This window comes from Micromonospora sp. NBC_01796, from assembly GCF_035917455.1.
Lineage (GTDB): Bacteria > Actinomycetota > Actinomycetes > Mycobacteriales > Micromonosporaceae > Micromonospora_G.
On sequence record NZ_CP109078.1, the window covers coordinates 2,239,142 to 2,296,812 of the forward strand.

Sequence of the window (57,671 nt, forward strand, 5' to 3'; positions counted from 1 at the left end):
TGCCGGCCAGCGGCACGAGGCCGCCGGCGGTGAGCAGCGCGGCCGAGGAGATGACGGTGCCGAGGCGGCGCAGGGTGCCATTGGTACGCGGGCGCGCGGTCGCTCGTACGCCCTGGTCTTGGATGGGTTTCATCGACCTGCCTGTCGGGGACGGCGGCGAGTCGTCACCGGCCGGCGAAGAGAGCGCTCTCTTTACCGGCCCGGCCCGGTCCAAGCCGCGAAGGAAGGGATCGGTGTGTTTCTACCCCGTCGATCGTGTCCCGCGCTATAGCTGGCACGACCATTTGCCGACCCGATTCACGGGCCACCCCTGTCCACAGGGGACAGAGCTGCCATTAATCGCGCTATATCCGGCGGTGCTCCGCGGTGGCCTGGGTCGGCACCAGTCCGTCGGTCCGCTCCCCCGCCTCGTCAGACGGCGCGTCGGGCAGGACGTCCAGGAAGTCGAGGGACGGTACGAAGAAGAGGTTCCCGGTCACCGCGGTCGAGAAGTCCAGGATCCGGTCGTAGTTGCCCGGCGGGTCCCCGACGAACATGTTCGTCAGCATCCGCTCGGTGACGTCGGGTGTGGCCGAGTAGGCGATGTAGTACGTCCCGAACTCACCGCGCCCCGGCGACCCGAACGCCATGTTGTCCCGCAGGACCTGCTGCTGCCGGCCGTCCGGCCCCGTGATGACGTTCAGCGCCACGTGCGAGTTGGCCGGCTTGACCTCGTCGTCCAACTCGATGTTGTCGAGCTTGGTCCGCCCGATCACCTTCTCCTGCGCCTCGACCGGGAGCGCGTTCCACGCGGTCAGGTCGTGCAGGTACTTCTGCACCATGACGTAACTGCCACCGGCGAAGTCCGCGTCCTCGGCGCCGATCACCACCGCCCGGTGTGCGGCCGTACCGGTGGGGTTCTCCGTACCGTCGACGAAGCCGAGCAGGTCCCGCCCGTCGAAGTACTTGAACCCGTACACCTCGTCGACCATCCGGGCCGCACCGTCCAACCGCTTCATGATCTGCGCGGCCAGTTCGAAGCACAGGTCGAGCTGCCCGGCCCGCAGGTGGAACAGCAGGTCGCCGGGGGTGGAAACGGCACGGTGCCGGGAGCCGGCGATCTCCCGGAACGGGTGCAGCCCGGCCGGTCGCGGGCCGGTGAACAGCCGGTCCCAGGCGAGCGAGCCGATCCCGGTCACGCAGGAGAGCGCGGCCGACTCGGCCCGGGAGCCGACCGACCGTTGCAGCCCGGCGATGTCGGCGAGCAGGTCCCGTACGGCCTGCTCGCCGCCGTCGTCGATGGTGACGACGAGGAACATGGCCGAGCTGGTCAGCGGGCTGAGGACCGACTGCGGCGTGACCGGCGCGACCGGGTGTTCCGGCATCGTCATCGGCGTTTCCTTCCTAGGCCCCGGCGGGGATGTGGCTGGACCGGACCGGTGATCCGATCAGGGCCGCCGCCCGGGGGTGCCGGCGCGGCGCCGGCGGCATGCCGACCACGAACTCGGGGAACATGCCGTAGAACGTACGGGCGCTCTCGATCTCGAAGGTGTGCGCCTTCGACCAGCGGAACGAGTTGGTGGCACGGGCCCAGTGGTGGGTCCACCGGACGTCGCCGATGAGCGCCACCGGTTCCCCGTGCCGCCAGGCGCGCAGCCCGAGTTCGTGGTCCTCGTAGTAGAGGAAGAACCGCTCGTTCCAGCCACCGATGCGCATGAAGTCCGCCGTACGGGCGGCGACCGCCGCACCCATCACCCAGGCGACCCAGATCGCCTCGCCGGGGTCGGCGATCAGCCGGTACGAGGAGTGCATCCGCGACAGTGGCCAGATCTTCCGGTTGCCCAGCTTCGCCGTCGCGTACGGGAAACCGCGCCCGTTGGGTTGCAGGGTCCCCGCCGAGGAGAGGAGCTGCGGGGCGGCCAGGCCACCGTGCACCTCGAGATGGGCCCGCAGTACGTCGAGCCCGTCCGGGCCGACCTCCAGGTCGGGGTTGGCGAACAGGACGTACTCGGTGGTCACCTGACGTACGGCGACGTTGTTCGCCTTGGAGAAGCCGACGTTCTCCGGCAGCCGGATCACCCGGGCGCCCAGCTTCTCCGCGACCTCGACCGAGTCGTCGGACGAGTTGTTGTCCACCACGATCCACTCGTACGGCTTCGCGCCATCCCAGCACTGCCTCAGCGCGTCCGCCGAGTTGTAGGTGACGGTCACGACACTCCACAGGTGACTGGTCATCCTGCTCTCCGAACCCTCAGGTAACCCAACAGGGAGACGATCCCGAACCGTGCTCCGGTCCACTCTCGACGCGCTTTCGGCCCCTCCCGGAGGCCGCGCAGCACACCGCGCAGGAACGGCCGCAGCAGACCCTGCCGGATCCGTCGCAGGGCCAGGCCGCAGTGCGCCACCACGATCAGCGGGATCGCGAAGATCATCAGTGGCCGGGTGAAGGTCCTGGACGCCACCAGGACCCGATTGCGGGCGAGCAGGAAGGCCCGGAATCCGAGCAGCTTGTTGTCGCCCTCGACGCTGTGGCCGCCGGCGTGCGGCAGAATCAGGTCCATCTTCCGGGTACGCAGTCCGCTGGCGTACAGCCGGAACGCCAGGTCGGCGTCCTCGCCCCAGGCGAACAGGTGCTCGTAGAACCCGCCGAACCGGCGGAAGAGTTCGGTCGGGAAGACGGCGGCGCCACCGGAGGGTCCCAGTGGTCCGCGTGCCGCCCCGGCCGGTCGGTCGATGAACAGCGAGATCGGGTTCAGGTCGATCCCGACGTACTCGCCGCCGTGCATGGCGAGGCCGACCGCGACCGGTACGCCGGGATCCTCCTCGATGGCGGCGCAGATCCTGGCCAGCGCGTCCTCGGGGAGCCAGACGTCCGGGTTCAACAGCAGCACGTGCCCGTCCGGTACGGCCGCCACGGCCCGGTTGCACCCGGCCGCGAAGCCCGGATTCGACGAGTCGGGCAGGTACGTGTACCGGTCCTCGTCGAGACAGCCGGCGATCACCTTCTCGCACCCGTCCTCGGGCCAGTTGTCGGCGAAGATGAAGTTCACCGGGAGCCCGGCGGCACTGCTCACCCAGGTCGGGAGCGTGTCGGCGAGCATGTCCGCGGAGCGGTAGAGCACCGTGACGACGGTCAGCGCTGGCACGCGGGCATCACCAATCTCGTCCGGTCCGCCGGCTGGTGCGGCGGTTCGCTCATCGGGTCGGTCGCCCCGGTGTCGGTGGCCATCAGAGCAGCGACCGGTAGAGGTCCTGCCACCGCTGGACGCATCGTTCGAAGGCGTACTCCTCCGCGTACCATTTCGCGACCGCCTCTCTGCGCTCCGGTGGTGTTCCCGCGGTCGCCTCGCGGATGGACCCGGCGATGGCGGCGGGGGTGAGATCGGCGCGGAAGGCGAGCGTTCCGGTGGCGTGGCGGGTGACCTCGGCCAGGCCGCCGGCCCCGGAGTGGACCACCGGTACGCCCAGCGACAGCGCCTCGAGTGCGCTGAGGCCGAACGACTCGACCCGGGACGGGACCACGAGGCAGTCGATTCCGCGCAGGAAGTCGGCGGCGTTGACCCGGCCGACCAGTTCGAGGTTCGGCTGCCCGGCGACCGGCACCGAACCGGCGCCCGCCACCTTGAAGTCGGCCTCCGGCAGGTGGGACGCGACCTCGGACAGCAGGTCGACGCCCTTCTCCAACTCCAGCCGACCCATGAAGCCGACCACCGGCCGCCGGCCGACCACCGGCTCGGCAGCGGGCGTCGGCGCGGGCCAGGTGACCGGCAGCGGGTTCGGGATCAGGTGGATGTTCTTGCTGACGTGGCCACGGTTGCGCAGCTCGTCGGCCTCGAACTCGGAGACCGCCACGGTGGCGTGCGGGCGCAGCCGGCGCATCGCCAGGTCGAGGGTGATGTTCGACTGGATCGCGGCCTTCTGCTTCAACGACGACGCGGCGTCACGGTACTGCCACAGGCTGTTGTGCAGGGTGACGACCAGCGGCGTACGGCGTTCGGTGCTCAACGCGGCCCGCGCGTGCATCGCGGCGGAGAGCAGGTGCGCGCAGACCACGTCCGGCTTCACCTCGTGGACGAGGCGCCGCAGTTCGCGTACGTAGTTCAGGTCGATCCGGCTGGTGGCGCTCAGCTCGACCCACGGGACTCCGGCGGCGCGCAGTTCGCTGCCCACCTCGTCGTCGGAGGTGGCGGCGACCACCTCGACACCGCTGCGGGCGTGCGCCGGAATGATCTCCGTCAGGATCCGTTCCGCGCCACCGAGCTGCCGGCGGCCCGAGCCGCCGGTGGTGCACACGAACAGCACCTTCATCGGGCGCGCAGTCCTTCGACCGCACCCCGGGCGATTGCCCGACGGACCGCGTTGCGCCCGACCGCCGCCCGGATCACCGTGCCCCAGACGTAGGCGGTGCAGGCCACCCGGCCGCCCATGTGCCGGCTGGCGCGGATGAACTCCTTCGTCCGGCGCTGCGAGATCTCCTCCTCGGACCAGCGCCGCTTCGCGGTCGCGTCGTCCTCGTGCATGATCACCGCGTCGGGCAGGTACGCGAGACGCATCCCGTGCTGGCGTACGGCCCAGCACAGGCGCATGTCCTCGGAGTAGAAGAACGAGGTCTCGTCGACACCACCGATCGCGTCGAACGCGCTGCGTCGCATGGCGACGAACGGCCCGGTCAGCCAGTCCGCCTTCTCCGGCGGCGCGACGAGCCGCAGGCTCGGCATCACGAGACTCAGCCCGGTGGCGTGGGCGAGCCCGACCTTCAGGCTCAGGAACCGCCCGCCCTCGGTCTGCTGCACACCCGTCGGCGTGACCACGCCGGGGAACGCCGCACCCACCTCGGGATCCTCCAGAGCGGTCAGCAGCCGGGCCACGGCGTCCTCGTGCACCAGGATGTCGTTGTTCGACAGGATGACGTTCGACCGGGTGGTGTGCCGGACGCCGAGGTTCATGCCCCGGGCGTAACCGAGGTTCGAACCGGACTGGACGTACGTGACGCCCTGTTCGGCACAGAACTCGCTCAGCGCCCGTTGGATGTCCTCGGAACTCCCGTTGTCGACCACGACGATCTCGGCCTCGACCGGCAGGGACAGGACACACGCACGGGTCCGTTCGAAGTCCTCCCAGGCGAGGACCACAATCGAGACATCCAACTCAAACCGTCCCATTACTCGGGGGCTGCGACTTACGCAGGCTCGCTCGCGAGGCGAAGGCGTGTACGGCGTAGGCGAACGACGAGGCGAGCGCCGCCCCGATCAGCCCGGCCCACGGGATGATCCCGAAGTACGCGGGGATCGCCGCGGCGAACGTGATGAGGGCGACCACGGTCGTCGCGTGTTCGCCCCGTTTCTTCAGCAGCATGGCGCTCCAGGTCTTGCCGGCCGAGGTGGCCAGCGAACCCGGCAGCAGGCAGAGCCCGAGAATCCAGGCGTGCCGGTACTCCGTATTCAGGAAGCCCAGTACGGCGAGCCCGACGACGGCCAGCAGGGCGATCGGCAGCGCCGCCTTGACCACCGCCCCGGTCCGGTCCGGTCCGTTCTCGGCGTCCCGGTCGGCGAGGATCTGCTGGGCTCGTACCACGGCACCGGCCTGCGCGAACTCCAACGCGGCCACCGCCAGGGCGTAGACACCGAGGGGTCCGGCTCCGACGAACCTGGCCACCAGGATCTGGTTGAACCGGAGCGTCAGCATCTGTGCGAAGACCCCTACGTGAAGCTTGCCCACCGCGACCAGATCGGCGCGGTAGTCCGCGCCGGTGGCAGTTGCCGCCGGCATCGGTCCGGCCCGCAACACCAGGCGCAGTACAACACCGCATACCGCGAGGGCGCCGAGCCACTGAACCGCGAGCCAGACCATACTCCACAGGCCACCGTCGACCTGTCCGCGGGCGTAGAGGATCGCGTACCCGCCGACCAGGATCGCGCCGCTGATCGCGCGCATCGAATAGACCAGCCAGAAGTGTTTCCGGCGCAGCGCGAACGACGAGACGGTGTTGAAAATCGTCAGACCGAAGGCGGCGCCGACGCCGACCACGTAGCTGCCGATGCCGGCGACCGCGGTGAGTATCGCGGCGGCCACGCCGGACAGCAGGACCGACGCGACGAGGATCGCCAGCACCCAGTTGCGGCCACGGGAGAAGACCCAGCCACCCGGACGGGACAGCATGAAGGTGTCCAGGGACAAGCCGCCGATGGCGGCGCCGAGGGTGGCGCTGACCATGTTGGCGGCGAGTTCACCCCGCTCCGCCGCAGGCAGGGTGACCGACACCACCGCCGCGAGCCCGGTGAGGCCGAGGGCGGCGATGTAGAGGCGTTCGGGGGAGAGCAGCCGCAGCGGCCGTCGGGATTTCGGCGTGGACCCGTCCGGTTCGCCGTCCTGGGCCGTGGTGGCGCGGCGCCTTTTGAGCAGGGTAACGCCCCCCACCGGGTCCTCCCCTACCAGAAGCGCGACGTAACTGTGTTTGAAGCTTGGTGTACGACGCAGTTGTGTCGTATGTCGCTCGCACTTTCTACCCGACCGCGCGAAGCCCTGCAACCGGCCCCCGAGTAAGTTCCCTCGATCACCGGGACCGTCGCGTTGCCCGCCGGCCGGAACTGTCGAAATGATGCCGTGACCCGGACAACCACCGTACGGGTTGCCCGGGTCACGTACCGCACATGGGCGCTTTTCGCGGGCTCGCGAACCACCCGTCGAAGTGGCGCCTATTTCTTGACGCCGGCCGCCAGGATCTCGGGAACGGAGTCACGGCGCATCGCGTCGTAGAGAAGCTTTGCCTGCGCCGTATTCGCCACCACGACACTCTCGGTGCCCCGCGTACCGGTGCCCTCGGTGGGGCTCGTCATGAACGTCAGGTTGCTGCTGCGCAGGTGCCGCAGGCTCATCGCCATGTCGGTGAGGGAGAGGGTGTCGTCCACCTTCACGGTGTCCGAGGACGCCTTGACGAAGGAGTTGAGCTTCGCCGGGTTGGTGAGCAGACCTCCGGAGGCGGCCTTGTCCAGGATGCCCTTGATGACGTCCTGCTGGTGCCGGATCCGGGCCAGGTCACCGTCGGCGAAGGCGTGCCGCTCACGGGCGTAGTCCAGGGCCGCCGCACCGTCCAGGGTCTGCGGACCCTTGGTGAAGGTCCGCCTTCCGCTCGGGCTCAGCGAATAGGCCGTGGTGAAGCTCTTCTCCACGTCGACCCTGACCCCGTCGAGCGCGTCGACAATGTCCTTGAAGCCGGCGAAGTCGATGACCGCGACATGGTCGACGCGTACGCCGGTGAACGACTCGACCGTCTGCACCATCAGCGGAATGCCGCCCCAGGCGAAGGAGGCATTGATCTTCGCCTCCTTGTTGCCACGACGGCCATCCTTTGACGCCGGCACGTGCACCCAGGTGTCACGGGGGATCGAGACCAACTGCGCACTCGATTTGTCCGCCGTCAGGTGGGCGAGAATGATCGTGTCGGTCCGTGATCCGGATTCGCTGCTGGGGTCACGGGTGTCGCTGCCCAGCAGGAGGATGTTCATCGCACCGTCGGCCACCTTCTCCGGCCGCGACTCCTCGGGCACCTCGTTGAACGCGTCGACCCGGGCGATGCCCGACTCCAGCGAGCGGAGGTAGAGACCTGCGGCCATCGCGCCGCCGCCGCCGAGCAGTGCGAACACCAGCGCGGTGATGAGGATGATCCGCTTCGTCCGCCGGTGCTTCGAGGGGGCCTTTTTGGTCTTCGCCCCTCCCCCTCCGGACATGTCGATAACCTGTGTCGAGTCGCGCTCCGCAAGCGGCGTACGGCGTGGCATGGCCCCGATGCTACTGACTCCGTGCGCAGGACGCGTACCCTCGGTCGGCCCATAGTGGCCCACTGCCGGTTACCCGACTTTCGGTTCACGCAATGCCACCCTGGCAACACTGTCCGAACGCGGATCGGAGCATACGGATCCGCGTGCCACGAAACGGAAACGTGGCCGTCACAACCTCGACGAGGTGTCTTTCAACCGCCAGGTGGGGAACGGCCGCGGGCCGGCTGCCATCCCCCACCTGGTCGGCGTACGAACAACAATTCACCCATCGACGGGTGACGTGACGTACCCGTTGTGCGACCGTACGCAGCGCTGCCGTCGCGGATGGTCACAAACCGTACGGTCTCAACCTGTTGTGATGGCGGTGGCCCGTACGTGGATGACCACCTCGGGGTTGCCGGAGCCGAGCCGCCGGGCCCAGGAGGAACTCATCCGGTCCATCTCGGCCCCACTGATCACCTCTGCCCCGGTGACCTGCCAACCACACTCGGCGAGCGGACCGGCGAGGACGGTGTCGACGTACTCGGGGGTGAGTTCGGGCAGCTCACGGATTTCCAGCGGCACCGGGTCCCGCCATATGCTGGTGCCGACGGTGATGTCGAGACCCGCACCGGTACGGGCCACCGCCCGCAGCCCCGCGCACACGTCCCCGTCGCCCTGCACGACGCCGCGCAGCAGCTTGCCCCAGGGCATCAGCACCGACACCTCGTCGGCGATCCCGTGCAGCTCGGCGGGCACGGTCTCGATCGCGGAGTTGACCAGGAGCAGGTTCGGGGCACCGCCCTTGGCCGGCTTGCGGCTGGCCCGAACGCTCGTCGGCGACATCCGCTGCCAGGCCGGGTCGATCCCGACCACCAGCCACTCCGGCTGCGCCTTGGCGAGCCGGTACGCGGTGCGCGCGTCTCCCGTACCGACGTCGACGATCACCCGGGCGGCCCGGGACCGGAGGGTGTCGAGAACCTCGCCGTCGGGCGTGACCAGGCGCTTGCCCTGTACGACCTGCATCCGGCGATTCTGTCAGGTGCGTACGCCAGGTTCCGCCGGACCGCCCGCAGACCGGTCCGGGCCCAGCGCGTCGTACACCCGACGGCGGTTGAGCCCGAACGGGGCCAGCGCCTCACTCAGCGTCCTCGGCGAGACCCCTGCGGAGGCGAGCGCCCGGACCAGGGCGTCCAGGTCGACCGGCTCGTCGGTGGCCGGCGAGGACGCCAGCACGATGGTGACCTCCGGGACACCGACCCGGCGTACGGCGGCTCCGGCGCGCTCGGCGGTGGTCCACCGCATAGCGGTCCCCACGTCCGGCCGCCCGTCCGGTACGGCGACCCGCCGCGCGGGCGTCGCCGCGACCACGTGTTCGAGCACCGCGTCGACCTCGTCGGCCGGCACCACCAGCACGGTCGGCGCCAGGGCGGAACGCAGCGAGACCTCGACCTCGGGCCGGCGTACCGCCCGCCGGTCCACCCGTCCCAGCAGGAGCGCCGGAGTCGGCGACAGGCCGGCGGCGAACAGCACCTCGGTCGGACCGCCCGCCCCGCCGAGCAGGGCGAACCGGGCGCCCGCCCCGGCGGCGGCGGAGAGCCAGGCGAGCGCCGTGCCCGACGGTCCCTCCCCCGCCGGGGGCAACGTCACGGCGACGATCCCGGCCCGGTCGAGAACCGCCCCGGCGGCCACCGGCTCGCGGGACCCGACCAGGTCGACCGTCTCGTCCGCGTGCCGCCAGAGCAGGTCGAGCCGGCCCACGGGTACGGACTGTCCCGCCTGCCGGAGCAGGATCAGCGGTGTGGGCGGGGTCACCTCGACCAGGGTCAGGGTCACCGCCGTCGCCGGGTCGGTCAGCGCCGCGGCCAGGTCCCGATCGAGGTCCTCGGCGGTCAGCGTGGCCGCCACGGCCAGGGTGCCGGAGTCGGTGTGGTGGCTGCGACGCAGCACCAGCCCGTCGCGTACGGCATGGTCGGGGTTGATCGTCGCCTCGCCGGTCGCCTCGTGCCCGGCGGCCTCGACGGTGAACCGCACCCGGCCCCGCAGCAGGCCGAGTTCGGTCGGATCCAGCTCGGCGGCGACCCCGACGACGCAGGTGGCCCGTTCGGTCACCTCGTTGTCGTGGGTGAACTCCAACGTCTTGGCGTGGGTGGCCCGGATCCGGGGATGCCCGTGGCCTCGTACCAGCGCACGGCGCCTCGTCCTGGCCACCAGTCAGCTCCTCCTCGATCGCCGCCCCGGCACGGGCGAGCCAACGCCAAACGATATCCCGTACGGATCCACGACCTGCGGCGTTACCGAGGGCGCCGATATCCGACTCGGATGAACGCTGACGAAATGTGAACGACGTGCCATATTCGGCAGACCGCAGGCCGGCGGTCGATGGATCGCGGGCCGGGTTAACCACACCGCAAACCCAGCCGTACAGCCCCTCGCAGAAAATCGACGGACATGAAGCCCTCCGAACTGATCACCGCGCCACCGGCCGGGGTACGCATCACCGCGTCCCGGCTGAGCCAGACCGTTCGCGGCGGTCGGCAGACCCTGCGCGACGTGTCGCTCACCATCGAACCCGGCGAACTCGTGGCGATCATCGGTGCCAGCGGCGCCGGCAAGACGACCCTGCTGGAAACCCTCGCCGGGGTACGACCGGCGAGTTCCGGCACAGTGGACCGACGGCACAACACGGACGCCGGTCAAACCGGGGAACCATCCGCCGTCGGTTACGTGCCGCAGGACGACATCATCCACCACGAGCTGCCGCTGGAACGGACCCTGCGGTACGCCGCCCGGCTCCGGCTGGCACCGGGGACCGACCCGACCGCGCTCAACCGACGGGTCCACGAGGTGATGGCCGAACTGGGCCTGACCGAACGGGCCGGGGTGCCGGTCGGACGGCTCAGCGGCGGCGAGCGCAAACGGGCCAGCATCGCGGTCGAACTGCTGACCCGGCCGGGGGTGTTCTTCCTGGACGAGCCGACCTCCGGGCTGGACCCGGCGATCGCCGTCGACCTGTTGCGCGTACTGCGGGGGCTGGCCGACTCGGCCGCCACGGTGGTGCTGACCACGCACCAGGTCACCGACGTGGAGTTCTGCGACCGGGTGGTCGTACTGACCCGGCAGGGGGCGCTGGCCTTCGCCGGCACCCCGGCCGCGGCGCGGGAGTTCTTCGGGGTGACCACGCTCGCCGAGGTCTACCTGCGGCTCGACGAGGAACCCGAACCGGCCACCTGGCCCGACCGGTTCGCCGCCCGCGACGAGCAACCGGCACCGGAACCGGCGGTCACCGCACCGGTGGCGGTTCGCGGGCCGGGCCGGAGGGTCGGGCCGGTGCGCCAGTGGGTGGTGCTGACCGGCCGGAACCTGGAGATCGTCGGTCGCAACCGGCTCACCCTGGCCATCCTGCTCGGGTCGCCGCTGATGGTGCTCGGCATGTTCGCCCTGCTGTTCCGCCCCGGTGCCTTCGAACCGGCCGATCCGAGCCCGAACGTGATGGTGATGATCCTGTTCTGGATCGCGTTCGGTGGTTTCTTCTTCGGGCTCACCTACGGGCTGCTCCAGATCTGCACCGAGCTGCCGATCGTACGGCGGGAACGGCTGGCCGGCGTACGCGTCGGGCCGTACCTGTTGGCCAAGGTCGCGGTGCTGCTCCCGCTGCTGGCCCTGGTCGACCTGGCCCTGCTCGGGGTGTTGCGCGGCATCGACCGGTTGCCGGCGGCCGGCGGCGGCGCGTTCGCCGCCCTCTACCTCACCCTGCTCCTCTCCTCGGCCGGGGCGCTCGCCCTCGGCCTGCTCTGCTCCGCGTCGGTGGCCGACGCCGCCCAGGCGACCCTGATGCTGCCGATGCTCTGCTTCCCGCAGGTCCTGTTCGTCGGGGCGATCCTGCCGGTGCCGGAGATGGCCGCCGGAGGCCGGTGGCTCAGCTACGCCATGTCCAACCGGTGGGCGTTCGAGGGGCTCGGCCACACCGCCGAGGTGGAACGGATCTGGCGCGACGGCGGGTCCCCGCTCGGCCCGCCGCTGCTGGCCAGTTACGGCGACAGCTTCGCCCGCCCGGTCTGGGTGGACTGGTTGATCCTCACCGGATTCCTGGTCGCCTTCCTCGTCGCCGCGTGGACCGTGCTGGCCCGGAAGGACCGCCGTGGCACGGCCTGACCTGCTGACGGCGGACAACCCGGCGTACGCCGCCACCCGCCGGATCGACGAGCTCCGCGCGACCGAGTACAACCACCTCGACCAGGACGGGCAGGTCTACCTCGACTACGCGGGCGCGGGGGTGCCCGCCCGAGCCCAGATCGAGGCCCACCACCGGCGGCTGACCTCGGGGCTCTACAGCAACCCGCACTCGGAGAACCCGACGTCGGTGGCGGCCGGCACCCTGGTCGAATCGGCCAGGCGGGCGATCCTCGCCTTCTTCAACGCCGACCCGGCGCAGTACGCGGTCATCTTCACCCCGAACGCCAGCGGCGCCTGCCGCCTGGTCGGTGAGGCGTACCCGTTCGGGCGGGGCACTCCGCTGGTGCTCACCGCCGACAACCACAACTCGGTCAACGGCATCCGCGAGTACGCCCGTACCGCCGGCGCCGCCTTCCGCTACGTGCCCGTACGCGGAGACGCGTTGCGGGTCGAGCAGTCCGATGTGGAGGCCGCGCTGACCCGCCGTAGCCTCCGGTGGGGGCGACGAGGGCAGCGGCGGGGGCTGTTCGCCTTCCCGGCGCAGAGCAACTTCAGCGGGGTGCAGCATCCCCTGGAGTGGGTCGGGCTGGCCCAGCGCCACGGGTACGACGTACTGCTCGACGCCGCCGCGTTCGTACCGACGAGCCGACTGGACCTCGGCGCGATCCAGCCCGAGTTCGTCTGCCTGAGCTGGTACAAACTGTTCGGCTACCCGACCGGGATCGGCGCCCTCATCGCCCGCCGGGACGCGCTGGCCCGGCTGCGACGGCCGTGGTTCGCCGGCGGCACCATCCGGGCGGTCAGCGTCCAGGGCGACTGGTACGAGTCGATGGACGACGAGTCCGCGTTCGAGGACGGCACGCTCAACTTCCTCGGCATCCCCGACGTCGAGTTCGGCCTGGGCTGGGTCGACAACATCGGGATCGACGTCATCCACGCCCGGGTCGACGCGCTGACCGGGTGGCTCCTGGACAACCTGACCGCGCTGCGGCACCGCACCGGCGAGCCCCTGGTCCGGGTCTACGGCCCGGCGACCAACGACCGCCGGGGCGGGACGATCTCGTTCAACTTCCTCCACCCGGACGGCACGCTGGTCGACGAGCGGCTGGTCGCGGCCGAGTCGACCGCCGCCGGCCTGTCCTTGCGTACGGGCTGCTTCTGCAATCCCGGCGCGGGCGAGGGCGCGTTCGGCATCACGAAGTGGCGGCTGGCCCGGACGCTGATGCGCAACATCACCACCGTCGACGAGTACCTCGACGTGATGCGGGTCCCGACCGGCGGCGCGATCCGGGTCTCCTTCGGGCTGGCCTCGAACGCGGCCGACGCGCGACGGTTCCTCGCCTTCGCCGAGTCGACCTACCTCGACCGGGACCGACCCGACGTGGCCCTGCCGCCGCGACTGCGCTGCTGAGCAGGGGTTCTGTGGCACAGTGACGAGATGAGTCAGGCTGGGCCGCTCTCGGACTTCGTCCAGTGGCGTCCGGCGCCGCCGCTGCGGCCGTACGTCGCCTGGTACAGCGGGTACCGGCAGGCCGGGGTGGAGCCGGCACGCCACCGGGGCCTGCCGTCGCCGTACCTGACGATGATCGTGACGTTGGACGATCCGCTGGTGGTGGCCGCGCATCCCGATCCGAAGACACCCGCCGGCCGGTACGGCACCCTCGTCGGCGGCCTGCACACCGCCCCGGCGATCATCACGCACGACGGTCGGCAGTCGGGGGTGCAACTCGCCCTGTCGCCGCTCGGCGCCCGTACGCTGCTCGGCCTGCCGGCCGGTGAACTCGCCAACGCGGATCTCGACGGTACGGACGTACTCGGGCGGTTCGCGGTCCGGCTGCAGGAGCGACTGCTGGCGGGCGACGGCTGGGCCGACCGGTTCGCCACCCTGGACTCGCTGCTGCTCGCCCGGCTCGATCGGGCACGGGCCGTCCGTCCCGAGGTGGCCTGGGCCTGGCGACGCCTCGGTGCCACCGACGGCAGCGTCCCGGTGACCGAACTGGCCCGCGAGGTCGGGTGGAGCACCCGCCACCTGGGCCAGCGCTTCCGGGACGAGATCGGGCTCAGCCCCAAGGTCGCCGCCCGGGTGGTGCGCTTCGACCGTACGCGTCGGGTGTTGTTGCGCCGGGCCGCGAACGGCGAACCGCTCGCGCTGGCCGACGTGGCCACGGCCGGCGGCTACTACGACCAGGCACATCTGGCCCGCGAGTTCCGCGAGTTCGCCGGCTGTGCGCCGAGCCGGTGGCTGGCAGAGGAGTTCCGAAACGTCCAAGTCATGGACAGTGGCGACCCGGAAGACTTCGAGTCATGACTGACGAAACGCCATCGGCCAAGACTGACGATGTGCCACCTCCACCGCCGCAGGTCTGGCCCAGCCTCACCGCCCGCGACGCGCTCGGGCTGATCAGGTTCCTGGTGACCGCCTTCGGGTTCGAGGAAACCGCCGTCCACGCCGACGGGGACCGGGTCGACCACGCCGAACTCGCCTGGCCGCTCGGCGGCGGCATCATGCTCGGCACCGACCGCGGCACCGCCGACGACGCCTGGAAACTGTCACCGGGCACCTTCGGCGCGTACGTCGTCACCGACGACCCGGACGCGCTCTTTGCGCGAGCCACCGCAGCCGGCGCCAAGGTCGTACGGGACCTCCACGACACCGACTACGGCTCGCGCGACTTCATCGTGCTCGACCCGGAGGGAAACCACTGGTCGTTCGGCACCTACCGAGGCGCACCCCGGAGGCCGTCGAGCCAGGACTGACCCGGATAAGGGATGTCCGGCGCCCCCATGGATTGAGAGGCACCGGACGCCTTCGACCGCAAGGTCAGTCGTCGCAGCCGTACCCGTCGTTGTCCCGGTCGAGGTCGTAGATGTCACTGCCGATCACCCTCACCGGGCCGGTGACGTACGCGGGTCCGTTTCCGCTTCCACCCGCGCAGTCCACATCGCTGGCGATCGGTACGCATCCGCTGTAGTTCGGGTCGCATTTGCTCGCCGCCTTGGTGCCGACGGCGACCACCTGCGTCACCGGCGCCTTGGTGACCACTTCGCGGACCAACTTCCTGCCGGTCTGCTTTCCGTCGGTTGTGGTCACCTCGTAGGTGAGCGTCTTCACTCCGGCGACGCCCTTGGTCCTCGTTTTCTTGGTGCCCTTCGCGAGGGACGCGTCGTTCACCGTCTTGGTGCTGAACGGAATCGACTTCGTCTCGGTGACGGTCTTCTTCACCACCGTGGGCGCCTTCGGCGCTCCTGCGGGAACCGGTGCGACCGGCGCTGCCGGCGGTGCTGTGCTCGCCAACGGCACCGCGGAAGGCGTAGCAGATGGTGTCGCGGATGGCGTGGCACTCGCCGACTCACTCGCGGCGGCGGTCGGACCGGGCAACGCCTCGGACCCGGTCTGTGGGCCGCAAGCCACCAGCAGACCGACCACAGCGAAAGCAACTATCCAACGGGTCGGTCGAATAGCGCGTCGAGCGCCGAACGGCCGGAGGACTCGCGAATCCCGCACCATCTCACTCCCAGCTGATACCGATTGAAGTCATGCACCGCACTTGACGTGTAGCAGTCTGACGACAAGCAGTAGTTACGCACACCGGCCGAGGGTGCGGTCGCCGGAAACAATCTGGTAATGAGCATCGCCGGAAGGCCGATGACCGTTTGCGCGATCAACCACCGCCCGACAGGCGTCGCTTGTGGATGTTGCCGACCGGAATGGATGGCCGCTTTTCCGCGACGCCTACGCGGGCGTCTTCGTGATTCAGACCTGAGAGTTGATGCGAAGCTGATCGGCGCCGGGTAATGGGGCCGCAGCACCAACAGCTCAATACACGCGTGCCCCCGACCATGGACGGGGGCACGATTTGTCGGCGGCTGCCGGATCAGCGTGAGGCCACGCGGTTGGGGGTGGAAGTGCCGTGGATCCGCTTGGCGTACGAGGCGAACAATCTCGGTGCGAGCGTCGGCATGAGCAGCCGGGGCAGAAGCGGCATCGTTGCGATGATCTCCTTCATGACCTCCGGGTCACCCTCGTACATCGTCATGCCGAAGAGCAGAGGCAGTCGGTTCTTCGGCAGGCCCGCCATCGAATGCTGCCCGAGTTCCTGCCACTCGGCCGCGGTCACGTACTTCTCGGCAAGCGGGAGGATCTGCTGCTCCTCCATGTCCAGGTGCTCGACCAGCGGTCCGTACAACCGCTCGACGGCATCCCCGATCCCGTCCCGGCCCGCGACGGAGGCGGTGCTGCGCCACATCGGGAGGGCTTCGTTGATGTCCGTGATCCCCTTGTCCACCGCCTCGTGCTGGGCCTCGGCGAGGTGGACGATCGGCGCTATCTCGTCGGAACCACGCTCCAGCAGCCTCGGCCACAGCAGTTCGTCCTCGCCGCTGTGGTGGGAGTGCAACAGAGCGCAGAGGAGTTGGATGTGCCCACCGACAAGATCCGCGCGGGCTGTGTCGCCCTCCGCGACAGCCCGGACCAACGACGGTAGCTGACCGAATTCACGCCGAAACACGATATGTACGGTGTACATGTCGCGAACATCGGCCATCTTGACGCTCATGGTTGCTGTTCAGCTCTCTCTGCTCGTTCTGACTCGGACCCGACTTCTACACGGCCGCGGGACGCCGGCGGTCCAGCTTCTGCTCCCGGCCGAGACATGGCTTGTGCTCCCCGCCCGCACCTGATGCCCTACGCCCACAGGGAACGACTGTTCCACAGCATCCACGCCGGGACGAAAAGGGTATTAGTGACTCATCACACAGCGGTCGGGTGCTACCGATCGAGGCCCCCACAACGTCTGAAGCGCTCGGCTCAGTCGCCGGGCGCCTGTCCGGTCGATGATTCCGAGATCACGCCCAACGCCGCAAACGCGGCGATCACGTCCCTCCCGGTGGCCAACGGGCGAAGGTCATCCTGCTCACGCAGATAGACGTGGCATTCGTTCACACCGAAGTGGACGGACACCTGCTCGCCCCCGTGACGCGCGGCCAGCCGACGAATGAGCCGTTCCGGGTCTTCGATTGTCGTCGGCTCGGCACACTGCGGTGCCGGGATCGGCTGGGCAGGGTCGGTCGGCACTTCCTCGGCGAGGGCGGTCTCCAGATATTCGAGGCTGTACGCGACTGCCGCCGCCAGGCTCGGCCGGGTGGGCGGGTCGATGGTGACGGTCGGCGGGTCAGCCGGTGTGAACTCGACGTGCCACGAGATCCCGTGGACGCGGGTCGGGTCAGCGGCGTTGATCCGGTTGTCCCTCAGGGTGACCACGAGACCCAGACCGAGCCCGACAGCAAGCCGGACCAGCTCGGCCAGCGACGGTACGTCCGGCGGGGCGGTGAGCACGAGCAACCGGGCACCGGGATGCCCCCGCCCGGCTCGCGCGACGAACTGGGTCAGCCCGTCCACGTCGCTTCGGTGCAGGGTCACCAGCCCCTCACGCAGATCCTGGTCGACCGGCCAGCCGCCGTCGAGCTCGGTGAGGTCCTCCGGCCGTACGCCGATCCTGCCGGCCTCGGCGTCCAGCCGGTAGCGGTCGGGAAGCTGGACCAGCGGCTTCCCGTTCGGATGGGTGGCGACCTGCGGGCTGGGCACGACCTCGCCCGCCCGCCACCGAAGATGCTCGACCCGCCGACCCAGGTCGGTGATGGTGACGACGACGCCGGAGTGGATCCGGTGGCTGTCCCCGCAGGTATGGCAGGGCAGCGCAAGCGCACGTACGCCCGCACCACCGCAACTGCCGCAGTCGGCGTCGACCGGGCTGCCGCCGAGGGTGCAGAGACAGGCCCGCAACCGGCTGCCGGGATCGCAGTCGGGGCAGGGCGAGTATTCGATCGGCTCGCCGAGCCAGGTCGGCGCGGGCGGCTCCCAACCGCGCTCCAACACCGGCGTCACCCGTCGGACAATCTGACCCGTCTGCTGCTCGCTCAGGCTCTCGACGTGGCCGGTGACCCGCAAACTGGTGTGCCACCACCGCCCGTCGCGCCAGATCGCCTGGGCACCGGGCAGCGTCAGACCGGTGCGCAGGTCGGTGCAGTCGGCAACCACCCGCCGTTCCAACTCGTCCAGGTTGACGTGCGCCCTGACCGGCACGGATTCGCCGGCCTGATGCAGGTAGTGGGCGGGCGCGGTCAACCCTCGGGCGGAGATGCCGCCGATCGCGCGCAGGACGGTGGCGGCGGTGGCCGCGAGGGCCAGGCTGGTCGCGTCCAGCCGGGGCCGCGCCGGCACCCTGGCACCGGGTACGTCGTAACGAATGTTCCAGTAGAGCTGATCCTCGGTCCGGTTGCGCCGCGCCTCCACCACCAGGTCAAGGCAGAGCAGGTCGGCAACCGCGCACAACTCGCCCAACCGCCGCTCCGGGTCGACCGGGGGCGCGGCAATGCTCCGGCCCAGATACAGGTGCCATCCCTCGCCCGCCTGGGCGGCGATCGCCGCTGCCTCCAGTGCCCGCCAACGTTCGAGCGGCAGGTCGGGTCGCCAGTCCCGGGGCAGGGAAACGTCCAGCTCGCCGTCCGGCCTCCCCCATACGTCGGACCAGGTGGCGGCCCCGACCGTGGCGGCCAGCTCGCAGACCAGCGGGCCGAGGCGCAGCCGCCAGCCGCCGCCGATGTCGGGCACGGGAGCCACCGTGCCGGGCTCGACGCTGGTCGAGGCGACCGCACCGGTGTCGACGTTGGCGACGGTGAGCACGATCTGCGCCCGCTGCCGGCCGCGTTGTCCGCAGGTGTGGCAGGCGGTCGCGACCCTGCCCGATCCGCCGCACATCCTGCACTCCCGGTACGCCTCGCGTGGCACCGGATCGTCGGTGACCAGCAGCCGGTTCCCACCGTTGAGGCAACCACACGGCCCCTCGGTGACGGTCGTACCGGCGCACCGGTGGCAGGTGACGACGATCGGCCCGGTCATCGGCGATCACTCGACCATAAACGAGAGACAGGTACGCACACGACAGCATCAACCTTTCGGCGAAGAATTGTTGATCAGCTCGATGGGCGGAACGCGGACCGTATTGATGGTCGCCCTTACAAGCGTCATCTTGTAATGTGCGATACGGGGATCGCAATGAATTCTTCAGTGGAATCCGACCTTGCCCGTTGGCTTATTTTCGCGTAACGGGCAGGCGTTGCAGTGGAGGCGGCGGGATGTTAAAAAATCGAACGGGGGCGTGATCAAATGGCAGAGGACATGGGCTCGACGGTGCCCCGGCGGCAACTCGGCCGGACCCTGCGTCAGCTCCGCACCGAGGCCGGGGTGACCCTGGACGGAGCGGCCGAGACGCTGGAGTGCAGCCGGCAGAAGGTCTGGCGGATCGAGAGTGGACTCGGCTCGGTCCGCTCGCTCGACGTCAAGGCGATGTGCCAGCTCTACGACGCGTCGCCGGAGCTGGTCACCGCCCTGGTCGGACTGGCCGGCGAGACCAAGGCCAAGGGCTGGTGGCACGCGTACGGCGACGCCATCCCCGAGTGGTTCGAGATGTACGTCGGCCTAGAAGCCGCCGCCTCCCGCCTCCGCTTCTTCTACGACGCCATGATCCCGGGCCTACTCCAGACCAGGGACTACGCCCGAGCCGTCTACGACCACCGCACCGAGGTGCGCTACGAGGAACGCGAACGCCTGGTCGACATCCGACTACAACGGCAGTCCCTGCTGACCCGACGCCTTCCGCCAGCTCCCAACCTGGAGGTTGTCATCCACGAGGCCGCGCTGCTGCGGACGGTCGGCAGCCTAGCGGTGATGGCGGAGCAGTTGCTCCACCTGCTTTCGATGAACGACCTGCCCTCCGTCTCGATCCGCGTGCTGCCACTGTCGGCGGGTCTACACCGAGGCGTGGAGGCGGGAACGTTCGTCATGCTGGACTTCCCACCCGGTAACCGGGCCACCCCCGAGCCGCCCATCATCTACAGCGAGTCCTGGACCGGCGCGCTCTATCTCGACCGCCCGGAGGAGGTTGCCGCCTACGAGACCGTCTGGAACGGGCTCAACCATCTCGCCCTGGATGAGGGACAATCGAAGCACTTGATCAACAAAATCATCGGGGAGGTTCACCATGCTTGACCTGACCGGCGCCCGATGGCGCAAAAGCACCCGCAGCGGCAGCAACGGCGGCGAGTGTGTCGAGGTCGCCGACAACCTGACCGACCTCGTCGCCGTACGCGACAGCAAGGACCAGGCCGGACCGGTCCTCGCCTTCCACCCGTACGCCTGGTCCACCTTCGTCTCCAGCGTCAAAGCCGCCACCCGCGCCTCCTGACCCACCCCGTCTCACCCGTGTGCCCCGGCCTCCCAACCGGGGCACACGTCTCTTCCCGGTCCGGCACTGCTCATTTCCGGCGTGGGCTGTGGTCTTCCACTGCCCCCATAGGGGCAACAATCCGCCGCAGCCCGACGTTGGTACGGCAGCCGGGCGGCCTCAACGGGTCGGTTTCGTCGTCCTGGCGGTTGGCGCAGTTGCAGTGGGGATCATGGATCTGTGCAACATGATCAAGAAACGCCACGAAAGGAAGGGAGGAACGAGGGAAGATGAAGATCAAGCCCGAGATGGTCGACTACATCCGCACGATGGTGAAGGGCGATCACGAAGCCAATGACCGGATTGAGGCTGAACTCGATGCGGAAGGGTGGGACAACTTCTCGACCCTGCTCGGCGCTGTCTTCTACTACGCGGTGCACCGACGCCTGAACGCGAAAGCGACTGCTGGCGAGATCATCTTGTTCGTGGCAGAGATGCGCGCCGCCGCTCCAAGTGGATCCCAGATCGACCCGACCGCCGCGGAAGAACTGGTCAGGGCCGCTCTTGACCCCAGCATCGACATCAGCCTCGAACCCCAGATGGTCGGGCGTACCCAAGGCTTGGCGATCCTGCACATCCTCAGCAGCCCCGATGTCACCAATCAGGAACTCGAAACGCTGTTGGGACGTGCCGTAGATGCGTCAAACCAGGCCTGACCGCCACTTCCAGGGCCAAAGCCGTCGTCGGCGCCTCCTAGATCGACCTGTCAGTCACGAGAAGCGTGGCCTTGTTCGAACCCCATCAGAAGAAGGGGTGCACTCCCTCGAACCGCATGGTACTTTGGTACCTGGGTAACCTGACCACCAGGAAGGAAGTCATGGCTACCGCCGTCACGCCGATCAAGGTCGACACACAGACCGATCAACTGATCTCCCATGCCGCACATTTCCTTGGTCGTTCCAAGAAGGATGTCGTTGACATCGCGGTGCGGGAATACATCGAGAATCACCGCACGGAGATCCAGCGCGGGGTTACCCAGGCTTTGCGCCAGCTTGACGGTTCTACCGCGAGCTCTGTCGCACTTCTGACAGGCATGTCCCGTGCTGAACTCGACGAAATTGGCGGATTCTCCGATACAGAGTGAATACCTTTTGAGGATATTCGCTCTACCTTGCCTCTTTCTCATGCCGTAGAGCAGGCACCATCGGTTTTGGCCTCTCATGAATAGCTGGGTTAAGGTCGCCCGGTGACCGAGCCGACTCATTCACCCGTGAGGCCGACCAAACGCTGCCTCCAGGATCTTGAGCTCATCTTTCCTCCGCTCGAACAGTCATTGGAAGCCATACAACATCCCGTCATCGCCAGGGCGCAGCAAGTGCCGCACGAAGTCGTCGCACATGGTGCCGAACGTATTCGTGCGATCCGGGACCTGGTCTGGTTCAAGGTCAAGACTGGGACCTACCGAGGCGCTGTTGTTCAACTGAACCACGCCATGGAATACCGCCCAGAGATTCTGGAGGCAGGAACCTGGTGGTGGATCGGCGCCGCCGGCAGACGACAACAGGACAGCGACGCCGACTTCTATCGGTCGCTGACCAGGGAGGTACAGCGCGAAGGCAAGGGAACCGGCACCACCAGCTCCGCCCATCTACTCCCGGCCGACGTAGATATACGTCGCCTGAGGGCCGAGCTGGCGGTGCGGGTGACCTTGCAAATCAGACAGGTCGTCCGGAAGCTCATCGCCGGCTCGATCCAGAATGGCAAGACGTGGATCGCAACTCTCAGTGGACATAAGATCTCGGCACTAGTGAGAGCGAAGGATGGCGAGGCCTACCTGGCTGTCGCCGCTGAGGGCTTCATGGACCCGAAGATGCTCGCAATCATCCTCAACGCCGTTCCACACCTAGACGCCGACGACTGGCTCCCAGAGCCGGAGGGCATCTTCGGCATCGTCCCTCAACCAGCCCAGATCATCTTTTCGGCGATCATTTCCGCAGCCACACAAACGGCGATCATGGACGAGTTTTCGGACGATCAGGCGCTGGGCCTCTAACCCTGATCGCCGACCAGATGGCTCATCAGTGCCAGCAGGATCGCCAAGGGCGCCAAGATCGCATTTGAGGTCTCCTCGGTCCAACCTGGCCGGTCCGGCCCATGTGCTCGCGACTCCTGCCGAGACATACACGCTCGGAGATGCCCGCCCGTCGATTTCGGGGCTGCGACCGGTTGCCCACTCCCGATAGTGTTCGGTCGACCACGCAAACGTGACACGCACTCAGCTTCGGCACGGCGGCGTTCGGCACGGAGGTCACCCACCACGACGGCGATCCGAAGGGGAGCGGGATGGCCAGCATCGAGGAGGTCAAGGCGGCGCTCATGCAGGCCGCTGAGCAGGGCAACAGCACCGTGAACCAGATCCAGGGCGCGATAACCAGCACCGAACAGCTACTCGCCCGGCTCCGCGCCGTCGCGGCCGGGACCGGTCACCAGACCATCGGCGAGGCCATCGCCCGAGCTGAACAGAGCAAACAACGCCTGACCGAAGCCGCCACCCTGATCCAGGGCAGCGAACAGGCCGCCCGCGCATACATCGGCCTGCTCGGCTGATCGGGAGCCGGAGCGGTGAACATCAGCGAGGTGAAGGCCACCCTCCGCGAGGGCATCCACGCGACGAAGCAGGGGCAGGAAACCTTCGAGCAGGCTGCGAGCAGCGCAACGGATGCAACCGCACGCGCCCTGCAACTCCTGCACGACAGCCGCAACGAAGACGTCGAGAAAGTACGGCAGCTGTTGGACGAGGCGAAGGACGAGGTGAACCCGACCATCAGCCGGTTCAGCGCCGCAGCCGACAGCGCCGACGACTACCTCACCAGTCTCGGATGACAGCCAGCGTCGGCGACGTTGTTGCGCAGCTGCGTGCCGTACTCGAAAGCCTGGACGCCGCAGTTGTCACGGCGCTGCGCGCTCAGGCCGACGCCGACCAGGCCAAGGCCCAATTCACCGAGGCGGCGACCGGCACCGACCACAGCATGATCCGCGCCGCCATCACCGCCAGCCAGGCCGCCAGCGAGAAAGTCGCCCGCTACGCCCGACTCCTGGCCAAGGCAAACGAGAGCCTAACCACCTACCTCAACACCATCGCCCCCGGCTCCGCCCCCACCCACCAAGCTTCCAACTCCGCAACCCCCACCGGTGAGCAGATCATTCAAGGCGCGGAGCAGCGGGCACGTCGGGCCGACCTCGCCTGGCGCAAGCAGGTGCAGAAGGCCGATGATGCCCAGGACTCACTGAAGACCGCGGAGACCAACGCCAAAGACGTGTTCAAGTACCTCAAGCAGCAAACGAACCCGCCAGGCGAATCCTCGACCGGCACCGTTGCGCCCGAGCCGCCGCCCGCCCAGGAGCGTCCCCAGATAGACCATCCGATCACTGCCGCCGTGATGGCAGCTGGGGCATTGGCCGTGGTGGCGAAGTCCATATGGAACCATGGCAAAAATCGACGAGCGAGGAAGCGCGACGATGACGATCAAGCCTGAACTGCCCGAGTACATCCGCACCCTGGTACGCGGCGACCACGACGCGAACGACCGGATCGAAGCGAAGCTCGATGCTGAGGGATGGGGCGGCTTTCCCCGGTTCCTCGCGGCCCTCTTCTTCATCACGGTCGATCGTCGTTTCGGCGAGAGCAGCACACCCGCCGACGTCATCAAGTTTGTCGCTGAACTGCGTGCGGATCTCAGCCAGGGCGGCCCCGACATCGACGCTGAGGCGGCAGAGGCCCTGATCACCTCGATCATCGATCCGTCGGTCGACTACACGATCGATCAATCGATGATTGGCAGGATTCAAGCGGCGACGGTCTACCGGGTCCTAACCCAGGAGGATCTCACCGACACCGACCTTGACGCGGTGCTCGCAGAGGCAGTCGAACTATCCAGTCGACCCTGACGATCATCAGCGTGCGCACCCGGCGTCCCAGCCCACGCTGACGACCGAGGGCTACGACCCGGACGGCTGGTTGGGTGGGACCTTTGCGACCGAGCCGTAGGACCGCTCGACCGTGTAGCGCAGGGCCGAGTCGTCGAGCTTGGCGTGGGCGGCGGCCACGAGGTCGATGTCGAGTACGTCGGCCAGCCGGGTCAGGTAGATCATCACGTCACCGATCTCGGCGCGGATCCGTGCACCGGCCGCCGGATCGTGGGTCATCACCCGCGCCGCCTCGTCCGGGGTGAGCCACTGCAACTCGGCGAGCAGCTCACCGACCTCGCCGGCCAGTGCCATGGACAGGTTCTTCGCGGTGTGGAACTGCTGCCAGTCGCGCTCGGCGACGAACGTCCGCAGCCGCTCGGTCAGCTCCGGCACGGTCGTGCCGCGCTCGTGGGTGGTCTGCGAGGGTTCGATGCTCATGCCACAGCACGATATCGGCGAAATTTTTGAGAAATCTGGGGCGCCGGACCGGGGCGCCGTGATCGATCGGTCGAGCGTTTGTTGCGGGAGCGCTCTCTACCTGGCAATTCAGACCTTTCGCTGGTCTGGCGAGGTCTCTGCCAGCCCGTCCTTCGATCACCTGCCTGGGAGCGCTACCTAGGAGGGAGAGCGCTCTCCGGTCGCCTCCTCGAATTGACAGAGGTGATGATCCGGTTAAGAGTGGGTTGCAAGGGAGCGCTCTCTTCGTCCAGATGACACCAGCCCGTCATGGGTTGATGCCATTCGTCCTACTCCGCGAAGGAGGACTGATGGATCGGGCTCCTACTGCTCCAAGCATTGGTCGGCGGCACGGGATCGCCACGCTGACCGCGTTGGTCGCCCTGCTCGGCGGCTATTTGACCGTCACGCCGGGCGCGGCCAGCGCCGCCGAGGAAGGGCTGCTGTCGTACGGCAAGCCGGCTGTCGCCTCGACCGACCAGAGCGACGTGAACTGCTTCGAGTGCACACCCGACAAGGCGTTCGACCTCGACCCGGCGAGCCGGTGGGCAACCAGTTCCACCACGGGCTGGGTCGACCCAGGTTGGATCTACGTCGACCTCGGTGCCACCGCCACGGTGAACCAGGTGGTCCTCCAGTGGGATCCGGCGTACGCGGCCGCGTACCAGATCCAGGTCTCGCCCGATGCGACCACCTGGACCACGATCTACTCCACCACCACCGGTCGGGGCTTCAAGGAAACGATCAACGCCACCGGCACCGGTCGCTACGTGCGGATGTACGGCACCGCCCGGTCCGGGCCGTACGGCTACTCGCTCTACGAATTCAAGGTGTACGGGACCGGCGGCAACCCGACCGCCCCGCCCGCGCAGCCGGCCGACCCGACGTTCCCGGCCACGGAGCTGGTCTGGAGTGACGAGTTCAACGGTGCCGCCGGCAGCAAGCCGGACCCGGCGAAGTGGACCATCGACCCGGGCACCGGGCAGAACAACGAGGTCCAGTACTACACCGACAACAACAACGCCAACATGGACGGCAACGGCTCGCTCGTCCTGGAAGCGCGGCGCGAAACCGCTGGTGGGCGTGACTACACATCGCACCGGATGAACACCGGCGGCAAGTTCACCGTCCAGTACGGGCGGGTCGAGGCCCGGGTCAAGGTGCCGAAGGGCAACGGGTTGTGGCCGGCCTTCTGGATGATGGGCGCCGACTTCCTCACCGGCCGCCCGTGGCCGTACAACGGTGAGATCGACATCATGGAGGTCCTCGGCCGCAACACCCTGGAGGGCTACTCCACCCTCCACGCACCGCAGTACAACGGCGGTGGCGGCTACGGGCAGAAGTATCCGGCGCCCGGCGGGGTCGACCTGGCCGACGACTTCCACATCTGGTCCGCCGAGTGGGACAGCCGGGGCATCACCTTCAAGCTCGACGGCCAGACGGTCTTCGTGGCGAGCAAGGAGACGGTCGAGGCGACCCGCGGGCCGTGGATCTTCGACCACCCGTTCTACATCATCCTCAACCTGGCCGTCGGCGGCGACTTCCCCGGACCGGTGGACGGCACCACCCCGTTCCCGTCCCGGATGCTCGTCGACTACGTACGCGTCTACCAGTAACCGTCTCTCGCTTCGGGGGCCGGTCACCCGGCCGGCCCCCGCGGGCGTCCCCTCGGCGCCCCGGCACTCCACCGCACGTACCCCCACCCGTGAGCCCAAGGAGTTTCCGTATGCACCGGAGATCCGCTCTCGTCACCCGGCCACGCCTGCGCCTGGTCCTGCTCTTCGCCGCCCTGGTCGCGCTTATGGGCAGCTACCTCACCGCCGCCGTGTCGAAGGCCGACGCCGCCGCCGAACCGGTCAGGGTGGCGGAGTTCCTCGCCGACTGCCCGTTCAGCCATCGCCTGCCCGACGACCCGATCGTCTTCCCCGGCCTGCCCGGCGCCTCGCACATGCACAGCTTCTTCGGCAGCGAGGTCACCAACGCCCACACCGAGCTGCCGGACCTGCTCAACGCGAACAGCAACTGCAATCCGGCGGTGGACAAGTCGTCGTACTGGGTGCCGACCCTGTACGTCAGTGACCAGACGGTCGAGCCCGAGATCACCACGTTCTACTACCTCGGCGAGGGCGTACGCGACGACGTGATCGCGCAGATCCAGCCGCTGCCGCTCGGGCTGCGGATCGTCGCCGGTAACGCCAGGGCGACCGCCCCGGACGATTCCACCAACTCCCGCTGGTCCTGCCTCCACCATGGCGAGGTCGGTGCGTCGAAGGACTTCGTGAACTGTCCCGCCGGGAGCATGATCGAGTCGTATCTCGACTTCCCGCAGTGCTGGAACGGGGTCGACCTCGACTCGCCCGACCACAAGAGCCACATGGCGTACCCGGTCAACGGTGGCTGCCCGAGCACCCATCCGGTTCCGGTCCCGAAGTTGCGCCAGGTCCTGCGGTACCCGGCCAATGGTGACCCGGCCCGGTTCCGGCTCGCCTCCGGAGCTGGCTACACGATGCACGGGGACTTCTTCAACGCCTGGCCGGAGGACGAGATGGCCCGCCGGGTGCAGGACTGCATCCGACCGATCATCAAGTGCGGTGCCGACGGCCGTCCCTGATCCGACCTGACCCCGATGGGGGCTCCCGTGCCAGCGGGAGCCCCCATCCGTCTGTCCCGGCGACGCCGGAACGCCGACGGAGCGAAATTCAGGACGAAACACGGAGCTATCGCTACATCGCGTAGGATTCTGGACGCCCCGCCCAGACGTGTCGACCCACCCCTGACCGGGTACTGCCCCTCCGCCGACATCGAGAGGGGTCACCGTGACCATGGCGAGCGAGCGAGGGGCCGACAGTGTCTGACGGCACCGCGGCACCCGATCCGGAGGCTGTCGGGGCGGGCCCGGCAGCGCCGGAGCCGGAGGCCCCGCTGCACGGCAGACTCGATCGGATCCAGGGTGCCCAGCAACGGGTACACAGCACCTGGGACAGTCTGCCCTGGTTCCTGCGCTGGTCCGTGGTTTGGAGCGCCTGCCTGCTGATCATCGCGGGCGGGGTCTTCCTGCTCGCCACCCTCGCCTCCCGGCTCGCGCCGCTGACCATCGCGCTCGCCGCCACCCTCTTCCTGGCCGCCATGCTCGACCCGCTGGCCGTACGGCTGCGCCGGTTGCGCCTGCCCCCGGCACTGGCCGCGCTGATCTCGCTCTTCCTCCTGCTGGCGGTGATCGGCGGGGCCGCGTACCTGGTGTGGACCCTCACGGCGGACCAGTTCTCCAGCCTGAGCAAGCAACTGGACGAGGGTCTGGACCGGACCAGGGACTTCATCACCGGCTCGCTGCCGGTCAGCCCCGAGCAACTGGACCGGTGGACCAAGCAGGCGACCGACGGGCTGCGCCGGTCGACGCCGGACCCGGTGGCCGGAGCCCGTACGGCAGCCGAGGTGGCGGGCGCCGTACTGCTGATTTTCGTGCTGCTGTTCTTCCTGCTCAAGGACGGGCGGCCGATGTGGCAGTGGGTGCTGAGCCGGGTCTCCGACCGGTCCCGCCCCGCCTTTATCCAGGCTGGGCGCAACGGCTGGCACACGCTGAGCGCGTACACCCGGGGGACGGTGGCGATCGCGGCGATCGACGGCATCGGCATCGGGTTGGCACTGGTCCTGCTCGGGGTCCCGCTCGCCTTTCCGCTGGCGGTGGTCACCTTCCTCGGCGGGTTCATCCCGATCATCGGCGCCACGGTCGCCGGCAGCGTCGCGGTCCTGGTCGCCCTCGCCGCCAACGGTCCGACCACCGCTCTGCTGACGCTGCTGGCGGTGATCGCCGTACAGCAGACCGAGGGCAACCTGCTCGAACCACTGATCATGAAACGGCAGGTACGCCTGCACCCGGTGGTGATCCTGGTGGCGGTCACCGCGGGCACCCTCTTCGGCGGGATCGCCGGTGCCTTCGTGGCGGTGCCGGTGACCGCGGTGGTCTACCGGGTTGTCGACACCATCACCGCACTCCGGCAGGGGCGGGACCCCTCGTGACCGGCACTCCGGAGGCAGCCAGCCGACGGCAGCGACGTGGTCGGGTCAGGAGTCCAGGCGCAACGCCTCGACCAGCTCGTCGGCGGTGAAGTCGGCGTCGTAGGTGATGCCGCCCGGCTGCTGCTTGCGCCCACCGGACGCGAGATCACCGGCGTCCACCGGCTGGAAACCGAGCTCTTCCACCAGGTCCGCGACGGCCCGCTTGGCCTGCGGATCGTCCCCGGACATCGGAATGCCGTACCGCTCCTGGGCCGAGGACTGGCGGGCGTGGTCGCGCATGTTCTCGGCGTGCAGGGTGTTGAACGCCTTGACCACGTGCGCACCGCGCAGGTGCTGCTGCACCATCTCGCTGGAGGTGGTCTGGTCCTGGTCCAACTCGGGGATGTTCCCGTCCCGGTCCGGTGTGTAGTTCCCGGTGTCCATGACGGTTTTGCCCTTCAGCTCCGCCGTGGGCAGTTCGTTGTACCGGCCGAACGGTACGGCGACGATCACCACGTCACCGAAGCGCGCCGCTTCCGACGGGGGTACCGCGTGCGCCCGGTGTCCGAGATCGCCCATGAGGTCCTGCATCTTCTGTGGGCCGCTCGCGTTCGCGATCGCGATCTCGTGGCCCGCCGCGGCGAGACGACGGGCGAGCGTTCCACCTACGTTTCCTGCGCCGATGATCCCGATGTGCATGCCAGCGGGTTACCCGCCAATCCCGCCGATGAACGGGTCGGACAGGGGTCCGCGTTCGGCGTCCGAGCCACAGACGGACGGCCTCGGGCAGCGGCGAAAGCGCGCACCGGTCAGGGGGCGGCGCCGAAACTGGGTAGGCGGTCGGCGAACCAGTCGGCGGCCTGGTCGGCCACCTGCTCCAGCGCTCCGGGCTCCGGGAACAGGTGGGTCGCGTCGGGGATGATCCGCAGTTCCACCTCCCCGCCGAGCGCGTCGCGGGCCTGCTGGTTGAACTGGATCACCTGTTCGTCCTGACCGCCGACCAGCAGCAGGGTCGCCGCGCGTACGCGGGAAAGGGCCGGACCCGCCAGGTCCGCGCGGCCGCCGCGGGAGACGACCGCCGGTACGTGCTCCGGCCGCTCGGCCGCGGCTACCAGTGCCGCCGCCGCACCCGTGCTCGCGCCGAACAGCCCGATCGGCACGGCGGCCGTGTCGGGCTCGGCCCGCAGCCAGTCGATCACCCCGACCACCCGGCCGGCGAGCATCGGTATGTCGAAGCGCAGCTCCGCGGTCTTCTCGTCGACCTGCTCCTCCTCGGGCGTAAGCAGGTCGACGAGCACGGTCGCCAGGGCCCGCTGGTTGAGTACCCTCGCCACCGCGACGTTGCGCGGGCTGCGCCGGGAGCTGCCGCTGCCGTGGGCGAACAGCACCACTCCGACCGTCCCCTCGGTAGGGGTGACCAGGTCGGCGGTGAGCTGCACCTCCCCGGCCCAGATCGTGGTCTCGGTCGTCACTGTCTCCACCCGCTGTCCGGTACCCGCCTACGAGTGGAACAACCCGCCGCCGGGCCGCCAATCCCCGTTTGCGGGCTCGGTGGTCGGGAAGGCGAACCGGGTCAGGCAGGAAGACCACGGCGGCCGTGGCAGCGGCCCGCGCTGAGGCGATCGTGAGGATGCCATGACCCACCACAAATCCGCTAAGTCGGAGTCCGGTCGAGCCGGCACCAGTCCGCCGAAGGACAAACGCGACAAGCGCGAGGGTGCGCGGCGGGACTGGGCGGACGAGGCGGCACAGGCACGGGCCTCGGACGACCCGCGCCGGGTGACCCCGCACGACCCTTCGGGTGTTCCCTCGACCGGGGACCGCCGCTAGATCAGGAGAGACACCACGGCTCGGCCGACACCGGAGATTTCGGTCTCCGGGACGCGGCCGGGGCCGGGCACGACGACACGCCCCGGCGGGCACTCCTCACGGAGGCCCGCCGGGGTTCGGTGCGCTAGCAGGAGAAATCTCTGGCGGCGACCCTGAAATCGGGTACTAAGTCCGTCTGATCCGGTAATGTCACCCTCGGTTCCGACCCGGTGGTACCCCCTCTGCTGTCGGCGACGACCGCCGCCCAATCGCCTTGTGCGAGCCGGGGAACCAGGTAGTCGGGGTGAGTCCGCACACGCGGTAGGGCCTGTTCCGTCCCGAACCCGTCAGCTAACCCGGTCGGCGGCCGACGGGAGGAACGTGCATGACGAGACCCAAGCGTCAGCGGTTCTCGCTGGCCCTGACCCTGCTCGCCGTGGTGACTCTGCTGGGCGGTGCCGCCGTCGCGGCCGGGCCGGCCGCAGCCGCACCCTCCTCGCCGACCGCGCCCGGGGACGAGGGCGGCAACCCCCTCTTACGTGACGTACTCGAGTCGGCCGGGCGTGGTTACGCCGCCGCGAGCGTCGGGGTGGAGAACGCCCGCAAGCACCAGGTGGCGCTCGCCGACGAACTGCGGCAAATCGAGGCACAGCTCGACCAGCTCACGCCCGAGGTCGGAGAGGTCGCCGTCAGCGCCTACCGGATCGGCCGGATCGGGCCGATCTCCGCGCTGCTCGGCAGCGCCTCACCGGACGACTTCATGGACCGGGCCGGGGGGCTCGACCTGATCGCGCAGCGCGACAACAGCAAACTTCGCCAACTGTACGAGGCACGCGACCGGGCCACCCGGGCGAAGGCGGCGGCCGACGCGGCGATGGCCGAGGAACAGCGCCAGCTCTCCGTGATGGCCAAGCAGAAGGAGGCGGCCGAACGCGCCCTCTCCCAGGTCGGCGGCACCAGCACCGAGGGCTTCGTGAACGCCAGCTCACCGGTCGCGGAATCCGCACCGCGCAACCGGGACGGGTCCCTGCCGGCGCAGTCCTGCAACCAGAACGACCCGACCACCAACGGCTGCGTCACCCCGCGCACCCTGCACGCGCTGACCGAGACCAAACGGCTCGGCTTCACCCGGTACGTGTCGTGTTACCGCAGCGGTGGGCCGTTCGAACACCCGAAGGGCCGGGCCTGCGACTTCTCCGCGCAGCCCGGCGGGTTCGGCGGGGACGCCAGTGGCGGCGACAAGACGTACGGCAACAACCTCGCCGCGTTCCTGGTCCGCAACGCCGACCGGCTCGGCATCCTCTACGTGATCTGGTACCGCCAGATCTGGTTCCCGGCAACGGGCTGGAAGGCGTACTCGTCCGCGAAGGGTGACCCGTCCAGCGACCACACCAACCACGTACACCTGTCCCTGCTCTGACCGGGGACGGCCGCGGACCTACTTCTGGGCGCGGGGGCGGCGCGGGGGCTCGACCTCGGACTTGACGGTCGGGCCGGCGATCTCGGCCACCGAGGCCCGGCGGGCCGGGGCGCGGCCGGGCGGCTGCTTCGGTGCGGGACCCGCCGGGCGCGCCTCCGGCACCGGTTTGGTCACCGGTTCGTCGGAGGTGACCCGGACCTTCTCCCCGTGGTGGAACAGCTCCACCACCCCGCCGCTGCTGTCGCCGTCGCGCAGGGAGTACGTCGTCTCGCGTTCGCGTACGTCGACCCGGAGCCGGTGCCCGTGCCAGACCAGCGAGAACTCCAGCCGGTCGATCCGGTTCGGTAGCCGGGGCGCGAAATAGAGGGTGTCCCCGTGGTCGCGCATCCCGCCGAAGCCGGCGACCAGCGCGATCCACGCCCCGGCCAGTGAGGCGACGTGCACCCCGTCGCGGGTGTTCTGGTTCAGGTCGTGCAGGTCCATCAGGGCGGCCTCGCCCAGGTAGTCGTGGGCCAGCTCGAGATGCCCCACCTCGGCCGCGAGGACCGCCTGGGTGCAGGCCGACAACGACGAGTCGCGGACCGTACGCCGCTCGTAGTAGGCGAAGTTGCGGGACTTCTCCTCCGGGGTGAACGCGTCCCCGCGCCAGTGCATGGCGAGCACCAGGTCGGACTGCTTCACCACCTGCTTGCGGTACAGGTCGAAGTACGGGTAGTTCAGCAGCAGCGGGTACTTCTCCGGCGGGGTGCCCGCGAAGTCCCACTCCTGGAGCCGGGTGAAGCCCTCCACCTGCTGGTGTACGCCCAACTCCTCGTCGTACGGGATGTGCATGGCGTTCGCCGCGTCCCGCCAGGCGGCGGTCTCCTCGTCGTCCACGCCCAACCGCCAGGCGTGGTCGCTGTGCCTCGACACGGCGTCGGCGGCGGAGAGCAGGTTCCGCTGCGCCATCAGGTTGGTGTAGACGTTGTCGCTCTTCACCGCGGTGTACTCGTCCGGGCCGGTCATCCCGTCCAGGTGGAACTTGCCGGCCCGGTCGTGGTGCCCGAGCGAACGCCACAGTCTGGCCGTCTCGACCAGCAACTCCAGCCCGATCTCGCGCTCGAAGTCCTGATCGCCGGTGGCCTGCACGTAGCGGCGTACGGCGTCGGCGATGTCCGCCGCGATGTGGAACGCGGCCGTGCCGGCCGGCCAGTACGCCGAACATTCCTGGCCCCGGATGGTCCGCCACGGGAACGCGGCCCCGTTCAGCCCGAGGGTCCGGGCCCGTTCCTGGGCCATCGGGAGGGTGGAGTGCCGCCACCGGAGCCCGGACGCCACCGCCGACGGCAGGGTGTACGTCAGCACCGGCAGCACGAACGTCTCGGTGTCCCAGAAGACGTGCCCGTCGTACCCCGGACCGGTCAGCCCCTTGGCGGCGATCGGGCGCAACTCGGCCCGCGCACCGGCCTGGAGTACGTGGAACAGGCCGAACCGGACCGCCTGCTGCACCTCCGGATCGCCCTCGACGCGTACGTCGGAGGTGTCCCAGAAGGTGTCCAGGTAGTCGCGCTGCTCGGCGAGGAGCCCGTCCCAGCCGGAGAAACGTGCCCCGGCCAGGGCGGCGCCGACCTGGTCGCGCAGGGCGGGCCGGGACCGTTCGCTGGACCACCCGTACGCGACGTACTTGTCCAGCCGGATCCGCTCACCCGGCTGGAGTACGCAGGTGATGGTGGTCCGGGCCCAGTCGTCGAAGGTTTCGGTGCTCAGCGTGGTCCGGGCCGGTGCCTCCAGTTCGTGGCCCATCGCCGCGGCCAGCCGGAGCCCGCTGGCCCTGGTGGTGTGGACCAGCAGACCCCCGTCCTCCAGGGCCAGGTGCTCCTCGGACTGCAGCGGCGACTCCAGCACCGCCGCGACCCGGGGATCCTTGCTCTGCGCCGGCAGGACCTCGTTGGCGACCAGTTCCGACTGCACGATCAGCCGCAGCGGCTCGTCGACCGGCTCCACCTCGTACCGGATGGCCGCGACCGAGCGCTGGGTGAAGGAGACCAGTCGGGTGCTGCGGATCCGTACCCGCTTGCCGGCCGGGGAGCGCCAGAGCACCTCCCGGTGCAGGGTCCCGGCCCGCAGGTCGAGAACCCGTTCGTGGTCGAACAGCTCGCCGTACCGGACGTCGAAGGGTTCGTCGTCGACGAGCAGCCGGATCAGCTTGCCGTTGGTGACGTTGACGATGGTCTGCCCGGACTCGGGGAAGCCGTACCCGGCCTCGGCGTACGGCAGCGGCCGGAGTTCGAAGAACGAGTTGAGATAGGTGCCGGGCAGGCCGTGCGGCTCGCCCTCGTCCAGGTTGCCGCGCAGTCCGATGTGACCGTTGGCGAGGGCGAACACCGACTCCGACTGGGCCAGCACGTCGACGTCGAGGCGGGTCTCCCGGACGTGCCAGGGCTCGACCGGATAGGCCCGTTCCCGGATCATGCGGCATCCTCGCGGGTCAGGAGTTCGGCCAGGTCGGTGACGACGATGCTGGCACCGTGCTCGCGCAGCGCCGTGGCCTGCCCGACCCGGTCGACCCCGACCACGTAGCCGAAGCCACCGCCCCGGCCCGCCTCGACCCCGGACAGCGCGTCCTCGAAGACGGCGGCCTGGTCGGGCTTGACGCCGAGTTGCTCGGCGGCGGCCAGGAAGGTGTCCGGGTGCGGTTTGCCGCGCAGCCCCCGCTGGGCGGCGACCACCCCGTCGACCCGGACCTCCAGCAGGTCTTCGAGTCCGGCGGAGGCGACGACGTCCCGGCAGTTCGCGCTGGCCGACACGACCGCCCGGCGCAGCCCGGCGCGGGCAGCGGCGTGCAGGTACGCGACCGATCCGTCGTACACCTGGACGCCGTCGGTGTGGATCCGGCGGAGCAGGATCTCGTTCTTCCGGTTGCCGACGCCGTTGACCGTGTTCGCCTCGGGCGGGTCGTCGGGTTTCCCCTCCGGCAGTTCGATGCCCCGGGAGGCGAGGAAGGTCCGTACGCCGTCGGCTCGGGGGCGCCCGTCGACATACCGGTTGTAGTCCGGCCCCGGGTCGTACGCCACGAACGGCTGCCCGTGGGCGTCGGCCCACTGACGCAGGAAGGCGTCGAACGTCTCGGCCCAGGCGGAGTTGTGGACCCGGGCAGTCTGGGTCAGCACTCCGTCGAGGTCGAAGAGGCACGCGGTCACATGAGCGGGTAGACCCAGCACGCTCTCAACTTATCCGGGGGAACCGGTCGGACAAACGTCTTTCCTCGATGGTGTTTCCCACCTCGTACGAGGTCAGCGGCGGCGCAGCGTCCAGACCACGGTCATCTCGGCGGTCAACTCGCCGTCCTCGGTGCCGATCTCGACCAGCACCGGGAACTCGGGGCGGGTGCCGGCGTCGAATTCGGCGGTCACCTCGGCCACGGGCCGTCCGAGCCGGGCGGTTGCCCGTACCGGGCCGAGGGCCAGCTTCCGGTAGGCGATGTTCGCGGTGACGGCCAGCGGCACCACCCGGTCGAGCATCGCGCCGAAGGCGGCCAGCACCACCGCTCCGGAGGCGGTTTCCCCGAGGGTGAACAGCGCCCCGGCGTGGGGGCCGCCGACATGGTTGTGGGTGGCGGGGGTGTCCGGCAGCCGGACCCCGACCCGGACGCCTTCGGCGCCGTCGGGGGCGATCTCCACGAATTCGAACCCGAGGGTACGGACGAACGGCACCGCGTCGAGCATGCCGGCCGCGATCTGACGTGAGTCGATGGTCATGAGCCGGAGGCTACTCGCCAGTAATTTACCTCGGCAATACCCAACGGAAACCTGTCGCCGTATCGCCCCGCCCCGACCGGCAGGTCGCCGGGTCGGGGCGGAACGGGACGGGCGACGGTCAGAGGTTGGCGATGGTCCGGAGGATCTCGGCGTAGAAGTTGCCGTCGATGCTGCGGAAGAACGCGAAGTCCTGCCCGGGGCTGCCGAAGAACGGCCGCAGGGTCCAGGCGAGCTGGGTGCCGACGAAGCCGAACAGCAGGATCCAGATGTAGAGCAGGGTCATGCTCGCCGGCCGCTGACCGGTACCCGCCGGCGCCACCCGGGCACCGGGCTGCTGCCGGTATCCGGGCGGAAGCTGGTACAACGGCCAGGCCGGCTGGGTCGCCACCTGCGCCGGGGCACCCTGGGCCGGGGCGGCGGGTGCCGCGGCGACCGGTACGGGCGCGGTGGTCACCGGTACGGGCGCGGCGAGCGGCGCTCCCCCGTCACCGTTCGCCGCACCAACCGTGACCGGCGCCGGAACGGCGGGCACCTCGGCGGCAGCGACCGGAACCTGCGCCTGCTGCGGCACCTGCGCCGGCTGGGCCTGCGGCTGTGGCTGGGCGGGAGCGAGCAGGCCGTGCTCGTTGAGGACCTGCATGCCGCCGGTCAGGAATTTCAGCCCGACAAAGGCGGAGAGGGTCAGGATCGCCACGTTGAGCAGTTTGAAGAATCCGTAGTCCGGCGCGGTGATCAGGAAGAAGAGGCTGATCGGCGCGAACGCCACCGCCAGCATCGAGGTGACCGTGATCGCGACCATCACCATCGCCACCGCCTGGCGTACGGAGAGGCGGGCGCCGAAGACCAGATTGAACAGATACAGCGTCGGCAGACAGATCGCCAGCGTGATCAGGAACAGCAGTGGCAGTTTCACCGCCGAGGTGAGCGCCATCAGGAAACTGTGGAAGGCGCCGAGCACGGCACCGTAACAGGCGAGGGCGATCGCCGACGCGGCCAGCATCTTGCCGGTCAACGCATTCAGGTCCCGCTCCTCGACCACCTGCTGCCAGATGCCGTGCCGATCCCGGAGAATGCGCTCGATGACGAGCAGGCCGGAGCCGTCAGTTGCCACGGATGATCCCTTTCGGTGGTGGAAAGCGGAACTTAGCCCATTGACGCTAAGTGGTGGGGGCGCGTTACCGCCACCCCACATCAATCCGGTCGCCGCGTTCGTCGAAAAAGTGCAGCGCGTCCATGCGTACCGAAATGGCCAGTGGATGTCCGGCCGCGACCGCCGGGTACGGCGCCAGCCGGACGGCCAGCTCCGCCGGACGGCGATGGTGCCGGCCCGGATCGTTGAGCACGCTGGTACGCGCACCGGGGCCGACCGTCTCCCGCTCGACGCCGGGCTGGTTCGGCACGGCGGCCCGACCGGTGAGCCGCTGCACGGCGTGGCCGAACCGGCGCAGCCGGCTGCCGGTGGCGGCCTGCTCCCGCGTCGGCCCACCGAGTTCGTCCACGACGATGGCGGTCGCACCGATGTCCAGGAAGGCGAGCGACTCGTGCCCGTGGTGCTCCAGGTAGCGGATCCGGCCCTGGAGCACGTCACCGGGGGCGTCCGCCGCGACCGGGGTCAGCGCCTCGGCCCGCATCCCGACCACGATCCGCTCACCGTGGTAGTGCGCCACCGCCCGCGACCGGATGTCGTCCCAGGGCAGGTAGAGCGACTGTTCCCCGAGGTTGAGGGTCACGTACCGGTCGAGGTGGACGTAGACCGACGCCTCCAGCAGGTTCATCCTCGGGCTGCCGAGGAACGCGGCGACGTAGAGGGTGGCGGGGCGGCCGTAGACCTGGGTCGGCGTACCGACGTCCTGGAGCACGCCCTTGCGCATGATCGCGACCCGGTCGGCCATGGTCAGCGCCTCGGCCTGGTCGTGGGTGACATAGATGGTGCTGACACCGAGTTCGCGGACCAGACCGGAGATCTCCGCCCGCAACTCGGCCCGAAGACCGCTGTCGAGGTTGGACAGCGGCTCGTCCATCAGGAACAGGCCGGGTCGGCGTACGATCGCCCGCCCCATCGCCACCCGCTGCCGCTGCCCGCCGGAGAGCTGGCTCGGTTTGCGGGCGAGTACGTCACCGATGCCCAGGGCGCTGGCCACGTCGTTGACCCGTTCGGCCCTCGGCGTCGGCTCGACCCCGGACAGCCGCAGCGGGAACGCGATGTTGTCGCCGACCGTCATGTGTGGATAGAGCGCGAAGTCCTGGAAGACCATGGCGATCCGGCGGTCGCGCGGCGGCAGGTCGTTGGCGAGTTCGCCGTCGAGCAGGATCGCACCGCTGCTCGGCTCCTCCAGCCCGGCGACCATCCGCAGCACGGTGGACTTGCCGCAGCCCGACGGTCCGAGCAGCACCATGAACTCGCCGTCGTTGACGTCGAGATTCACGCTGTCGACCGCGACCGTTCCGTCCGCGAACACCTTGGTCACGTCTTTGAGCGCGACGGTTGTCACCGTCACCTCCCCGCAGCATCGAGCCGGCCCCCGAGATGACTGTGACGAGGATCATCGCCCACGCCCATCGGGTAAACGTTCCATGCTCATACTGTGACGACGCGGTAACTCGCTCGCAAAAGGACTCTGCTAGCCCGTACGCGGACCCCGTCGGCCCGGCCGTGGGTCCCCGCGCGTGGCGACCCGGCCACACCGACCGGTACGCATCGACGCTGGTCAGCGCCGGTGTGTCACCCACGGTTCGGTGTCCTGGTCGACCCCCAGCCCGGTCAGCCCGGTGAGGCTGGACTCGGTCCCGAACTCCCGGTGCCGGGGCAGGCCGGACCACTGCATGCCGGCGCCGCGCAGGAAATATTCCAGACCCGGATCCCAGGTGTGGCCGTCCGAGCGGCGCTGGTAGACGTAACCGAGCGGGTGGGTCCGGTAGATCAGGCCACCGGAACGGCGTACCCGGTCGAGCAGTCCCCGGTCGATCGAGCGCGGCACCGGACGCCAGCCGCCGACCTGCTCCAGGTCGCCCCGGCTGATCAGCATCGTGCCGCCGGCGACCACCGAGATGTACTCCTCGGCGAGGCCGACGTCCCGGCGGACGGTGGTGTCCAGGGTCTGCAGGTAGACGAACTCCGCGCCCTTGCCGACCAGGGTCGCGCCCGAATAGTGCCGGGCCAGCACCAGATCCCAGACGTGTTCCGGGCCGTACGTGTCGTCGTCGTCGAACTTCGTCACCAGGCTGCCCCGGGCGCGGGCGGTGGCGGCACCGATCGCCTCACCGAAACCGTGCTCCGGCGGCAGCGTCATGATCTCGATCGGCCGGGAACTGCGGGCCACCCGGGCGCGCAACTCCGCCGGCACCTCGACGCCGTGCAGGCAGAGCACGATCTCCAGATTCGGGTACGTCTGGTTCTCGATCGCGTTGACCGCCTCGATCACGTGCTGGAGACGCTTCGTCACCAGCAACGCGCTCACCGACGGCACCGCCGTCAGGCTCGGGAACGTGGTGGCGGCCAGCCGGGGCAGCGTGAACCCACTGGCGTGCAGCCGCATCGCCGACCGGCGCAGCGCGACCGCGCGTACCTCCCACTCCAGGTCGTCGTCGCTGCGGGCGGGCAGGTCCTCGCGCAGCGCGTCGCGTACCTCGTCGGCCAGGTGCACCCCGACCTCGTCCGGCAGCCCCGGTACGTGCACCAGCAGCCCGGCCAGGACCAGGTGCACCAGGAACGCGGCCTCGGCGACCGGATGCCGGGCCGGCACCCGGGCGCAGTGCACCACCCCGGTCGAGACCAGCGCCGCGAGCGCCTCCTCGCCGAACCACGGCCGGTCGATCCGGCCCTCGCAGAGCGGACCGTCCGGGCCGGTGAGCCGGTAACCCCAACCGTCCTCTGCGTCGGTGAAGGTCAACTCGGCCCGGCCGGCGGACCGGCCGAACGGGCCGTAGCGGTGTTGCACCACCGAACGTTCGAGGTCGACCAGGACCGTCGCCGGCCGGGAGGCGGCGCCGGCACCGTACGGGTTGGCGGCGAGGGTGGTCGCGTACAGGTCGGCCGGGGTGGGTGCGGCCACCGCGGAGTCGACCACCTCGACGACGCTGGTCTCGGTGACGGCCGGCTGCTCCAGCGGCCGGGGCTCACCACTGGCGGTCAGCACCAGGTCATGGGCCCGGATGTCGTTGTTCTCCGGCAGCGCCCCGGAAACCACGGCGGTGTTCTGTCCCCCGCCGAGCCAGGCCGGCAGTACGTCCTGGGCGGTCACGTCGGCACTCGCCGGCTGCGGCAGCGCCCTGACCGGGGTGAACAGCGGGATGACCGCGGCGAGTACGGAGCGTAGCGGGGTCGACCAGCGCACCTCGATGTCGACCATCGCCCGACCCTCACCGGTACGCGGGAACCGGGTCCGGTGCGCGAGTACGTGCCGGATCGCGCCGAGCCGGCCGGACCAGCCGCCCTGCGGGATCCGCCAGGAGTCGACCACAACGGTGACCCGGCGTACGTGAACCAGTGAGAAGGGGTGGTCGAGCAGGTGCCGCAGCCAGTCGACGGACTCGGCCGCGATCGCCACCCGGCCGACCTGGTCACCGGGTCCCGGCGCCGGGCGGCCGCCGGACCTGCCGGGCACCTCGGTCAGTCCGGAGCCCATCATCGCGACCGGCCAGCGCCGACGGCGCAGACCTCGCCGGTCACCGATCACCAGCCGCCAGTGGCTGTACATCTCCGGCGTGTCCTTGCTCGACAAACCCGGTCCCTCTCTGCGTCTGGTGGCGGCCGAGGGCGGGCTCGCCGCCGACAGCCTGTGACGCCGGACAGACGCCGCCACAGCCGTACTGACAACCCCGAAGATCCCACGATAGCCCGTCAAAAGCGTACGCGCCGAGTTGCCCGCAAGCCCGTAGGCGAACCGGTTCGGCAGCTCATCCGATGTGCACGGGGTGCTCCGGGCCGGTTACGTTCGGGTCGGCGGGGCGCTCTCGAACCGGTGGACGGGCGCCTGCGACCGGCGAGCACCGCCCGGTACGGCGGTTGCACATCGTTAGACTGTGGTTCGTGTCGAGCCGGAATCGTGTCCCATCGGATGTGCACCCACATCAGGTCAAGTTGGTCCGCAACGATTGGAGCCCGCTCAAGCCAGGCGAAATAGGCGAATGGCAGCCGACGAGGTCGGTCTCGGTCGTTATCCCCGCGTACAACTGCCAGGAGTCGCTGAACCTCACCCTGGCCTCGCTGAGCCACCAGACGTACCCGGACCACCTGCTCGAGGTGGTCGTCGCCGACGACGGCAGTGAACCACCGATCGAACTGCCGAAGATCCGCCCGACCAACTGCCGGATCGTCCGGGTCCCGGAACACTCCACCGGTTGGGGCCGATCCAACGCCCTGCACGTCGGTGCGATCAACAGCGAAGGCGAAATCCTGCACTGGCTCGACGCCGACATGGTCGTCTTCCCGGAGCACGTCGAGGCCCAGGTCCGCTGGCACCACGTATCCGAAGAGGCTGTCACTCTCGGTTACAAGAGGTTCGTGGCGAGCGACTTCCCGACGCCGGAGGAGGTCTCCGAGCGGGCCGTGGCTGGGACCCTCGACAAGCTCTACCGGATCCAGGACACCGAGCCGCACGACTACGTCGAGAAGCTGATCAACGACACCGACCAGCTCCGGGGCGGTGACCACCTCAACTTCCGGGCCCACGTCGGCGCGACCGCCGCGCTCACCCGCACCCTCTACCTCGCCGCCGGTGGCCTCAACACCGAACTGCGACTCGGCGAGGACACCGAGTTCGGCTACCGGCTGACCCAACTCGGCGCCGTTTTCATCCCCGAGCCACGGGCCGGGAGCTGGCACATGGGTGCCACCCACATGATGACGAAGGGCGACGCGCTGCGCCGCTACAACCACCCGTACCTGGCCGAACTGATGCCCCACCCGCGCTACCTGCGACCGGCCGCGAACCGGTCCTGGGCGGTTCCGCTGATCACCGCCGTGGTCCAGGCCGAGGGGTCGTTCGAACTGGTACGCGCCTGCGTCGACCGGCTCCTCGCCGGGGACCAGACCGACCTGCGGGTCAAGCTGGTGGCGGACTGGGACGCGATCGACGACAACCGTCGGTCCGTACTCGCCGATCCGCTGCTCGACCGGCGGCTGCTCCAGGTCACCTACCGGTCCGAGTCCCGGGTCGAACTCGTACGCCAGGCGCCGGAGACCGTCTTCCCGTCCCCGTTCCTGCTGAACGTTCCGCCGCACCTCGGGGTGGACGTCAACACCGTACGGCGGATGGTGGCGGAGGCCGACGAGTGGCAGGCCGGCCTGGTCCGGTTGCTGCCCACCGGGGCGACGTCGCCGGCCGAGGCGCTGGCCCTGTGGCGTACCTCCGCCCTGAGCCGCGCCCAGCGCGTACGCCGACCGGGCGAGCAGCTCGACAAGGTGGTGGCGGAGGTGGCCGGCGAGCGCTGGGTCAGCGGCGACGAGTTCGGGGTGGTCAACCTCGCCCTGCTCTCCCCCGCCGGTCTGACCTCGCCCCGACCCCGGTTGGTCCAGCCGTCCGGCAAGCGCGCCCGCCGGTCGTACAGCGACACCGAGACCATCCCCGTCGGCGGCGTACGCTCCCTGGCCAACGCCACCCGCTTCGTCGCCCGCCAAGCCGCCATCGGCGTAGCCCGCAAAGTCCGCCGCCGCGTAACCCGCCCCACCCCACCCTCGAACTAACCCCCACCCCACCCCACCCCACCCGCCCCGCCCCGCCCCGCCCCGGCCCGGCCCGGCCGTCGATCTTGCAGTTGTGGCGCCACGAATTGCGCGAGTAGTCGCATTTGTTCACCGCCACAACTGCAAGATCGCCGCGTTCATGGGGGCGGGGGGAGGGGGGCGGGGAGGGAGGCGGGGGGGAGGGGGCTAGGTGAGGGGGGTGAGGCGGATTGCTTCTCGTTCTCGGTCGGGGAGGAGTTCGAGGCGGCGGCCTGCCACTGGCACGTCGCGGGGTAGGGAGCGGCGGGCGGCGACGTCGAAGGGGAGGTCGACGGGGGGTGCCTCGGCGCCCTGCCGGTAGAGCAGGAGCCAGTCGCCGTCCGGGAGGGCGGTCGCACCGGCGACCGGGATCCGTACCCGCCAGCCGGCGGAGACCTCGGCCGGCAGTTCGAGATCGGGCGGGAGGACCTCGTTCGGGTCCGCGCCGGTGCGCTGGCGCAGCACGATCCGCAGGTCACCCCAGTCGTGCTGACCGCCGGGCAGCTCACCGAGGAACGACAGCATGCCGTCGGCCAGTTCGGCGGCGTGCACCACCGGACCCGGCGGCAGCACCCGCAACGCCAGGATCTCGTCGTCGGTCGGGCGGGCGAGTACCTCCACCTCGCCGACGGTCTGCCGGGCACCGGTGAAGCCGGCGGCCACCGGCAGTTCCCACGCCCCGCCGTCCGGGTCGGCGTAGGCCACCCGCCACCCGGCGCCCACCTCGCCGACCAGGGGTGACCAGTGCGCCAACCCGGCGGCGGTCACCAGTTCGGCCACCGGGATCCGTGCCGTCCACCCCACCCCGCACGGCCCCGCCCCGGCACCGACTCCGACCGACGCCGCCTCGACCGAACCGCCGTCGGCCGGCTCCACCGGGTACGAACGCCAGAGCACCCCGGCGGTACGGGCGAGCCGCAGCGTCGCCCCCGCCGGACGGCTCAGCGCACGCCCCTCGACCAGCAGGGTGTTGCCGTCGATCCGGGTGCCGGTGACCCACGCCTGCGGCCGTTCCACCCGCAGCCGCAACCCGGCGCGGTGCGGGTACGGAACCACCCGTACCCCGTCGGCGACCCACCGGGCGGGCAGCGCCGGCCGGGCGTCACCGAGGCCGAGGGTGCGCCGCTGCGGTCCACCGGGATTGACCAACGCCACGTTGAAGACCCACTCGCCGGCCCGCCACCCGTCCCGCCCCGTCAACCGGCGCGGGTCGACCACGGCGGAGAACCCGGACCAGCCGTACGGCACCGAGCTGGGCGCCTCGGCCACCCGACGGGGGCGGCTCGGCAGGCGCAGGATCCGGCGCCGCCCGGTGGCCTCACGCAGCCAGAACACCCGAGCCGAGGCCCACGGTTGGGCCGCCCCACGGGCCACGTCGTAGGCCAGGCCGCGTACGTGCAGCCGCCCGTCGACCCAGCGCGCCTCGTGCACCTCGGTCCGCACCCCCGGGCCGAGCTGGAACAGTCGACGGGGTGCGGCCGGGTGACCGGCGTCGAGCAGCGGCAACCGGAGGTAACGCCCCCCGCCCCGGCGTACCACCGGCGGGGTGGCGTCGAGCCGGCTGGCCGCCACCACCTCGACCACCTCCGGCAGGGCCCGTGCGCGAGCCAGGTGCCAGGCCACCCGCAACCGCGCCACCAGCCGGTCGAGCACCCGCTCGTCGACCCGGCTCAGGTAGTCGGTGGCCAGGTCGCGGAAACGCTCCCGGTACGCCTGGTCGACGTCCGGCAGCAGATCCAGGAAGATCCGCAGGTCGTTGACGAGCGTGGTCTCGTCGTACCAGTCCTTGAGCTTGCGGTCGAGGGCGGCGAGCGACCGGCTGGCACTGTCCACGGCGGCGAACCGGTCGACCAGGTTGCGCACCTCGTGCTGCCGTTGGGTGATCGACAACTCGGCGCCCGGCTCACGTTGGCGCCAGTAGTAGACCGGCAGGTCGAGCACGTCCACCGACCCGGCCAGCGCGTACGCGGGCACGGTCAGCGGGATGTCCTCGTAGCGCACCCCCTCGGGGAACCTGAGCCCGTGCTTGTCCCAGAACGAGCGGCGGAACACCTTGTTGCAGGCCAGCCGGTCGTAGACCAGGTTCCGCTGCGCCTTCAGGCTGGTCCGCAGGGCGGTGACCCGGTGGGTGCCCCGGTGCAGCGGCGACTGCCGCAGGCCACGCGACGTGAGCAGGGCGACGTTGCCGGAGGCGAAGTCGGACCCGGTCTGCTCCAGCGCCCCGACCAGCAACTCCAGCGCGTACGGCGGCAGCAGGTCGTCGCTGTCCACGAAGGTCAGGTAGTCACCGGCGGCGGCCTCCACCCCGGTGTTCCGGGCGGCGCCCAGTCCCCGGTTGGACTGTCGGATCAGCCGGAACCGGTTGTCGGTGGCGGTGTACCGCTCGGCGATCTCGCCACTGTCGTCGGTGGACCCGTCGTCGACCAGGACCACGTCCAGATCCGGGTACGTCTGACCGGCGATCGAGTCGAGACACTCGACCAGGTAACTACGTACGTTGTAGATCGGTACGACGACGGTGATCAACGCGCCCAAAGCCGGCCTCCCAGGCACCCGTGTCAGCCGGGCTCGCCGAGCAGCGTACGGCGTACCACCCGCTCCGCGGCCCGGCCGTCGTCGAGCACGCAGAAGCGGGCCCGGAAGTGGGCACGGGCCTTCGCCGAGGCGTCGTTGTCGACCGCACCGGCCCGGAAAAGGTCCAGCAGGTCCGGGAAGCTCGTCGCGACCGCACCCGGCGGTTCGGCGGTGACGTCGAAGTAGACCCCCCGGGCGAGCCGGTACGCGTCCCAGTCCGGGGCGTAGATGACGATCGGCCGGTCCAGGGTGCCGTAGTCGAACATCGCCGACGAATAGTCCGTGACCAGCACGTCCGCGGCGAGGTAGAGGTCCTCGACCGACGGGTGGGCGCTGACGTCGCGTACCCGGCCGGAGGCGCTGACCTCGGCGGCCACGTCCCGGTCGTGGAAGTAGTGGCTGCGCATCAGCAGCCGGCCGTGCGGGCCGAGCGCCTCGACGAACTCGGTCGGGTCGAACGGCGGCCGGTAACCGGGCAGGTGCTCCCGGTGGGTCGGCGCGTAGAGCACCACCAGGTCGTCGGGGGCGAAACCGAGGTCGGACCGGATCGCGGCGACCTCGTCGGCGGTGGCGTTCGCGAGCCGGTCGTTACGCGGGTAGCCGGTGTTCAACGCGACGTAGTTCGCCGGGTAGGCCCGGTCCCACATCTGGGTGGAGAAGGTGTTCGAGCTGATGCTGAAGTCCCACCGGTCGATCCGGCGGAGCAGCTTCGGGAACTCCATCCCGACCGCACCGGTCGGGTACCGCTGCTGGTCCAGCCCCATCACCTTGACCGGGGTGCCGTGGTGGGTCTGGATGTGCACCGAGCCGGGCCGTTTCACCACGAAGTCGGGGAAGTTGACGTTGTTGATCAGCCACTTCGCCCGCGCCAGCGCCCGGTAGTAGGCGGGCGTGCCGGCGACCACGTACTGCACGCCGGGCGGGAGGCTCGACACCCGGTCCCGGCGGACCACGAAGACGCCCCGGATGTGCGGGGCCAGCTCACCGGCCTTGGCGTGGATCGCCGCCGGGTTGCAGGCGTAACCGCGGTACCAGTAGGCGGCGTACAGGGCCAGCGACCGGTCGATCGGGAGCCGCAGCTGGGCCTGGTAGTAGCCGCGCAGGACCGCGTCCCGGCCGAGCCGGGCGGACCGCCGGGCCGGGGGCACCACCGCGCGTCGGGCCGCGCCGACGCCGTCGCGCAACCGGCCCCGGACCAGGTGCGCGGTACGCAGGGCGCTGAACGTACGCCACTTGCCCTCGGCCACCAGCCGGTGCTTGAGCCCCTCGGCGCCACCCGGCACCGGGTAACCGCCCGGCGGCAGCCACCGCTTGTAGTCGTCGTGCATCCGGGCGAAGAACGCCGGCCGGAGCTTCGGCCCGATCCGGTCACCGTTGCCGAGGATGGTCAGGTAGTGCCAGATCATCCGCCGGAAGAGCACCGGGCGCAGGTCGTCCACCCGGGGCGACCACTCGTCCACCAGCTCGAACACCCGTTGCCAGTGCGGGAAGACCTCGAAGTGCCGGTCCCCCTGGGTACGGGTGATCGCGCCGGACCGGCGCTGCCGGTAGTTCACGCAGACCAGGTCGAGCACGCTGATCCGCTCCGCCGCCAGCACCAGCGGGTACGTGAACGACACGTCCTCGTACCAGCCGGGGCCGAACCGGAGCCCGAGGTCGACCAGGAAGTCCCGCCGGACCAGCTTGTTCCAGGCGGTGTGCAGCAGGCCGATCAGTTCCGGCCGCTGGCGCAGGCTGAACGTGGTCGGACCGGGCGAGGTCGGGAAGAGTTCCCGCATCGCGCTGCCGAGCACCGCGTTGTCCCAGTACGACCGGACATGGTCGACGATCAGCAGCTCCGGGGACGTTTCCCGCAGTCGCCGGGCCACCGTCGGCAGGCAGTCGGGGGCGAGCCAGTCGTCGCTGTCGACGAACCAGACGTACTCGCCGGTGGCACGGTCGAGGCCGATGTTGCGCGCCTCGCCCAGGCCGACGTTCTCCGGCAGCGACACCACGGTCAGCCGGGGGTCGCGGGCGGCGTACTCGGCGAAGATCTCACCGCTGCTGTCCGGGGAGCGGTCGTCGACCCCGATCACCTCGATGTCGGTGAACGGCTGCCCGAGGATCGAGTCGAGGCATTCCCGCAGGTAGCCCTCGACCTTGTAGGCCGGCACGACAAAGCTGATCAGGGTCATCGGTTCCGCTCCTCCCCGGCCGCCATGGCGGCCCGGCCGTCGACACCGTGCCCGGCACCGGGCGTACGGCGGGCCGGTGCGGCCGGCAGCATCCACCCGCTGACCGCGCCCAGGGTCAGGATCACGAAGAGGTACCCGGCCAGCGTCGCTTCACCCGCGGCGGCGACTCCCGCCAGCACCACCGCCACCAGCAGCAACAGCCGCCCGTCCCAGCCCAGGCCGTACGGCCGCAACTCGGGCGCCGCGCCCCGTTTCTCCAGCCGGGCGGTCAGGTCGTAGTGGTGCAACGCCAGCACAAAAAGCAGTGCGAAGGTCACCGGACCGGGAACGCCGGCAGCCACGTCGATGGCGATGACAAACAGGTACTCGGCGGCCCGGAGTGCTGCCGGCACCAGCCAGTCCAGCGGCCGGTTGTGCGACCTGCCCGCCGGCAGCCCGGCGGCGAGTACGGCCACCAGCCCGGTCACCACCACCGCGACGCGTACCCCGGTGTCACCCAGTCCGGCCAGCGCCAGCCCCAGCAGGGTCGCGCTGGCGGCGACCGCCAGCACACCGAGCGGCAGCGGTCCGGCCCAGCCGGGCAGCCGACGACCGAGGGCGCCAAGCCAGCCGGCGACCGGGCCGTCGTCGCGGTAGAGCGTGGTGTCGACCCGACCCAGCACCGAGACCCGCATCGACCGGGCCCGCACCGTACGCAGCGCCAACGTGTACGCCGCCGCCAGCCCGCCCCAGACCAGGACCGCGACCAGGCTCACCAGCGGGTTGAACAGGGCCACGGTCAGCGCGATCAGGGCCCACCGCTCACCGATCGGGAAAACGACGGTCCGCTTGAGCCAGTACGACAGCGAACCCGTGTCGGCCTGGACCCGGTTGGATGCCTGGCTGAGCCGGCCACCGAGCCCACCACCGGACGCCCCGGCCGGATTCGGGCGGCGGGCGGCCTCGTCGTGCAGGGCGCCGTACCAGGTGTCGGTCATGTGCCGGGCCGTCTGGAGGGTCAGCGCGGCGATCGCCAGCGTCCAGCCGTTGCCGAGTCCGGCCCGGTCGACACCGACCGCCAGACCGGCGTAGACGACGTACTCCTTCGCCCGGTCGGCCATCGTGTCCAGCCAACCACCCCAGGGGCTGAACTGCCGGGTGTACCGGGCCAACTGCCCGTCCACGCAGTCGAGCACGAAGCCGAGGTAGAGCAGGATCGCGCCGAGCACCGCCGCCCATCGGGCGCCGTACCCGAACAGGGCGGCGGCGGCCAGGGCGAACAGCACCGACAGCGCGGTCACCCCGGTCGGGCCGAGCCCGACCCGGGCGGACAACTTCGTGACGTACGGGGACCAGGTGCTGACGAAGTACGTGGTGAAGAAGTCGTCCTTCTCCTTGACCGACAACCGCAGCTCGGCCTTGTCCTCGTCGACCGAGCCGATGGCCGACACGGCGTCGTTGATGCTCTCGGCGTCGGTGGCGCGGTGGGCGACGAGCAGGCGTACCCGATGGGTGAAGATCGTGGCATCGGTGCCGGTCAGGGCCGTGAACACCCGGTCCGGCGCGGATCCCGGGCCGGTCTGCCGGGCGGCGGCGACGAGGGCCGGCAGGTCCTCGACCCCGACCCGGACCGCCCCGCCGAAGGTGCCGGTCGCGTCGGTGAACCGGCCGGCGTCGAGGCCGGCGGCGACCACCTGGCCGCGTTCCTCCCGGAGCACCGCCTGACCGGTCGCGGCGGGATCGGTCAGCACCAGCGCCACGGTCGGACCGACCGGGCTGGTGGCGAGGTGGCGCAGCACCGCAGCGTGCGCGACCAGGTCGTCCGCGCAGAGCAGGACCGGCTCGGTGGCGTGTTCGGCCAGCGTGGCCACCTCGGCCGGGTCGGCGGTGACCACGACCTGCCGGGCACCGGCCCGGCCCAACTGGTCGCGCAGCCGGTCGACCGGCGGTACGCCGTCGACCGGCTGGGCCTGACCGGGGTACGCGGAACGGGTGAGGATGACGGCCAGCGTCACGTCCGGACCACGTTGTTGTACGCGTCGAGCGCCTCGCGGACAGTGCCGTCGATCTCCAGCTTGCCGGCGTTGAAGTAGAGCCCCCGGTTGCAGAACCGGGTCAGGTCGCTCTCGTTGTGCGAAACCAGCACCAGCGAACGCCCCTCACCGAGCATCCGCTCGATGGTGGTGTAGCACTTCTTCCGGAACTCGGTGTCGCCGACCGCCATCACCTCGTCCATCAGCAGGATCGGGTGTTGCAGGTGGGAGATGACCGAGAACCCCAGCCGGACCTTCATACCGGACGAATAGTGCCGTACCGGGGTGTCGATCGCCTTCTCCACCTGATCACCGGCGAACGAGACGATGTCGTCGAAGTGGGTCTTCAGGTACTGCGAGCTGAGCCCGTGCAGGGACCCGACCAGGTGCACGTTCTCCCGGCCGGTGAGGTCGTTGGAGAACCCGGCGGAGAGTTCCAGCAGGGGCGCCACCTCACCGCGTACGGCGATCGTGCCCTCGTCCTGGATCAGCACCCCGGCGATCAGCCGGAGCAGGGTGCTCTTGCCGGTGCCGTTCTTGCCGATGACGCCGACCGCGTCGCCCGCCTGTACTTCGAACGACACGTTGCGCAGCGGCCAGAACTCGTTCGCCTTCGGCTGCCGCCCGCCCCGGTGGATGAACATCTCCCGCAGGCGCAGCTGACGCCGCCGGCCACGGACGAACTGGATGCCGAGGTTGTGCGCCTCGATGATCGGCTTGCTCACTACAGCTCCTTGAGCACGGCGGGCTCGAGCCGGCGGAAGACCCACCAGCCGCCGAAGAACAGCACCAGGCTGCCGACCACCGAGGTGGCGAGCAGTCCGGCGTCGGGGAATTCCGACGGGTACCAGATGGCGCGGAACAGCTCGAAGATGCCGACCAGCGGGTTCAGCTCGTAGATCGTCTTCACCCAGCCCGGCATGCCGGACTCCTGGACGAGCTGCAACGGGTAGATGATCGGGGTCCCGTAGAAGAGCAGCCGGGTGAACAGCCGCATCAGCCGGTCCACGTCGCGCAGCAGTACGTTCAGCGACGACAGCAGCAGCGCGACGCCGGTGAGCAGGATGGTCTGCAACAGCACCGCCAGCGGCAGCGACAGGAGTTCCCAGCCGAAGTGCAGTTCACCGAAGTACGCGGCGAGCACGACCAGTACCGGCAGGCCGGCGACGTACTCGGCGAACCGGCCGATCACCCGCCCGATCGGGAAGACCTCGCGGGGCACCTTCATCGTGGTGATCAACCGGGCCTGGCCGGTCAGCGCGCTGGTGGCCTCGCTGATCGCGGAGTTCGTCCACATCCAGGCGAAGATGCCGGTCACCAGGAACAGCGGGTACGAGTCCTTCGCCGGGCCGGCGTGGTTGCTGGTGCCGTAGAGCACACCGAAGACGAACCAGTAGATGGCACCCATGGCGAGCGGCTCGAGCAACGACCAGAAATAGCCGAGGAACGACTGCTGGTACTTGACCGCCAGGTCCCGGCGAACCAGCAGCCGTAGCGCGTTGCGATGGCTCCACACACCCGCGACGCTCGTTGTCATGGCCGCCTTCCCGAACCGGAAAATGATCGAGGGCGGCTGCGCCGGAAGGACCCACCGACGCGTCCGGTACGGATCACGTGACGACCTCTCCCGGTCACCGTCCGCGACCGCCCTAACAGCTATTGTGCTCCCGCGTCTCGTGCCGGAATCTCGGACACGGCACCCGGACCGCGGCTGCGGGCCCCGCCAGGGCGGGCCGCTGACGCGCCATAGGTTAGCAGTCGGTCAGCACGCTCGGTAGGCGGTGCCGGGCCTGCGCGAGCGCTGCTGAGCGCGGATCCATCAACCCTCAGCACTCGATGACATTGACCGCCAGCCCACCCCGTGCGGTCTCCTTGTACTTGACCTTCATGTCCGCACCGGTCTCCCGCATGGTCTTGATGACCTTGTCCAGGGAGACCGTGTGTACGCCGTCCCCGCGCAGCGCCAGCCGGGCCGCGGTGATCGCCTTGATGCTCGCCACCGCGTTCCGCTCGATGCACGGGATCTGCACCAGCCCGCCGACCGGGTCACAGGTCAGGCCCAGGTTGTGCTCCATCCCGATCTCGGCCGCGTTCTCCACCTGGGCCGGGGTCCCGCCGAGCGCCTCGGCCAGCCCGGCCGCCGCCATCGAGCAGGCCGAACCGACCTCGCCCTGGCAGCCGACCTCGGCCCCTGAGATCGAGGCGTTCTCCTTGAACAGCACCCCGATCGCCGCCGCGGCGAGCATGAAACGGACCACACCGTCCGGCGACGCGGTCGCGACGAACCGGGTGTAGTAGTGCAGCACCGCCGGGATGATGCCGGCGGCCCCGTTGGTCGGCGCGGTGACCACCCGGCCGCCGGAGGCGTTCTCCTCGTTCACCGCGAGCGCGAACAGGGTGACCCAGTCCATCACCCGCAGCGGGTCCTCCGACCCTCCGGTCCCCGACCAGCCGGCCCCGCGCTCGGTCGCCAGGGACCGCCGCAGCTCGGCCGCCCGCCGGCGCACCTTGAGACCGCCCGGTAGCACCCCGTCACGGTGGCTGCCCCGCTCGACGCACTCCTGCATCACCCGCCAGATCTCCAGCAGGCCGGTACGGATCTCGTCCGCCCCGCGCCGGGCGCGCTCGTTGGCGAACATCACCCCGCTGATCGAGAGCCCGGTCTCCTCGGTCACCTTGAGTAGTTCCGCCCCCGTGCTGAACGGGTACGGCACCCGGGTCGGGTCCGGCTTGATCCGGTCGGCACCGGCCGCCGCCTCGTCGACCACAAAACCGCCGCCGACCGAGTAGTACGTCCGGTCCCGTACCGCCTCACCGGTCTCGTCGTACGCGGTGAAGGTCATCCCGTTCGGGTGGAACGGCAGCGACCGGCGGCGGTGGAGTACCAGGTCACGGGCCGGGTCGAAGTCGATGGTGTGCGCACCGAGTACGGCCAGCCGCCCGGTCTCCCGGATCTCGGCCACCGTCGCGTCGACCCGGTCCGGGTCCACGGTCTCGGGTGCCTCACCGGCCAGCCCGAGCAGGACCGCCCGGTCGCTGCCGTGCCCGTGACCGGTGGCGCCGAGCGAACCGAAGAGTTCGGCGTGGATCCGGGTGGTCCCGACGAGCAGTCCGTCGGCCTTGAGCCCGGTGACGAACGTACGCGCCGCCCGCATCGGCCCCACCGTGTGTGAACTGGACGGCCCGATCCCTACCGTGAACAGATCGAAGACGCTGATCATCGATCCTCCTCCCGCCGCCCGCTCTGCCACATCCGGCTCCGTTGCCGTCGGGTCAGGCCAGCACCGAGCGGCGAGCCTACCCGTCATCCCAAGCATGCGTCCCGGGCGGCCAACCGGGGTAAGCACCTACGGGTACGGATGCGCCGAATCGCCCTCAGGGCGGAGGGCGTCCTGGATGTCGGTTCGTACGGTGGATACAGACGCGGCGGACGGCCGCAGAGTTGGGAGACGACGACCATGAGTCGCAAACTGGTACGACCCCGGGACCACCGGATGATCGCCGGAGTCTGCGCCGGGCTGGCCCGCCGCTTCGGTCTCTCCACCGGAGTGGTCCGGCTCCTCTTCGTGCTCTCCGTGATCCTGCCCGGTCCGCAGGTGCTGCTCTACATCGCGCTGTGGATCATCATGCCGAACGAGAACGCCCAGCAGGCGTACGTCGCCTAGCAACGCCGATCGGGGCCGTACCCGGCTGGGTACGGCCCCGATTCGTGGTCCTGCTCGTGTTCCGGGCGCCGGTCAGCGCCGGATGGCCACCACGACGTTCTGCGGCAGCTCGACGATGGTCCAGTCCGAGGTCGAGAACTGGTCCGGGGTGAACCGCAGGCTGCGCCAGGCCCAGCCGTCCGGCTGCTCGCTCAGCACGAAGACCTGGATCGGCCCGAACTCGCCGACGTTCGCCGCCTTGGCCGCGAACGCCGCCGGATCACGGGTCGAGGCGAGCTTCTCCACCTCGTCCAGCCGGTCGTCCCACCGGGACAGGGTGCTGCCGGCGGTCCGGTCGTTGTCCATGAAGCCGGGCCAGGGCAGGAACGAGAAGACCCGGTCGTCGGTGGCGAGGGTGATCGGCTGCGCCTTCGGCCCGAGTTCCCGTTCGACCGCCTGCTCGACCTCGGTGATCGGGAAGCCGGGGCGGCGACCCTCCTTCGGCGCGTAGGTCGGGTAGCCCCCACCGGGCAGCGGTTCGCTGTGCGCCATGATCGCGTACTTGCTGCCGCTCTCCGGCATCCAGGTGCTGGTGAAGCCGGCGGCGGTCCAGGCGAGCACAACGGCGAGCAGCGCCGAACCGGCCAGCCGGGGCGGGGTCAGCCGCAACCGGCGCAGCACGATCGGGGCGAGGTGGGCGATCACGAGGATGCCGGCGACGGTGAACAGGATCCCGTAGAGGCGGGCGGTGTAGTGCATGAAGCCGGTGTGCTGGGTCAGCACGTACCGGATCATCGACAGCACCCGGTAGCCGTACGCGGAGATGATCAGCAGGAGCAGCGGCCGGGCCCACCAGACCGAGCGCCACAGCCACACCAGGCCGACCAGCCCGACCAGTTGCAGCAGCCCGATCGGGTTGACGTTCAGGAACGGGAACAGGTCGGAGTTCAGCGAGCCGGAGACGTACAGGTCGGAGATCGACTGTCCGCCCTTGGTGAGGGTGGCCCAGCCGAACGGCACGATGTACCAGGACGCGACCACGAACGAGACCAGCACGATCAGGCCCAGCCGACGCAGGTACGCCCACCGGTCCGGCTCGGTCCGCCAGGCGATCACGATCAGGGCGATCAGGCCGATCGCCGCGTAGACCATCCACGCCTGGTAGGTGATCACGATGAAGCCGCCCAGGATGCCGGCGGGCAGCCAGTGCATCCGGCGCCGGGCCGGACGGGCGAAGACCTCCAACGCCCACGGTACGAAGATCGCCAGGGTCAGTACCTCGAACGCCTTGCGCGGGTCCGACCAGGTGATCAGCGTCAGGGCGGAGATGGCCACGGCCACCCACGGCCCGACCAGCCGGCGCCACATCAGGAACGCGGCGAGCACCGCCAGGGAACTGAAGAGCACCTCGGCGTCGGCGAGCAGGCGCCAGGCCGGTTCGTCCAGGACGACCGACGCCCGCCCGACCAGCCAGGCGTAGAACGGCGGGTACTCCGACGGGAGCCCGTGGACCAGGGTGTCGCTGGAGGCGATGGTGGTGGTGTAGCGCTCCGCCGAGGCCGACATCCGGCCCATGTCGCCGACCAGTCCGGCGAAGCCGAACGGGGTGCCGTTGAGGGCCGACCGGAGCATCAGCACGGTCCAGGCCGCGCCGAGACCGGCCGCCATACCGGCCACCGCCTCGCCGGACCAGCGCAGGGCCAGTACGAACACCGCGATGATCAGCAGGAACGCCGCCGCGAGTGGGATGGTGGACGCGCCCGCCGAGAACGGGTTCCGGTCGATCAGCCGGGGGATGAGGATCGCGACCGGGGTCGCCACGAGCCAGGTGAGTACGGCCACCGTGCCGCCGTTGCCCAGCCAGCCCGGCACCCGGCGACCCGTGGTCGCCGGCGCGTCGGCGGTGGTGGCGGCACTGGTCGCGGTCGTCCCGGTCGGCTCGACGGCTGCCGTCGAGTCGGCCGCGTTGCGGTCTTCGGTTGACACGTTCGCCTCGGGTGACTCGTCGGCCTGGTCCGGCCGAGCGGGGCCGGCCGGCTTGGCCGACCCGTCGGGCGTGGTCTGCAGCGTCACGGCGTCCTCAGCCGCGGGCCGAGGCGAGGTCGCTGTCGGTGCGCGCGTCGTCGACCGGGGTGACGGCGGCGTTCACGCTCGGGCTGACCCGGCGCAGGTTGAGCAGGCTGGCGAAGAGGCCGGAGAAGAGGACCGTCACGCCCAGGCCGATCACCGTGGACGAGGGAAGCACCACCCGCAGGGTCTCGGCGAGGTTCTGCTCACCGAAGCCGCTGGCTCCCCAGGCGGTGACGGCGAGAATCGACCCGGCCAGCCCGAGCAGGATCAGGAACAGCCCGGCGGCGGTGCAGGTCTCGAACCGCACCCATCTGCCCCACCAGGCCACCTGGTCCTGGTTGGTGATCCCCTCGGTGTGCCCGTAGAGCAGCGCGAAGACCCCGAAGAGCAGTAGTTGGGCACCGCTCAGTACGGCCAAACAGGTGTAGACCATGGTGCTGATGTCGAAGCCGACCCCGGCCACCTGCAGCGGCCCGAAGGAGAGCGTCGCGGTGCCGAGCAGGCCGAGCACGAACAGCACCAGCCCCGGCCAGATCAGCGTCTTGCGGGGGGCGAAGACCAGCAGGAAGCGCAGGTGACGCCAGCCGTCCCGCCAGGTACGCAGGTGCGGCGGCCGGCTGCGGCCGTCCTTCTGGAGCGTGGTCGGCACCTCGACGATGTCGTACTTGTTGAGCGCGGCCCGGACCACCAGCTCGGAGGCGAACTCCATGCCCGGCATGCAGAGCTGCAGTTCGCGGATGCGGTCCCGGTTGAAGCCCCGGATGCCGCAGTGGAAGTCGCCGACGTTGCGCAGCCCGAACAGCCGGCGCCCCAGCCAGGACAGCACCGGGTTGCCCAGGTAGCGGTGCAGCGGCGGCATCGCACCCTTGGCGATGCCGCCGCGGAACCGGTTGCCCATGACCAGGTCGTGCCCGGCGCGCAGTTCACGGATGAACGGCTCAAGACCGGACAGATCATACGAGTCGTCCGCGTCGCCCATGATGATGTACTTGCCGCGGGCCTGCTCGATGCCGTTGAGCAGGGCGCCGCCGTAACCACGGATGGGGGCGTGTGACACCCGGGCCCCCGCCCGGGTGGCGATCTCCTGCGAACCGTCGGTGGACCCGTTGTCGCTGACCAGCACCTCGCCCACCACGCCGAGTTCGGCCAGAGCCCGGACAGCTTTGGTGACGCAGATCTCCAACGTCTCTGCCTCGTTCAGGCAGGGCAGCAGGACGGTAACCTCGATCTCGTCTCCGGCAACAGAAAGTGCCACAGGCGTTTCTCCCGATTCGATTTCTCGGTGTGTCGATTGGCGAGGGGCCGGCGGCGAGGGCAGCGCGGTGCTCCGTCGGCCGCCTTCTCAAGACGCCGCTGGATCCTACCGCCACATCCCGCCCGCGTTGAGACGCCACCAGGGGACGCTAGGAGAATACCCGGCATACCTGGCTGACCTGGGATGACACCGAGTCATCGAACTCCTACGCTCAGGGAGCGGTATAGGTGACGGTCACCTTCTCGTAGCCGAGTGAGCGCAGCAGTCCCTCGAGCATTTTCCGGGTGTTCTCCTGGGCCCGGTCACCGAGTCCGCTGTCCCGAGCCGCGGCGGCGATGCTCTCCTCCGCCTTCTGGTAAACCTCGCGCTGCCGGTTCGGATCGCCACCGAAGACCTCGCCGAGCCGGTTGAGCAGCCCCCGATCCTCGGCGAATACGTAGCTCTTCTCCAGATCGAGATTGGTCTCGCCGAGTTGCGGTGCGGGCAACCGGATCTCCACCGACTTCCGATCGGCGGATTCGATCACTCCACCCTCGGAAATCTTCGCAAAGTCGACATATGACTCAACAGATCCCGCTCCGACAAAAAGGGTACGTTCGTTGAGCAGGAAGTCGGGGACGTACTTGCGGTCCTGCTGGAGGTCGATCACCACCTGGAGGTTGCCCTCGGCGGCCACGTACCGACTCAGGTCCTGGATCGACTTCAGCAACGGCGGCTGGCTGCGGTCGGTCGTCTCCTGCGCGAACGGGTTCCGCCAGCTCGGCCACAACCCGGTCGCCCGTACGCCGAGGAACAGCACCAGCACCACGACGAGCGCACCGGCCAGCCAGAACAGCCCACGCCCACGCTCCGGCGCGGTGACGATCACCGGCTCCGGCTGGGTGGGATCCGTCCCGTGGTCGTGATCCACCGGGTGGTCGGCGTCCTCGGCGTCGGCGGCCCAGCGCCGATCCGGGGCCGGGGCGGTCGGTGCCGCCTTGCCCTGCGCCGCCGGTGCCTTGCCCTGCGCGTACTCCGGGTACTCCCGGGTGGGCTCGTTGACATCTCCGCTACGGGACATCTGCCCTCACCGTCCTCATCAGACCGTTTGCCTGGTACAAACGGTACGGGTCGGGTACGACAACACGACCACTGCCGTACTTGTACCCGACGGGACGGTCAGTTGAACGCGGCGATCCCGGTCAACCGCTGACCGATCACCAACTGGTGGATCTCCGAGGTCCCCTCGTAGGTCAACACGGTCTCCAGGTTGCTGGCGTGGCGCAGCACCGGGTACTCGCCACTGATCCCGTTCGCGCCGAGGATCGTCCGGCACTGCCGGGCGATGGCCAGCGCCTCCCGTACGTTGTTCAGCTTGCCGACGCTGACCTGGTCCGGGCGCAGCACACCGTTGTCGGCAAGCCGACCCAGGTGCAGCGCGAGCAGGTAGCCCTTCTGCAACTCGACCGCCATGTCGGCGAGCTTGGCCTGGGTGAGCTGGAAACCGGCGATCGGTCGGCCGAACTGGGTCCGGTTGACCGCGTAGTCCAAGGCGACCTCCAGGCAGTCCCGGGCAGCGCCGAGCGCACCCCAGACGATCCCGAACCGCGCCTCGGTCAGGCAGGACAGCGGCGCCTTCAACCCGGTCGCCCCGGGCAACCGGGCCGCTGCCGGCAGCCTTACCCCGTCCAGGACCAGTTCACCCGTGGAGGATGCGCGCAGCGACATCTTGTGCCGGA

Annotated in this window: 50 protein-coding genes, 1 pseudogene and 1 riboswitch (2 of these 52 running past the window's edge); of the genes and pseudogenes, 19 read left to right on the forward strand and 32 right to left on the reverse strand. The window is 69.7% G+C overall.

The window, feature by feature from the left end:
* The 10 genes from OIE47_RS10210 to OIE47_RS10255 all read right to left on the reverse strand — a co-directional run.
* A protein-coding gene (locus tag OIE47_RS10210) for an adenylyl cyclase (RefSeq protein ID WP_326561249.1) crosses the window boundary here: on the reverse strand, positions 1-133 show its beginning. 1,691 nt of this gene lie to the left of the window's left edge; only the first 133 of its 1,824 coding nucleotides appear in the window; the start codon lies at positions 131-133; its stop codon lies off the left edge, out of view.
* A 211-nt stretch (positions 134-344) separates the two neighbouring features.
* Positions 345-1,370, reverse strand: a complete 1,026-nt coding sequence (locus OIE47_RS10215) for a Dyp-type peroxidase (RefSeq protein WP_326561250.1) — start codon at positions 1,368-1,370, stop codon at positions 345-347.
* 13 nt (positions 1,371-1,383) lie between these two features.
* Positions 1,384-2,214 carry a glycosyltransferase family 2 protein gene (locus OIE47_RS10220; RefSeq protein ID WP_326561251.1) on the reverse strand — a complete coding sequence of 277 codons (831 nt, stop codon included), beginning with the start codon at positions 2,212-2,214 and terminating at the stop codon, positions 1,384-1,386.
* On the reverse strand, positions 2,211-3,125 hold the full coding sequence (locus tag OIE47_RS10225) for a glycosyltransferase family 2 protein (RefSeq protein ID WP_326561252.1): 915 nt from the start codon (positions 3,123-3,125) through the stop codon (positions 2,211-2,213). The genes OIE47_RS10220 and OIE47_RS10225 overlap by 4 nt, the downstream gene beginning before the upstream one ends.
* A gap of 82 nt (positions 3,126-3,207) precedes the next feature.
* Positions 3,208-4,287 carry a glycosyltransferase family 4 protein gene (locus OIE47_RS10230; protein ID WP_326561253.1) on the reverse strand — a complete coding sequence of 360 codons (1,080 nt, stop codon included), beginning with the start codon at positions 4,285-4,287 and terminating at the stop codon, positions 3,208-3,210.
* Positions 4,284-5,126: a glycosyltransferase family 2 protein gene (locus OIE47_RS10235; protein ID WP_326561254.1), complete on the reverse strand. Its 843-nt coding sequence runs from the start codon at positions 5,124-5,126 to the stop codon at positions 4,284-4,286. Before OIE47_RS10235 ends, OIE47_RS10230 begins: the two co-directional genes overlap by 4 nt.
* Position 5,127: 1 nt before the next feature.
* Entirely contained in the window at positions 5,128-6,396 is a 1,269-nt protein-coding gene (locus OIE47_RS10240) for a lipopolysaccharide biosynthesis protein (RefSeq protein WP_326561255.1), read from the reverse strand.
* Positions 6,397-6,674: 278 nt separating this feature from the next.
* The gene (locus tag OIE47_RS10245; protein WP_326561256.1) at positions 6,675-7,706 is read right to left on the reverse strand and encodes an LCP family protein; all 1,032 of its coding nucleotides are present in this window, start codon (positions 7,704-7,706) and stop codon (positions 6,675-6,677) included.
* A gap of 396 nt (positions 7,707-8,102) precedes the next feature.
* Positions 8,103-8,762 carry a class I SAM-dependent methyltransferase gene (locus tag OIE47_RS10250; protein ID WP_326561257.1) on the reverse strand — a complete coding sequence of 220 codons (660 nt, stop codon included), beginning with the start codon at positions 8,760-8,762 and terminating at the stop codon, positions 8,103-8,105.
* A 12-nt stretch (positions 8,763-8,774) separates the two neighbouring features.
* Positions 8,775-9,947: a DUF371 domain-containing protein gene (locus OIE47_RS10255; RefSeq protein ID WP_326561258.1), complete on the reverse strand. Its 1,173-nt coding sequence runs from the start codon at positions 9,945-9,947 to the stop codon at positions 8,775-8,777.
* Positions 9,948-10,187: 240 nt separating this feature from the next.
* Between OIE47_RS10255 and OIE47_RS10260 the strand changes: the two genes are divergently transcribed.
* From OIE47_RS10260 to OIE47_RS10275, 4 genes are read left to right on the forward strand one after another with little or no spacing between them, the layout of a single operon-like run.
* Positions 10,188-11,891: an ABC transporter ATP-binding protein/permease gene (locus OIE47_RS10260; RefSeq protein ID WP_326561259.1), complete on the forward strand. Its 1,704-nt coding sequence runs from the start codon at positions 10,188-10,190 to the stop codon at positions 11,889-11,891.
* Entirely contained in the window at positions 11,878-13,323 is a 1,446-nt protein-coding gene (locus OIE47_RS10265) for an aminotransferase class V-fold PLP-dependent enzyme (RefSeq protein WP_326561260.1), read from the forward strand. Before OIE47_RS10260 ends, OIE47_RS10265 begins: the two co-directional genes overlap by 14 nt.
* Before the next feature lie 27 nt (positions 13,324-13,350).
* Entirely contained in the window at positions 13,351-14,220 is an 870-nt protein-coding gene (locus tag OIE47_RS10270) for a helix-turn-helix domain-containing protein (RefSeq protein WP_326561261.1), read from the forward strand.
* A complete protein-coding gene (locus tag OIE47_RS10275; RefSeq protein ID WP_326561262.1) occupies positions 14,217-14,669 on the forward strand; it encodes a VOC family protein in 453 nt (150 codons plus the stop codon). The genes OIE47_RS10270 and OIE47_RS10275 overlap by 4 nt, the downstream gene beginning before the upstream one ends.
* A gap of 64 nt (positions 14,670-14,733) precedes the next feature.
* Here OIE47_RS10275 and OIE47_RS10280 read toward each other — a convergent pair whose 3' ends face one another.
* The 3 genes from OIE47_RS10280 to OIE47_RS10290 form a co-directional block, all read right to left on the reverse strand.
* Positions 14,734-15,138, reverse strand: a complete 405-nt coding sequence (locus tag OIE47_RS10280; RefSeq protein ID WP_326561263.1) for a G5 domain-containing protein — start codon at positions 15,136-15,138, stop codon at positions 14,734-14,736.
* A gap of 649 nt (positions 15,139-15,787) precedes the next feature.
* Positions 15,788-16,420 carry a hemerythrin domain-containing protein gene (locus tag OIE47_RS10285; RefSeq protein WP_326561264.1) on the reverse strand — a complete coding sequence of 211 codons (633 nt, stop codon included), beginning with the start codon at positions 16,418-16,420 and terminating at the stop codon, positions 15,788-15,790.
* A 299-nt stretch (positions 16,421-16,719) separates the two neighbouring features.
* Entirely contained in the window at positions 16,720-18,810 is a 2,091-nt protein-coding gene (locus tag OIE47_RS10290) for a hypothetical protein (protein WP_326561265.1), read from the reverse strand.
* Between the two features lie 267 nt (positions 18,811-19,077).
* Here OIE47_RS10290 and OIE47_RS10295 point away from each other — a divergent pair, with 267 nt between their 5' ends.
* From OIE47_RS10295 to OIE47_RS10335, 9 genes are all read left to right on the forward strand, one after another.
* Entirely contained in the window at positions 19,078-19,959 is an 882-nt protein-coding gene (locus OIE47_RS10295) for a helix-turn-helix domain-containing protein (protein WP_326561266.1), read from the forward strand.
* Positions 19,952-20,155, forward strand: coding sequence for a DUF397 domain-containing protein (locus OIE47_RS10300; RefSeq protein ID WP_326561267.1), 204 nt, complete (start codon positions 19,952-19,954; stop codon positions 20,153-20,155). The genes OIE47_RS10295 and OIE47_RS10300 overlap by 8 nt, the downstream gene beginning before the upstream one ends.
* A gap of 269 nt (positions 20,156-20,424) precedes the next feature.
* The gene (locus OIE47_RS10305) at positions 20,425-20,850 is read left to right on the forward strand and encodes a hypothetical protein (RefSeq protein WP_326561268.1); all 426 of its coding nucleotides are present in this window, start codon (positions 20,425-20,427) and stop codon (positions 20,848-20,850) included.
* Positions 20,851-21,011: 161 nt separating this feature from the next.
* On the forward strand, positions 21,012-21,278 hold the full coding sequence (locus OIE47_RS10310) for a hypothetical protein (RefSeq protein ID WP_326561269.1): 267 nt from the start codon (positions 21,012-21,014) through the stop codon (positions 21,276-21,278).
* Between the two features lie 102 nt (positions 21,279-21,380).
* Entirely contained in the window at positions 21,381-22,187 is an 807-nt protein-coding gene (locus tag OIE47_RS10315) for a hypothetical protein (protein ID WP_326561270.1), read from the forward strand.
* 290 nt (positions 22,188-22,477) lie between these two features.
* On the forward strand, positions 22,478-22,741 hold the full coding sequence (locus tag OIE47_RS10320; RefSeq protein ID WP_326561271.1) for a hypothetical protein: 264 nt from the start codon (positions 22,478-22,480) through the stop codon (positions 22,739-22,741).
* Between the two features lie 15 nt (positions 22,742-22,756).
* Complete coding sequence (locus OIE47_RS10325) at positions 22,757-23,017, forward strand: hypothetical protein (RefSeq protein WP_326561272.1); 261 nt, start codon at positions 22,757-22,759, stop codon at positions 23,015-23,017.
* Positions 23,014-23,670, forward strand: a complete 657-nt coding sequence (locus tag OIE47_RS10330; RefSeq protein WP_326561273.1) for a hypothetical protein — start codon at positions 23,014-23,016, stop codon at positions 23,668-23,670. The genes OIE47_RS10325 and OIE47_RS10330 overlap by 4 nt, the downstream gene beginning before the upstream one ends.
* Entirely contained in the window at positions 23,654-24,082 is a 429-nt protein-coding gene (locus tag OIE47_RS10335; RefSeq protein WP_326561274.1) for a hypothetical protein, read from the forward strand. The genes OIE47_RS10330 and OIE47_RS10335 overlap by 17 nt, the downstream gene beginning before the upstream one ends.
* Before the next feature lie 51 nt (positions 24,083-24,133).
* Here OIE47_RS10335 and OIE47_RS10340 read toward each other — a convergent pair whose 3' ends face one another.
* Complete coding sequence (locus tag OIE47_RS10340) at positions 24,134-24,541, reverse strand: nucleotide pyrophosphohydrolase (protein WP_326561275.1); 408 nt, start codon at positions 24,539-24,541, stop codon at positions 24,134-24,136.
* A gap of 329 nt (positions 24,542-24,870) precedes the next feature.
* On the opposite strand from OIE47_RS10340, the gene OIE47_RS10345 reads away from it, so the two are divergent.
* The 3 genes from OIE47_RS10345 to OIE47_RS10355 all read left to right on the forward strand — a co-directional run bounded on the left by OIE47_RS10345 (position 24,871) and on the right by OIE47_RS10355 (position 28,576).
* A complete protein-coding gene (locus OIE47_RS10345; RefSeq protein WP_326561276.1) occupies positions 24,871-26,175 on the forward strand; it encodes a family 16 glycosylhydrolase in 1,305 nt (434 codons plus the stop codon).
* 110 nt (positions 26,176-26,285) lie between these two features.
* Entirely contained in the window at positions 26,286-27,170 is an 885-nt protein-coding gene (locus OIE47_RS10350; protein WP_326561277.1) for a DUF1996 domain-containing protein, read from the forward strand.
* Positions 27,171-27,406: 236 nt separating this feature from the next.
* Positions 27,407-28,576 carry an AI-2E family transporter gene (locus tag OIE47_RS10355; protein ID WP_326561278.1) on the forward strand — a complete coding sequence of 390 codons (1,170 nt, stop codon included), beginning with the start codon at positions 27,407-27,409 and terminating at the stop codon, positions 28,574-28,576.
* Between the two features lie 45 nt (positions 28,577-28,621).
* Here OIE47_RS10355 and OIE47_RS10360 read toward each other — a convergent pair whose 3' ends face one another.
* Both OIE47_RS10360 and OIE47_RS10365 read right to left on the reverse strand, forming a co-directional pair.
* Positions 28,622-29,254, reverse strand: coding sequence for an NADPH-dependent F420 reductase (locus tag OIE47_RS10360; protein WP_326561279.1), 633 nt, complete (start codon positions 29,252-29,254; stop codon positions 28,622-28,624).
* A gap of 110 nt (positions 29,255-29,364) precedes the next feature.
* Complete coding sequence (locus OIE47_RS10365) at positions 29,365-30,027, reverse strand: dienelactone hydrolase family protein (RefSeq protein ID WP_326561280.1); 663 nt, start codon at positions 30,025-30,027, stop codon at positions 29,365-29,367.
* A gap of 589 nt (positions 30,028-30,616) precedes the next feature.
* Positions 30,617-30,746, forward strand: a riboswitch (cyclic di-AMP (ydaO/yuaA leader).
* 3 nt (positions 30,747-30,749) lie between these two features.
* Here OIE47_RS10365 and OIE47_RS10370 point away from each other — a divergent pair.
* Positions 30,750-31,784 carry a coiled-coil domain-containing protein gene (locus OIE47_RS10370; protein WP_326561281.1) on the forward strand — a complete coding sequence of 345 codons (1,035 nt, stop codon included), beginning with the start codon at positions 30,750-30,752 and terminating at the stop codon, positions 31,782-31,784.
* Positions 31,785-31,880: 96 nt separating this feature from the next.
* Here the strand turns inward: OIE47_RS10370 and OIE47_RS10375 are convergent.
* The 6 genes and pseudogenes from OIE47_RS10375 to OIE47_RS10400 all read right to left on the reverse strand — a co-directional run.
* Positions 31,881-34,235: pseudogene (locus tag OIE47_RS10375) on the reverse strand (glycoside hydrolase family 65 protein); the annotation flags it as partial.
* Positions 34,232-34,984, reverse strand: coding sequence for a beta-phosphoglucomutase family hydrolase (locus OIE47_RS10380; RefSeq protein WP_326561282.1), 753 nt, complete (start codon positions 34,982-34,984; stop codon positions 34,232-34,234). The pseudogene OIE47_RS10375 and the gene OIE47_RS10380, both read right to left, overlap by 4 nt.
* A gap of 72 nt (positions 34,985-35,056) precedes the next feature.
* On the reverse strand, positions 35,057-35,521 hold the full coding sequence (locus OIE47_RS10385) for a DUF4442 domain-containing protein (RefSeq protein WP_326561283.1): 465 nt from the start codon (positions 35,519-35,521) through the stop codon (positions 35,057-35,059).
* A gap of 118 nt (positions 35,522-35,639) precedes the next feature.
* Positions 35,640-36,632: a hypothetical protein gene (locus tag OIE47_RS10390; RefSeq protein WP_326561284.1), complete on the reverse strand. Its 993-nt coding sequence runs from the start codon at positions 36,630-36,632 to the stop codon at positions 35,640-35,642.
* Between the two features lie 64 nt (positions 36,633-36,696).
* Positions 36,697-38,013 carry an ABC transporter ATP-binding protein gene (locus tag OIE47_RS10395; RefSeq protein ID WP_326561285.1) on the reverse strand — a complete coding sequence of 439 codons (1,317 nt, stop codon included), beginning with the start codon at positions 38,011-38,013 and terminating at the stop codon, positions 36,697-36,699.
* Between the two features lie 216 nt (positions 38,014-38,229).
* Entirely contained in the window at positions 38,230-40,242 is a 2,013-nt protein-coding gene (locus tag OIE47_RS10400) for a glycosyltransferase (RefSeq protein WP_326561286.1), read from the reverse strand.
* A gap of 359 nt (positions 40,243-40,601) precedes the next feature.
* Between OIE47_RS10400 and OIE47_RS10405 the strand changes: the two genes are divergently transcribed.
* Positions 40,602-42,206: a glycosyltransferase gene (locus OIE47_RS10405; protein ID WP_326561287.1), complete on the forward strand. Its 1,605-nt coding sequence runs from the start codon at positions 40,602-40,604 to the stop codon at positions 42,204-42,206.
* Positions 42,207-42,392: 186 nt separating this feature from the next.
* Here the strand turns inward: OIE47_RS10405 and OIE47_RS10410 are convergent, their stop codons facing one another.
* From OIE47_RS10410 to OIE47_RS10435, 6 genes are all read right to left on the reverse strand, one after another.
* Positions 42,393-44,759 (reverse strand): glycosyltransferase family 2 protein, encoded by a 2,367-nt coding sequence (locus OIE47_RS10410; RefSeq protein WP_326561288.1) that lies wholly within the window; start codon positions 44,757-44,759, stop codon positions 42,393-42,395.
* Between the two features lie 23 nt (positions 44,760-44,782).
* On the reverse strand, positions 44,783-46,972 hold the full coding sequence (locus OIE47_RS10415; RefSeq protein WP_326561289.1) for a bifunctional glycosyltransferase/CDP-glycerol:glycerophosphate glycerophosphotransferase: 2,190 nt from the start codon (positions 46,970-46,972) through the stop codon (positions 44,783-44,785).
* Positions 46,969-48,966, reverse strand: a complete 1,998-nt coding sequence (locus OIE47_RS10420; RefSeq protein ID WP_442792073.1) for a DUF5941 domain-containing protein — start codon at positions 48,964-48,966, stop codon at positions 46,969-46,971. The genes OIE47_RS10415 and OIE47_RS10420 overlap by 4 nt, the downstream gene beginning before the upstream one ends.
* Entirely contained in the window at positions 48,963-49,709 is a 747-nt protein-coding gene (locus tag OIE47_RS10425) for an ABC transporter ATP-binding protein (RefSeq protein WP_326561290.1), read from the reverse strand. Before OIE47_RS10425 ends, OIE47_RS10420 begins: the two co-directional genes overlap by 4 nt.
* Entirely contained in the window at positions 49,709-50,521 is an 813-nt protein-coding gene (locus OIE47_RS10430) for an ABC transporter permease (protein ID WP_326561291.1), read from the reverse strand. The genes OIE47_RS10425 and OIE47_RS10430 overlap by 1 nt, the downstream gene beginning before the upstream one ends.
* Positions 50,522-50,810: 289 nt before the next feature.
* Positions 50,811-52,205, reverse strand: a complete 1,395-nt coding sequence (locus tag OIE47_RS10435) for an L-serine ammonia-lyase (RefSeq protein WP_326561292.1) — start codon at positions 52,203-52,205, stop codon at positions 50,811-50,813.
* 237 nt (positions 52,206-52,442) lie between these two features.
* Between OIE47_RS10435 and OIE47_RS10440 the strand changes: the two genes are divergently transcribed.
* A complete protein-coding gene (locus OIE47_RS10440) occupies positions 52,443-52,649 on the forward strand; it encodes a PspC domain-containing protein (RefSeq protein WP_326561293.1) in 207 nt (68 codons plus the stop codon).
* 72 nt (positions 52,650-52,721) lie between these two features.
* On the opposite strand, the gene OIE47_RS10445 is transcribed toward OIE47_RS10440, so the two are convergent.
* The 4 genes from OIE47_RS10445 to OIE47_RS10460 all read right to left on the reverse strand — a co-directional run.
* Positions 52,722-54,701 (reverse strand): arabinofuranosyltransferase, encoded by a 1,980-nt coding sequence (locus OIE47_RS10445; protein WP_326561294.1) that lies wholly within the window; start codon positions 54,699-54,701, stop codon positions 52,722-52,724.
* 7 nt (positions 54,702-54,708) lie between these two features.
* A complete protein-coding gene (locus OIE47_RS10450; protein WP_326561295.1) occupies positions 54,709-55,953 on the reverse strand; it encodes a glycosyltransferase family 2 protein in 1,245 nt (414 codons plus the stop codon).
* A 211-nt stretch (positions 55,954-56,164) separates the two neighbouring features.
* Positions 56,165-57,013 carry a DUF4230 domain-containing protein gene (locus tag OIE47_RS10455; protein WP_326561296.1) on the reverse strand — a complete coding sequence of 283 codons (849 nt, stop codon included), beginning with the start codon at positions 57,011-57,013 and terminating at the stop codon, positions 56,165-56,167.
* Positions 57,014-57,111: 98 nt separating this feature from the next.
* Positions 57,112-57,671 carry the 3' end of an acyl-CoA dehydrogenase family protein gene (locus OIE47_RS10460; protein ID WP_326561297.1) on the reverse strand. Its footprint extends 613 nt past the window's final position, so 560 of the gene's 1,173 nt are visible here — the last part of the coding sequence; its start codon lies beyond the right edge, outside the window; the stop codon is at positions 57,112-57,114.

Bases quoted from the DNA above. Each gene is read 5' to 3' on its own strand.
- OIE47_RS10230 (WP_326561253.1), bottom strand. From the start codon at position 4,287: ATGAAGGTGCTGTTCGTGTGCACCACCGGCGGCTCGGGCCGCCGGCAG.
- OIE47_RS10435 (WP_326561292.1), bottom strand. From the start codon at position 52,205: ATGATCAGCGTCTTCGATCTGTTCACGGTAGGGATCGGGCCGTCCAGT.
- OIE47_RS10250 (WP_326561257.1), bottom strand. From the start codon at position 8,762: ATGCAGGTCGTACAGGGCAAGCGCCTGGTCACGCCCGACGGCGAGGTT.
- OIE47_RS10335 (WP_326561274.1), top strand. From the start codon at position 23,654: ATGACGATCAAGCCTGAACTGCCCGAGTACATCCGCACCCTGGTACGC.
- OIE47_RS10345 (WP_326561276.1), top strand. From the start codon at position 24,871: ATGGATCGGGCTCCTACTGCTCCAAGCATTGGTCGGCGGCACGGGATC.
- OIE47_RS10320 (WP_326561271.1), top strand. From the start codon at position 22,478: ATGGCCAGCATCGAGGAGGTCAAGGCGGCGCTCATGCAGGCCGCTGAG.
- OIE47_RS10305 (WP_326561268.1), top strand. From the start codon at position 20,425: ATGAAGATCAAGCCCGAGATGGTCGACTACATCCGCACGATGGTGAAG.
- OIE47_RS10350 (WP_326561277.1), top strand. From the start codon at position 26,286: ATGCACCGGAGATCCGCTCTCGTCACCCGGCCACGCCTGCGCCTGGTC.
- OIE47_RS10245 (WP_326561256.1), bottom strand. From the start codon at position 7,706: ATGTCCGGAGGGGGAGGGGCGAAGACCAAAAAGGCCCCCTCGAAGCAC.
- OIE47_RS10215 (WP_326561250.1), bottom strand. From the start codon at position 1,370: ATGACGATGCCGGAACACCCGGTCGCGCCGGTCACGCCGCAGTCGGTC.
- OIE47_RS10260 (WP_326561259.1), top strand. From the start codon at position 10,188: ATGAAGCCCTCCGAACTGATCACCGCGCCACCGGCCGGGGTACGCATC.
- OIE47_RS10300 (WP_326561267.1), top strand. From the start codon at position 19,952: ATGCTTGACCTGACCGGCGCCCGATGGCGCAAAAGCACCCGCAGCGGC.
- OIE47_RS10220 (WP_326561251.1), bottom strand. From the start codon at position 2,214: ATGACCAGTCACCTGTGGAGTGTCGTGACCGTCACCTACAACTCGGCG.
- OIE47_RS10430 (WP_326561291.1), bottom strand. From the start codon at position 50,521: ATGACAACGAGCGTCGCGGGTGTGTGGAGCCATCGCAACGCGCTACGG.
- OIE47_RS10340 (WP_326561275.1), bottom strand. From the start codon at position 24,541: ATGAGCATCGAACCCTCGCAGACCACCCACGAGCGCGGCACGACCGTG.
- OIE47_RS10360 (WP_326561279.1), bottom strand. From the start codon at position 29,254: ATGCACATCGGGATCATCGGCGCAGGAAACGTAGGTGGAACGCTCGCC.
- OIE47_RS10370 (WP_326561281.1), top strand. From the start codon at position 30,750: ATGACGAGACCCAAGCGTCAGCGGTTCTCGCTGGCCCTGACCCTGCTC.
- OIE47_RS10385 (WP_326561283.1), bottom strand. From the start codon at position 35,521: ATGACCATCGACTCACGTCAGATCGCGGCCGGCATGCTCGACGCGGTG.
- OIE47_RS10310 (WP_326561269.1), top strand. From the start codon at position 21,012: ATGGCTACCGCCGTCACGCCGATCAAGGTCGACACACAGACCGATCAA.
- OIE47_RS10415 (WP_326561289.1), bottom strand. From the start codon at position 46,972: ATGACCCTGATCAGCTTTGTCGTGCCGGCCTACAAGGTCGAGGGCTAC.
- OIE47_RS10290 (WP_326561265.1), bottom strand. From the start codon at position 18,810: ATGACCGGGCCGATCGTCGTCACCTGCCACCGGTGCGCCGGTACGACC.
- OIE47_RS10330 (WP_326561273.1), top strand. From the start codon at position 23,014: ATGACAGCCAGCGTCGGCGACGTTGTTGCGCAGCTGCGTGCCGTACTC.
- OIE47_RS10455 (WP_326561296.1), bottom strand. From the start codon at position 57,013: ATGTCCCGTAGCGGAGATGTCAACGAGCCCACCCGGGAGTACCCGGAG.
- OIE47_RS10270 (WP_326561261.1), top strand. From the start codon at position 13,351: ATGAGTCAGGCTGGGCCGCTCTCGGACTTCGTCCAGTGGCGTCCGGCG.
- OIE47_RS10275 (WP_326561262.1), top strand. From the start codon at position 14,217: ATGACTGACGAAACGCCATCGGCCAAGACTGACGATGTGCCACCTCCA.
- OIE47_RS10295 (WP_326561266.1), top strand. From the start codon at position 19,078: ATGGCAGAGGACATGGGCTCGACGGTGCCCCGGCGGCAACTCGGCCGG.
- OIE47_RS10440 (WP_326561293.1), top strand. From the start codon at position 52,443: ATGAGTCGCAAACTGGTACGACCCCGGGACCACCGGATGATCGCCGGA.